This is a genomic window from Neolewinella lacunae (genome assembly GCF_014349155.1).
Lineage (GTDB): Bacteria > Bacteroidota > Bacteroidia > Chitinophagales > Saprospiraceae > Neolewinella > Neolewinella lacunae.
This window is the reverse complement of the sequence record NZ_JACSIT010000120.1, coordinates 1-57,671: the sequence shown is the minus strand read 5'-3', so window position 1 is coordinate 57,671 and position 57,671 is coordinate 1. Positions and strand designations below refer to the sequence as shown.

Sequence of the window (57,671 nt, the reverse complement as noted above, 5' to 3'; positions counted from 1 at the left end):
CGGATGTTTTTCAAGCTTTCCTGGGTTGATTTTAGGAGACGGAGACAATAGTTTTTGTTTCGGTGCTAAGTTAGTACCTTGGCGTGCAGATTCGCTGCACACCAAAAAAATCATGAGCAAAACTGCCCACCTTCGCTACTTGGCCATCGATCGCGCCCTCCGGCGTAACCCCGACGGAATTTCCTGGCAACAATTAGCGCACGCATGTTACGAAAGTTTTCAGCAATGCGGAATAGAAAATTTTCAATTGCCCAGCCGGCGGACCATTATGGACGATATCCGCACCCTGCGCAATGGCACCTACGGGCCGCCCGCACCCATTGAATACCACAATCGCCGCGGATACCGCTATACCGAAAAAGGATATGCCTTTCAGGTGGAACCCCTCGGCCGCGAAGATTTTACCACCTTGCTCAACCTCGTCGACTGGGCCGAACAGCTGACTTATGGGCAATTACCCGCCGGCTTTTCCGAGACCATCCATCGCCTGGCCAACCACCTCCGCACCAGCGTCCGCGCCCAAAATCCCAGCATTCAATTGGACCGCCCCGGCAGCCTCGACGGCCGCGAAAACCTCCAACCCCTCCACCACGCCATCCTCGCCCGCCAGGCCGTCCGGGTAAATTATCAGGAATACCTGGCCGAAGCCCAGGAAATTACACTCAGCCCCTACTTGCTCAAGGAGTACAACCGGCGCTGGTTCGTTTTGGCCTACGATCACGAAACGCGGCAACTCTGGACTTACCCCCTCGACCGCATTACTTCCGTCACCGAACTTTCCCTGACGGCTTTTTATGACGCCTCCCACCTGCAACCCCTCCAGTGGCTCGACCCCATCGTTGGCGTCATCCGCCCGCCAGCGGAACCAGCGGTAACGATAAAATTGCGGGCTACGCCCCTCCAAGCCTGTTACCTGCGGACCAAACCGCTCCACCGCACCCAAGCGGAAGTCTCCGCTCCCGGTGCCGCACGCCCGGAGTTCACGCTCACCATCATCCCTAATCCCGAACTGGAAATGCAATTGCTCAGCTTCGGAGACGCGGTGGAAGTAGTTGAACCCACCAGCCTGCGCGAACGGATCGCCGTCCGGCTCCAAAATGCCCTCGCCCTTTACGCCTGAGCGCAGTATTCAGTTTTGGGCGCGGCCGCAGGTGCAAAGTGAAGGTGAAGGAGCGGGGGAGGGACCCCGCCCTGGTCCGACCAGACCAAAAAAAGAACCCCGCCAGGTGCTCCGGCGGGGCTCGTTCCAACTTACTGATACCAAATAAAAGAGGTGGTGGTGTTTGCAGACACCACGAGATTTTGGGTTTTGCGGGGCCTAGACCCCGCCGGGAAGGCCCGAACCCTTCCCGTTACTTTGGTAAAATTAGTTAACACTTGGCGGTCCCACAAACGGTCCGGCGAAAAAAGCTTTCTGCCCTTGCAAACAGGGCAGTATCAATTTTTTGCTTAAAAGGCTTTTTAAGAGGTTTTTACGCATGAAGATAAAATTGCATATTTGCGCTAAGCCGGGCTAAAAGCGTTTCCGGGGCGGAAATTTTTTTTCCCTTTGCCCGTGTAAGCAATTTATGAGCAGTGGCTGGAGCGGAGCCTTAGCGCTTGCGGGCTTGCTGGAGCAGGCGGTAGGCGGCGGCGAAGTTGGGCCGTCCGTAGCCGCGTTCGTTGTCGGGTTGGGCGGCTTGGTCGGCCGTGGCGCGGATGGCGTCGAGCAGTTCCCGGTTGGTGGCCGTTGGGACGGCCTGGCGGAGGCAAGCCACCAGCCCCGCCACGAGTGGGGAGGCCAGGCTGGTGCCGTCGGCGGCGGTGAGTCCCCGGCCGGAAGCCGTGATGGCGGCCACGGAAACCCCCAGGGCGCTGACGTCGGGCTTAGTCCGTCCATCCGCCGTGGGGCCGAAGCTGGAGAAGTAGGCGCGGGTGCCGTCGTCGTTGAGCGCACCGATGGAGAGGGCGTCGGGCGCATCGGCGGGGGTGCCAATGTATTTCCAGTCGTCGCCTCCCGAATTACCGGCGCTGGTGACGATGATCATGCCGCGGGCGAAGGCGTGGCCGATGGCGATGCTGGCCGGGCTCGTTTTGCCATCCAGGTCCTTGGCCGTGTAGTCCATTTCCTTCATCCCGAAGGTGGTGTAGCCCAGGGAGGAATTGACTACATCGACGCCGATGCTGTCGGCAATTTCCAAAGCAATGGCGTAGTTGATTTCTTCCAGGCGGTGTTCGCCGCGGCCGTTCTCCGTTTTGAAGAGGACGTAGCGGGCGTCGGGGGCGGTACCCACGAAGAAGAAGGGGTGGTGGGCGGCCATGGTGCTCAAGACCGTGGAGCCGTGGGTGGAGCCATCCAGGGCGGTATCGTCCTGCTCTACCAGGTCGTAGTTGGCAGGGACGGCCGCAGCGTCGGCGTAGCCCAGGAAGTCTTTGTAGTTCACGCTCGGGAAGCCGCCGTCGAATACGGCCACCAAAACGCCCTTGCCGCGGAAGCCCCAGTGGTGGAGACTGTCGCCTTCCATATTATCCAGGTTCTGCCATCCGTAGCCGTAGAACTGGGGGTTGACGGGGACGGGCTCGAAGCTGGGGGCCGGGCGGTCGAGGTTGGGCACTACGGGCAGGGCGCTGCTCCGCGTGTACTGTTTGGGCGCGGCCAGGTAGACTTCCCGGACGAAGGGGAGTTTTTTGAGGGCGGCGACTTGCTCCTCTTTGGCAGCCACCACGACGCCGTTCATCCACTTGCTCTTCAGCCAGACCTGAGCACCGGTTTGCTGGACGCCGCTGACGTAGGCGGGGCTCACGGGCAGGTCCAATTCGGTAATGGCGCTGCCGTGGAGTTGGCGGCGCTGGAGGGCTTTTTCGCCGAGGAAAGCCGTGGGCTCATCGATGCGGAAGGGGGTGCCGGCTTTGTCGGCAAAGCCAACGAAGTACATGGCTCCTTCGGGCGTAGCCTTCTGGGCAAAAGTGGGCAGGGAAAGGCAAAGGAGAAGTGCGGCGAGGAGAATGCGCATTGGGCTTGGGATATGTGTCGGTTTAGTGATGCTCCGTTGTGGGTTGGAGACGATCGTAGAGCAAACGCGCTACATCGGCGTTTGGGTCTTCGATGGGCAGGTGAATCTTCGCTTTTTCGTAAGTCGGTCGGCGTTCAGCCAGTTTGTTGGCGATGAAAATGGCTAGTTCTTCTGTGGTCCCCAGCAGTGGCCGGTGGGCGCGTCCGGCGTTGAGGCGGGCCAGCAGGATGGTAGGGGAGGGGTCGAGGAAAACGGTACACCCTTGTTCGTTCATCCAGTCCATGCCACCGTGGAAGCAGGGTGCGCCGCCACCGGTGGCCAAAACTACGGCCCGCCCGGCCGGGAATTGCCGCAGGGCCTGGGCTTCGAGGTCGCGGAAGGCCGCTTCGCCGTAGCGGCTGAAGAGGGTAGGGATGGACATTTCCGTGAGGGTTTCGACCTCGGCATCCAGATCGACGAAGGGCAGGCCGAGCAGGGCGGCCAGGCGCTGGCCGGTCCAGGATTTTCCCGAGCCCATGAAGCCGGTCAGGTAGAGTGGGGTAGTGATGTGAGCGTTTTTTGTGGTGAAGCTGCTAGGCCAGCAAGACAGTAGATATGCACTTTGTTATTTTGGTTGTAGTCTCAAGCTTTAGCAGCTTAAGGTTCTCTCTTTTGGGATTACCCGCCCTACTCATCATTATGAGGTGCTACAACCTCCAACATTAACCCGCGAATAACAAATAATTTTACCTGGAAAAGACTGGTGCTTGGGTCACCCCTCTCCTGTGGAGAGGGGCCGGGGGAGAGGGATCTGATCTGAAATGAACACACGAACTGCTGCGAAACAATTTGCTCCTGCAAAAGTAATCTTAGGCCGCCGTACCCCAAAACCCACTGCGATTGGCCCCCGCTGCGCTACCTTTGCCGCGCATCCGGAGCTTTCCTTTAAAACGAACCCATGCGGATTACGACCTTGCTTGCCCTTCTCGCCCTGCTGTTCAGTTGTTCCCCGGCACCTGCGGACGCGCCCAATGACCTGGACCCCGCCGAACTGGGACCCAATGCCGCCATCATCCGCAACCCCGTGGACGATGGAACGGGCGTGACCGACACCGCCACGGTGGCCCGCCTGGCCTTTGCTACGCCGGAATTCCAATTTGGCGAGGTGCCCGTAGGCGAGGTCGTCAGCCACGACTTCCACTTCACCAACACCGGCCGCGTGCCCCTGCTGATTACCAACGCCCGCTCGACCTGCGGCTGTACCGTAGCGGCCTACCCCGAAACGCCCATCGCTCCGGGTGACAGCAGCGTGATCAGCGTCAATTTCGATACCAAAGGCAAGTACGGGCGGCAACGCAAGCCCATCACCATCACCGCAAATACTTACCCGGCCACAACAACCATTTACGTGGACGGCACCGTTATCAACGAATAAAATCCAGCATGACTACTATCTTACTTCAGGCCGGAGGCGGCAGCCTTTTCACCAACGGTTTCTTCATGATCGCCATGCTGGCGGTCCTGATCTTTTTTATGATCATCCCCCAGCGCAAGAAGGCCCGCGAGCAAAAGGAGTTCATGGAAGGCCTGGAGAAGGGGCAGCAGGTAGTGACCGCCAGCGGCATTCTGGGCAGCATCGATAAGATCGAAGATCGCATCGTGACCCTCAACGTCGGAAATAAAACCTATATTCGGGTGACCAAAAACGCTATTTCCAAGGAACTGACGGATGCTATCTTCACTACAAAGGCTGATAAAGAATAACCGCATTGGCAAAATGGCCGCCGAGGACCGCAATATCCTGGCCATTTGCCTGACGGCCGCCTTTGTCTTTTGGCTCATTCTGAACCTCTCGGAAAATTACGAGATCACCCGCGAGGTAGAAATTTCCTATCAGGTCGATCCCGAACGGGCGCTGGTGGGACAGGTGCCAACCAGGATGAACGTGCGGGTGGCCGGCAGCGGCTGGAGCCTGATCTGGGAAAGCCTCCGGATGGGAACCATCCCCCTGACGATCGAAGTGGGGAGTGCGGAGAGCCTCCGCCTGACGGGCAATGAGATCAGCCTGGAAGTCAATCGCAGGCTTTCCAGCAACGACTTGCACACCAACGAACTGGACTTCGAGCCGCTGGTCTTGCTCACCACCCCCCGCGAAGGGAAGCGGGTGCCGATTGTCTCCAACATCCGTTCACGCTTCGCCCCTGGCTACCTGGCTACCGCCCCGCCGGTTTTTGAGCCCGATAGCGTCACCGTCAGCGGGGCAATCGATGAGCTGGAATCCATCGAGGAGTGGCCCACCGAAGAACTCGAACTGCGGCAGGTGGACGGCGATATCCGCCGCAGCGTCCGCCTGCAGCCACCGGGACCGGGCCTGACCCTCACGCGGGAAGAGGTGAACTATGCTTTGGAGGTAGAGCCCTTCATTGAGCGTACGCTGACCGTGCCGGTGACGGTGGTCAATGCTTCGCCCACCGACAGTTTCCGGCTCAATCCTTCGGAGGTGGAATTGCGCGTGTCCATTCCCCAGGGGGCCTACGAAGCCGTGGGCCCGGAAGATTTTCTGCTGGAGGCCGACCTGGCCAGGGTCCGCAAAGGCAGCGGGGGCAACCAGGTGCTCCTCACCCTGACGCGGCAGCCCGACGCGGTGATCTCCGTGTTTTTTACGCCCTTGTCCGTAGAGTACTACCTCCTGGGCAAGACCAGAGTAAGGGAATAAAGGGTAAAGGGGCGCGGCCGCAGGTGCCAGGAAAGGACAAGGAGAAAGTGGGGTACAGGTGCGGTCTCAAAACCCGGAAGGCATCAGGAAGTAAAACTCCAAACAAGCTTTTAGCCCCCCATAAGCAATTGGTTATCACCAACCGTTGGGCACCCTAAAAACTCCAGTCCCGCTTCCAAAGATCAATCAGGTCAAAGCTGACCTTAAACGCCGTGCGGGGCTGGGCGTTGCTGGCGTCGGCCAAGACGGCATAAGTCCCCACCCGCAGCCGCCTGCGGGCCCCCACCTTGAACACGCGCTCCACGCCAAAGAAAAGCTCCTGGTAGCGGAACTGCTGGGCGGGAATCCAGAGGAGTCCCCCACCACCCACGGCCCGGATGCGCGTCTTTTTCAGGAGTGGGATGTTGTTGACCAGGGCCCCGTTGAAGTGGTGGATGTGGTGAAATTCGACGTGGAAGTCAGTAGTCGCCAACGAAGTATCCAGGGCCTGGAAGGAGTTTTTCGGGTCGGAAAACAGCAGGGGGTCAGACTCCCGGAAACGCTGGAAATCCACGAAGCGCAGATCCCGCGTATTCAAAAACTGCCCGAGTCGCAACTCGTAGAAGGACGTTCCCATCGTCCCCAGCACAATTTCCTGATCCACGGAAAAACGGAGGTAATCGAAGTCGATATCGCTCGATAGCGGCCCGTCCCAGCCCTTGCGGTGCAGCAGGGTGAAGGTGGGCCATTTGCTCCCGAGCCGGATTTTGCGGTCGGGCTCCCGCATGTACTTCAGGCCCGGGGTGTAGGCGATGGCGTTTGTGCTGATGAGGGCGGTGTAGGCCTCGAATTGCTGAGGCTCTTCTTCGTCCTCTACCAGGTCCTGGAGGAAGGAACTGGTCGCTAACCCCGTAATGGGCATACGGTGGTTGAGCCCCACTTCGTTGACCAGGAAAAAGCCGTTGAACAGCTCGATGGAATGCCTGACCCGCCCGGCGTTGAGCAGGATGTAGTTCGAAGGCCGCAGCTGGTTGAGGTAGGCGTCGTACTGGTTGATGGACTCAAAACTGCGGCCACCGCTGACGGAAATGTCCGCCAGCCGGAAAGCATCGTAGCGGTACCAGGCGGAGAAATCGCCCTGCAAGTCGTTGTTTTTCACCCCGTAGTTCAGGGAGCCCGAAGTATTGAGCACGGTCCCGGAAGCGTAGCGGCGGTGGTAGGAAACGTAGGGCCCGAAGCGCCAGCCGCCCACCACCGAAAAGTCGATCAGGGAAGCCAGGGAACCGAGGTAAAGATGGCTCTTGCGGGCGTTGTTGCGCAGGCCCACGCCCTCCCAGGCGAGCTCCAGTAAACTGACCCGGTTGTAGCGTTCCTGAATGCTGTCCTGGTAAGCCTGGCTTTCGGTAATGGCCTTGAGGCTGTCGCGCAGCGTCACCAGGCGGGCCTCCTCGGCGGTCAGCGCAACGGTCCGGCTGCTGCGCCAGTAGCTGCTGTCGCGCTGGTAGGCTTCGCGGGTGGTAACGGCCACCTCGTTGCCAAAAAAGCGCTCCGGGAAGGGGTAATTGTGTTCGTAGTCGGTGTAGCTCAGGGTAGTGGTGCCGGTAAAGGTGGCTTTGTTGCCTTGCCTGGCGACGTAATGAAAGGCTTGCCGCCGGACGATCCAGAGGCTGTCCTGGTGGCGCACGTAGTCCTGCTCCAGGCGGAAGTCATCGAAAAATTTCAGGGCGTATTTGCTGAAGGTGAGGTCCAGGCGGTTGATCGTCCAGGAACCCTCATTGATGTAGAGCCACCCTTCGCAGGTACTGTTGCCTTTCTTGCGGGGGGTAACGCGGATTTTGTAGACGATTTGCTGCCCCTCCAGGTCGGTGCTTTCCAGCTGGTATTTATAAGAAAGGACGCCCGTAGTGCTCAGTGGAGAAATGACCACCGCGTCGGAAATGCCGGTCAGGGACACCGTATTGCGGTAAAAATTGAAGTCCGTCTCGCCGAAGCGGGGGATGAACAGGCCCTGGGTTTGGCCGGCGGCCTGGTAGGCGATGCGCTCTTCCTTGTACTGCCGGGGGTATTGGAAATTGAGGATGAGCTCCATTTCCACCAGGTTGAGTCGCCCCAGCAGTTCGCGGTTTTTGCGGGCCTCTTCGGCGAAAGGATCGGGCGGCCCTTCTTGCTCTTCCTCGGCAACGGGGGCTGTTTTGCGGGGGGTGCGCTCGATTGCCTCGACGGCTTTTACGTACACTTTGGTGCGGTAAGTGGGCGCTGAACGCAGGTGCAATGCCTTGTTCGCCACCACCTTTTTGATGATGCCATAGGCGGGGTCTTTGGCGGTGGCCTTGATGGTAATCTCCTCCAGGTCGAGCAGAGCAGTGTTGAGGCGGACGTCGAGGGTTTTGACCTCCACCGCCAGCACTACGGTTTCCTTACGGTTTTCGTAGCCCAGGCTGGAAAACACGAGGCGGTAAGTCCCTTCCGTTTCGAAGCGCAGTGCGTAGGCACCTACGTCGTCGGACATCGTTCCCTGGCCGGTTTCCTGTACCAGTACGTTGGCGTAGGGCACGGGCTCACCGAACTCGTTGGTGATGATCCCGGTAACCGTCTGCGCAAAGGCCCAGGGCCCGAGCAGCAAAAAGAGTAGATGAAGGGCAGTTTTCAAAGTCGAGTGTCTGAAACAGAAAAATAACTGGCGGGGAGTTGGCCATCCGTCCGAGGCTAAAGAATGCTTCGGGGGGAGGGGGAGTTGGCAGCTGGAGACCTGCGGCTAATGGGATTAACTTTCTCTTTGCTTCCATTCATCTGTTTTAACGATCTTTAACATCCGGGCTTCTACCCCTCCGTGCCGGGGATATCCCCTTTGGGTGCCGGCGGGCTTCTCACAAATTTGCCGCAACTTTACCGCTATGCGTAAACTCCTCTATTTCCTTGCCGCCGTCGTCGTGTTGTACCTCGGGATTACGTATTACTTCAGCTCGCTCATTCTGCATACGCCCGACCGCGATCTGGCGACGGTCTACCAGATGAACGAGGACCGTTGGAACCTGGACCTGGATAGCCTGCTCCAGACCCTGCCACCGCGGGAAGAGATTGAATTTCGGAGCCCCTACGATGGCATCACGCTCCGCGGCTGGCTGTTTCTCCCGGATTCAGCACGTTGCGGCGTCGTGATGGCCCACGGCTACAGCGTCAACCGCGCCAATATGCTGAAGTATGCCCCCATTTTTGACAGTTGCCGCTGCGCCATGTTGCTGTACGATCACCGGGGCCACGGCGGTCCGCAGGGCAGCGACGAAGCCCCGGCGAGCGGGGGCTACCACGAAGCTACGGACCTCATCGCCGCCTCCGACTTCCTGGCCGCCCGCACGGGCTTAGCCCCCGGCCGCATCGGCTGGTTCGGCGAAAGCTGGGGCGGGGCTGCGGTGATTATGGCGGCAGCTCGGGCTTCCCGGAGGATTGGTGGGGAAGCTGAAGCTTTCGGGGGTCGGGCTAAAGCCGCGACAATACCTGGGGGGGAAGCTGGAGCTTCCGGGGGTCGGGCTGAAGCCGCGACAATACCTGGGGGCCCCGCCTGGGTGGTCGCCGAAAGTCCCTTCGCCGACTGGGAGAGTGCGGTGATGGAGCGCGGACTGAAAGAATACGGCGTCGGGCTCAATTTACTGACGCCTGGAGCCTTTGCCTGGGTGGGCTACCGCGCTGGGGTCGACTTTTCTGCGGTCAGTACCGTCCAGGCCGCTGCGGAGCTGGAAGTGCCCCTGCTGCTGTTTCATTCCCTGGCGGATACCTTGACGGGGCCCGGGCAGGCCGACGAAATTGCCGCAGCCACGCCGGCGGATTTGCTGACGTACCACGCGCTCGACTGGGGAGCCTGGCACGCCCACAACATCATCTGGGACCGGCAGGCCTACACGCAGTTGGTCCTGGATTTTTTAGGGGATTGGTGCCAACGGTCGCCAGCAGTAGAGTAGCTTTGGCGCAGGAGGGCAAGGCCCCTCCGTCTTCATTCCTTCGCTTTCAACTTTCGGATCATGCAACGCAGAACTTTTTTAGCTACCGGATTAGCCGTCCCCACGGTCCTGGCCGCCGCAAATCACCCGCAAACAGCCCGGCCCTCCTTGCCGCCCGCCGCTAAATTCCGCATCAGCCTCAAGGCCGATGCCATCGGCGTGGGGGGCACGGCAGGGGAACTCCTGGACGCTGCCATCCGCCACGGCTACGGTGCACTCTCCGTCCCCGCCCACTGGTTGGAAAACTGGACGGGCAGCCAAAAAGCCACCTTCGCCGCCAAGGCCAAAGACAACGACATTGCCTGGGGAGCCAATGGCTTACCCGTCGAGTTCCGCAAATCCGCCGAACAGTTTCGGGCCGACCTCGGGGCCCTACCCGCCCACGCCAAAAACCTGCGGGAAATTGGCGTCACCCGTATCGGCACCTGGATCCTTCCCAGCCATTCTACCCTAAGCTACAACCAAAACCTGGCCGAGCACGCTGACCGCCTCCGCGACGCCGCCCGCATCCTCGGGGGAGAAGGCCTCTCCCTGGGGCTTGAATACATCGGTACCACTGCCCTTCGTCACGCCAACCGTTTTGCCTTCCTCTCATCCGGGATGGAACTGCGGGAACTGATTGCCGCCATCGGCGAACCCAACGTAGGCGTTATCCTGGACAGCTACCACTGGTACACCGCCCGCGAAACGCCCGAAGATTTGTTGCAGTGGAGCAACGAAGAGATCGTCGCCGTAGACCTCAACGACGCCAACGCCCAGCTGAGCCTGGACGCCCAGACGGACACCGCCCGCGAACTGCCCGGCGCCACGGGGGTAATTGACCTCAACGGCTTCCTCCAGGCCCTGGTAAAAATTGGGTACGACGGACCCCTCCGCGCCGAACCCTTCAGCCGTACCCTCAACGCAATGGACGATGACCTGGCCATTGCCGCCACCTTCGCCGCCCTCAAGCGGAGCGTGGATAAAGCCCTGGGCTAGCATCCACATCAAGCGCCATCACAGCCCAACCCGACTGACCCCCGAGGGGTCGAACCTTAATAACCCCGGATGTAGGATGCGCAGCATCCGTAATCCGGGGTCTCTCGCAAAATCATGTGCAGCATCCGTAATCCGGGGTCTCTCGCAAAATCATGTGCAGCATCCGTAATCCGGGGTCTCTCGCAAAATCATGTGCAGCATCCGTAATCCGGGGTACTCCCACATCAGATGGCAGTGCATCCATAATCCAGGCGAACACTTCGAGGTAGAACGCCTCGACCAGGAGGCGGCCCTTCTCCCTTTCTCCCTGTCCTTTCCTCGCACCTGCGTCCGCGCCCCATTATTCCCTTAATCCTTTATTCCTTTATTCCCTTCCCCCCTTACTTCGGTTCCCAGCCCGGCTCGTATTCCCGGCTCCAGAGTTCCATCGCCTGGGGGTCGTCGGTGGGTTTGCCCGTTTCGGGGTCGGTGTGGAAGGAGCCGCCGGTGCGCTGGGCGATGTTGCCCAGGTGGCAGATCGTGACGCTGGGGTTGGCATCGTCGATGGGGCTATTGAGTTTTTCGTTCTCGGTAATGCCCGCCAGGAAGTTGCGGATGTGCAGATCGTCCAGGTTGCCACCGCCGGCGGTGCCCATCGATACGCTCTCGCCTTCTTCCTTGACCACCCGGATTTCCTTGCCGCCGAGGTCATACAGCCAGTAGCCGGCGCGGTCCAGCAATACCGAGCCTTTCGTGCCGTGGATGAAGGCTCCCCGGCCCCGGCCCCACATGGGCATGCCGTTGCAACTGCGGCCTTCCCAGTTGATGGTCTTGCCGCCCGGAAATTCGTAACCGGCCACCTGGGTGTCGTAGGCTTCCCAATCGTCATCGAAGTGGTAGCGCCCCCCCGTGCTGGTCACGCGGATGGGGTAGTGGACGTCAAGGGCCCAGCGGCAGAGGTCCACCTCGTGGGTACCGTTGTTGAGCAGTTCTCCGGTGCCGTAGTGCCAGAGCCAGTGCCAGTTGTAATGAACGATGTTGTCTTTGTATGGGCGGCGGGGTGCGGGGCCCTGCCAGAGTTCCCAGTCGAGCCATTCGGGAACGGCAACGACTTTTCCCCGGCCGATGCTATCGCGGGAATTGCTGTACCAGGCTTTGCCAGCGTAGGCTTCGCCGATGAGTCCGTCGTGGATTTCTTTGATGACCTGGTTAAGCGAGACCGAACTGCGCGTCTGATTGCCCATCTGCACCAGCAGGCCGGTGCTGGCCTGTTTGGCGATGAGGAGCTCGCCTTCGTAAGGGTTCTGGCTGCAGGGCTTTTCGACGTAGACGTGCTTACCAGCGTCGAGCGCCATCATGGCCATCGGGGCGTGCCAGTGGTCGGGGGTGGCAATGACTACGGCGTCGACGTCCTTGTCATCCAGAAAACGCCGGAAATCCTGCTCGCCCTTTGGCTTGGCCTGGCCTTTGTCCACCGCCGCCTTTTGTCCCTTGGCAATGGCGCGGGTATCGACGTCGCCGATGCCGTAAACCTGGCAGTTTTTCGCCCCGGCAAAGGTTTGGGTGAGGGATTCGCCGCGGCTGTTGGTGCCGAAAATGGCCACCCGGACGCGGTCATTGGCACCGGGAATGGCCTTATTGGCGAGGGCCGAAAAACCTAAAGTGAGTCCCGCCCCGGTAAGGGCAGAATTGCGGAGGAATTTTCTTCTGCTTGGCATGGTCGAAATCAATTTTTTGGGGATAAGGTACGCAGCGCAGCGGAGCAAGGGCCGTTGGGCACCAAATAAATGGATTTTGGGAAGCTATAGTGCCTACAGTTCCCGGATTTTGATGGAACGGAAAGCGACCGCATCGCCGTGGTCCTGGAGCAGGATGGGGCCAGCGGGCCAGCGCCCGAAGTTCTCCCAGTCTTTGTATTTGCTGTAGTTGACCAGGGCTCCGAACATCTGGCTGAAGCGGTCGTATTCCACCACCTTGAAGCCGTTGAGCCAGTGCTCTACTTTGCCGCCTCTGACGACGATGCGGCCCCGGTTCCAGTCGCCGATGAAGAGGTCTTTGTTGCGGGGCGTATCAAGCACTTTGGCGGTGATGAGGTCGTACAGCGAGCCAGCGGTGCGGTTGCCGGCAACGCCCATTTTAGCGTCGGGGTGGACTTTATCGTCCAGAATCTGAAACTCCAGCCCGATGGCCGAGCCCGCTCCTTTGTTGAGGGTGGGATCGACGAAGTACTTCACGCCGCTGTTGGCCCCGACGGAGGGCTTGAACTCAAATTGCAATTCAAAGTCGCTGAAGTGATCGAGGGTGATGATGTCGCCGCCGTTGGTGCTTTCGCCGCCGTTGCCGGCCAAGACGCGCAGCTCGCCGTCGGCCATCTCCCAGCCTTTGGTGGGGAAGTCGTCGCGCTTCACCCCGCGCCAGCCCTGGCTGCTTTTGCCGTCCCAGAGCAAGCGCCAGCCCTGGCGGATTTCGCTGGCGCTGAGGAAATTGGGTACGAGGTTAACCACCGGGATGCGGTCGCCGGAGGGCAGTCGGTCGGCGGCGCTGGGTTTTTCTTTCACGCGGAGGTTTTTCCAGCGCATCTCCTTGCCTTCCAGGGCTTTCGGGATGCTGTGGACCTGCAGGCAGATCATGCCCGATGCATCGAGGTCATCGATCAGGTTGGCGGCGGGGATGCCGTTGATGAAGGTCCGGATTTCCTGGCCAAGGCACTCGATGCGCAGTTGGTTCCAGGCCCCGTGGCGGAAGGCGTGGCGGGCCGGCTCGTTGTAGTGCAGGGGATAAATCCAGCCCCGGCGGCGCTCGTCGTAAATCCCCCCGGTGTACGCCCGCGGCTCGGGGTCAATCTCCACCTGGTAACCAAAAATGACGCGCTGCTCCCCCTCCTGCCGCCACTGCCCACGGGCCATGACGCCGGAATTGAGCGGTGCTTCGTTGTAGAAATCCAGCTCCAGGATGAAATCGCCGTAGGGCCGGGTGGTACACAGAAAAGTGTTGGGCGTATTGATGACGGCCTCGCCCACAATAGCGTCGTCTTCCACGCGGAAGGGGGCTTTGCCGCCGTAACTTTCCCAGCCCGTCAGGTCTTTGCCGTTGAAAATGGGGCGGAATCCGTCGTCCTGGGCACCCAGCGGCCACCCGAGGAACAGCAGGAGCGGAAAGAAAAACAAGCGATGCATGATCCGTATTTTGGGGGTAAAGTAAGCAACCCAACCGATACTATTCCCGTCATTTCAGCAGTTCTTATCCGTGGCGATAAAGTCTTAACTTTCTGAACCTGAGTAGTATGCGTTTTTTGGGGCTGTTTTTGGTTTTTATGGCGCTGACGCAGGTGCCGGGTCTTGCCCAACAAGAGCAGGGCGGGTACCAACTGCTGGCCGATGAGGCCGGCGTGCGGGTCTACGTCCGTTCCGCTGCTAAAGACGTAATGAGCGTACGGGTTACCACTACTGCCCAGGCGAAAATAGTTGCGGCTTTAGCGGTTTTAGACGACGCCAAAGCGTACCCTTCCTGGGTGCACCGCTGTACCGAAGCCTTCGTCCTCCCCGGCGGAAACGCCAATCGCTACACCTACTGCTCGCGGGTAAAACTGCCCTTTCCCTTCCGCAACCGTGAGGTAGTCGCCATCGTGGAACAGTCCATACACCCCACCACGGGCGTCCTCACGCGGCGCATCACGAACGCCCCCCAGGCCCTGCCCGCCAGCAAAGACTACGACCGCGAACAGACTTACTCCGGCGAGTGGGTCATCACCCCCAACGCGAGCGGGGGCATCGACATTTCTTCCACCTTCCAGACAACCGCCGCCAGCGGATTGCCCGCCTGGTTGCGCCGGGAGGTAATGACCTCCGGCCCCGTCAGGACCATGCAGAATTTCGTCGCCCGCGTGGAAGCGAAACAGGGTTAAGACTTTGCTGACCCGGCTGAGGCTGTCTCCACCCGAACAAGACCAACCTGGCTGTGGCAGTCCCCCCCCCGAATAGGATGGAGCCGGCTGAGGGTGTCCCCACCCGAACGAAACCAACCTGGCTGGGGCTGTCTCCCCCGAATTGGATGGAGCCGGCTGAGGGTGTCCCCACCCGAACGAAACCAACCTGGCAGTGGCTGTCCCCCTCGAATTGGATGGAGCCGGCTGAGGCTGTCTCCACCCGAACAAAACCAACCTGGCAGTGGCTGTCCCCCTCGAATTGGATGGAGCCGGTTGAGGGTGTCCCCACCCGAACAAAACCAACCTGGCAGTGGCTGTCCCCCTCGAATTGGATGGAGCCGGCTGAGGGTATCCCCACCCGAACGAAACCAACCTGGCTGGGGCTGTCTCCCCCGAATTGGATGGAGCCGGCTGAGGGTGTCCCCACCCGAACGAAACCAACCTGGCTGGGGCTGTCCCCACCGAATAGAATGGAGCCGGCTGAGGCTGTCCCCACCCGAACAAAACCAACCTGGCTGGGGCTGTCCCCCCCGAATAGGATGGAGCCGGCTGAGGGTGTCCCCACCCGAACGAATATCGTGTTTCGAGTGAGCACACCCTCAGCCTGGTGTATTCGGGTGAGGACACCCTCAACCAAGTCTATTCGGAAAGGGAGACACCTTCAACCAGGATTCCTCGTAAGTGGGAGCGCCCCCTCCGCTGAGCCGTCCAACGTTCCCTGCACCTGCGGCCGCGCCCCCATTCTTCACTACACCATCACGGCGTTGATGTCGAGGGTAGGACCTTCTTCCCAGGGCAGCATGGCGTTGATGAGGCGGATTTTCTGGAACTGGGGCAGGTCGCGGTCGCGGATGATGGAGGCGCGGATGATGCCCTTTTCGAGGAGGCTTTCGCGCCGGGTGCCCCGCAACAGGGGCCAGGCGGGTGTGTACCAGTGGCGGCCGTCGAAGAGGGCGACGTTGGCGTAGCTCGTATCCGTGAGGTAGCCCCGCTGGCTCATCAGGACGTCGTCGCAGCTGCCCTTGCGCTCCAGGCAGCGGCGGATGGCCGTGCGGTCGGCAAACTTGCTGCCGTACCGGATCTCGTCGGCGGGCAGCAAGCGCAGGCTGGTGACGGGAAGGACCTGGTAGGGGATCAACTCCGTTTTACGCACCCGCTCGCCGTATTCCACGCGGAGCTTGAACAGTCCGCGCGCGGGCGGACTGGCCTCAGCGACCACCCGCGCCAGGTCAATCGCCGGGCATTTGGGCCAGAAGGCACGGCGCGTCCGGTCGAGGCGCTGCTGGTGGTAGGCCAGCAAGTCGGCCTGACCATCCAATATGCGGATCGATTCCAGCAATAGTGGCGGGGGAGTTGAATTTGTATTCAAATAGTGATTGTCGAGCGGATGAATTTTACCGGTACCGGGGCAAGGGTAGGTCCAGGGCCGGTCTGGGATCCGAATGTTGGGGGTGACTTACCAGCGGGGAAAGATTACCTTAACACCATTTAATCGGCGGTTAATGTAAGGATTTTGTCTTAAGTGCTAAAGGAATCCGGATTTTTCGTTGCAATTCGGCGTACTCGTCCTCCCACTGGCTGCTGGCGGTAATGCCGCCGCCCGAGTGGAAAACGTGCCCGCCACCGGGGTGTTCGGTGATGAAACGGATCAGCACGCAGGTATCCAACTGATGGCCATCGAAGTAGCCGCCGATGCCGCAGTAGTAGCCCCGTGGACCGTTTTCGGCCCGCCGGATGAGGTCGACCGTGGCCGGCTTCGGGGCCCCGCTGACGGAGCCGGCCGGCAATAGTCTGGCGAGCAGCGTACCCAGGTTGGCCTGCCAGCCGGGGGGGAGTTGCCCACCGATGTTGCTGCTCGTCTGGACCAATCCCCGGCGGCTGGTCGCAATTTTGTGGAAGTAGCGGTAGTCCGTCACCCGCACCCCCTTGGCCACCTGGCTGAGGTCGTTGCGGATCAGGTCGACGATGGTGGCGTGCTCGGCAATTTCCTTGGCGCTGCCGAGTAGTTCGCGCCGCCCCTTGGCGGTATCGGGGGCCGTGCCTTTCATGGGGCGACTTTCGATGTAGCCCGCCTCGCTGACCGTCACGAAGGTCTCCGGACTGAAGCATACGAAGTGCCCCGGCCACCAGATGCGGTACTTGGCCTCGCTTTTCCAGTAGATCTCCTCGTAGTTGCCGTTCAGTTGAACGGGGGTGGGGAAGGTAAGGTTGGTCAGGAAACTGTCGCCACGCCGCAGGCCCGCCTGCACGACGGCGAAGGCGCGGCGGAAATCGGCTGCGGGGACGTGGGTAGCGGTCAGGCGGGGAACTTTGCTGCTCAGCGTGGTGGAGGGCACGTCGGGCCGGCCCGGAAAGGAGAAGCGGGGCGGGATGGCCGCAGTATCGTCCAGGGGCCAGACCTGGGGAGCAATTTGCTCAAAATCCACCAGGAAAAAGCAGGCTTGCCGCTGTCCACCGAGCGCGTTGAGGCGCTCCGCCCACTGGGTCATCGTTACGTTGCTTTCGGTTGGCACTGCTGCTGAGACGTTTTTCACGTTGCAAAGTTACCATTGCCGGCTTACTCAGGTTAAACGCTTCCTGGGGCAGGCGGGGCAGGCGAGTTGCGTCTGAGCTTGATACCTTTGGAGCGAAAAAAGGAGCTGCGCAGCAGTACCTTCGCCTTCCATGCGCACCCTTACTCCGCAAGAATGGTTTTTTGATTCCGCCTGGCGGGGCTTTACCCTGCTGGACGTACGCTCGCCGGCCGAATACGCCACGGGAAAGTTGCCCGCCGCCCGGAGCCTGCCGCTCTTCAGCGATGCCGAAAGGGCGGAGGTCGGTACGCTCTATAAGCAGGTGAGCCCGGACGAGGCTTTGCTGAAAGGACTGGAGATTGCGGGTGGAAAAATGCGTTACCTGGTGGAAGAAGCCCGCCGGCTGGCACCCGTCGGCCGGGTGGTGGTGCACTGCTGGCGGGGCGGACAGCGCAGCGGCAGCGTCGCCTGGCTGCTGGAGCGGGCGGGCCTGGAGGTGGGGCAGCTGACGGGGGGCTACAAGGCGGCCCGCGCCACCATCCGCACCTACCTCAAAGACAGTGAGCACGGGTTGCGGGTGCTGAGCGGGCCTACGGGCTCCGGCAAAACCCAGGTCCTGCGGGCCATGCAATCCCTCGGTGCCAGCGTCATCGATCTGGAGGGCCTTGCTCACCACAAAGGTTCGTCGTTCGGGGCCATCGGAGAATCCCCCCAGCCCAGCACGGAGGAGTTCGAGAATCAGCTTTTCGCCGCCCTGCGGGATTTGCCGACCGGCCAACCCGTTTGGGTGGAAGACGAAAGCCGCATGATTGGCCATATCTACCTCCCCGACGAATTTTACCACCGCCTCACGGCCGCTCCGGTGACGCTGCTGGAACAGCCGCTGGAGTGGCGGGTGGGCCGCCTGGTGCAGCTCTACGGCGCTTACCCGCGCGAAGACCTGCTGACGGCCTTTACCCGCATTCGCAAAAGACTGGGGGGGCAGCATCTCAACGCCGCCATCGCCGCCCTGGAGGCCAACGACCTGGCCACCGCCGCCCGCATTGCCCTGGTTTACTACGATAAAGCTTACCACCACTATGGCGAGCGACGGGAAGCGCCCGTGGTACGGCGGGTGACCGCCGCTAGCCCCGATCCGCTGGTAGTGGCCCGGCAGATTTTGGGGTGAGAGCTCTTACTCCGCCGACTTAATCGCTTTACCCACCCACAGGCGGGCGTTGTTGGTCATGACTTCTACGAAGTACAGACCCGCCGGCAATTCCGCGCCGAAGCGTACCGTGCCCTGCGATCCTTCGATGTTCCGCGCCAGTACTTGCCGGCCCAGGGCGTCGCGTACCCGCAGTTGTGTGGCCCGGGCGCTCCCGAGGTCGTAGCGGAGGGCAAAGGCAGCGGCGCTGGGGTTGGGGAACAGCGTGAGGTCCAGGTCCTCCCGGCCGAAGTATTCGGTGCTGGTCGGGAGATTGTTGCCCGTTACGAGGAAGTTGTCGAAGCCCGCCTCGACCAGGTGGCCGGAGGTATTAAAGTCGCTCGTACTGACGATGACCCGCAATTCGTCGCTGAGGTCCATAAAATCATTGATGCGGAAAGAATCCTGGGTCCACACCCGGCCATCTTCAGCGTGGCGGCGGGCTACGACGGTGTCCCTGCCATTGGTGATGCGGATGACGAGGGTATCGTCCAGCGGCGTTCCCGTACCGCCGCCGTTGGCGAAGTAGTACTGGTAGTGGACCACCAGGGTATCCTGACCCGCTAAGGGGCGGAAAGTGGGGGAAGTCAGGATGACGGTGCCGTTATCCACGTCGTCCGTGCCTGCGCTGCCGCCGCCGTTGCCGGTGATGTAGGCTTCTTCGCCCAGGTCGCCGGGAGCATCGGTGCCGGGGGCAAAAATCAGGTTTTCGTTGACGGTGGCGATGGGGATATCCCGCACCCACTGCCCGGAAGTTGCGTCGCCCGTAGCACTCCAGCCTTCGTCCGTAACGAAGTCATCCATGTATCCGCGCTTGAGGCGGATGGTGACGCCCTGGAGGTCTTGGGAACTGATGGCCGTGCGGGCTTCGGTCTGGTAGCCCCATTCGGCTACGTAGAGGGTGTACTCGCCGTCGAAAATGGCGGGCACCTCCACCTTGCCATTCGCGTCGGCCAGGCGCTCCACGTTGAGCTCTTCGTTAAAGAAGCGGAAGGTAGCGTTGGGGATGACGGCTTCGGTAGCGTCGTCGATGACCGTAACGTCGATGTCAAAGCGGGGGACGGTGGTTTGCAGTGCGGTGTCGAGGATGGTCTCTACGCCGTTTTCTAAATTAACCGTAACGGTTAGGGGGAGGTAGTTTTCTACGCTGAAAGTCACCTGGTAGGTGCCAGCGGTGCCGAGGCCGGTTTTGTAGCGCCCCAGGGCGTCGGTGGCTTCCACGTTGGGTTGGGTGGAGGCGATGCTGACGTTGACGTTGTTGATGGGGGTGCGGAGGTCGCGGTCGACGATCGTTCCCTTCAGGCGGGCCGCCCGCAGGTAGTTGACGTCAACAACGTACAGGCCAGTTTGCCGGTCGGAGACCAAAGTCAGGCCGCTGGGCAGGAAAGGGTAGGCACCCCAGGCACCGTTGAAGTCTCCGTCGGCCCCCAGCCAGGTATCGTAGTTGGCCACTTCCACCAAGTTATCGGGGACGCTGGCATCGACTACCCGCAGTCCATCGGTGTAGTAACTGATGGAGAGGTATTCGTCAATGACGTGGACGTTGTGCGGGATCGTCCCCCGGTTCAGGGTGCCCGCCGGACGATACTCGTCCAGCAGTTCAATATCGTCTTTGTTGCTGATGTCGTAGGCCGCCACCGGGGCGTTGGGTTCCTCGTCAGTAGTGAACACCAGCTGGGCATCGTCGGTCGTCCAGGCATTGTGGGTGAAGGTGAAAGGCGTCAGGGTAGACCCCAACAGTTCAACGTCGGCCAGGTCGGCAACGTCGTAAATGGCCAGCCGTCCGAGGTAAATTTCCGAACAGTACATCGTGTCATTTTTGACGTAGACGTCGTGGGAATAAATCTGCGGCCCCATACCCACCAAAGTGGGGATCATGGGGTTGGCCACCAAATCGAACATGAAAATTCCGCCGTCGTTGATGTTGCGGTCGCCGCCAGCGGTGTAAATACGCCCGATTTCGGTATCGATGTAAAGGTTGTGGGCCCGCACGAAGGTCCGCGGGAAGCCGGGAATGTCGTACTGGGTCCGGCGGAAGGGCACGCTATCCGGCAAAAAGCGCAAGTCAAAGGCCGTAATGCCCTCCGCACCCTGGTCGGCCACGGAATAAGCGTATTCTCCAAAGGTCTTCATGTCGCGCCACTGCGAACGCGCGCCCGCAATCCGGGCCACCTCCACCGGGTTATCAGGGTCGGCCAGGCTGACGAACGATACGCCGTTGACCAGGCCTACGATGGCGTACTCCGTGCCGTCCGGCGCTGCATAGCCCCATACGTCGTTCACGCCGTCGTTGTAGGGGAGGTTGGCCCGCAGCGTGGTATTTAGCTGGGCAGTGAGCAAAGAAGAGTAGGCCAAAAGGGCGAGCAAAAGGAAGCGTTGCATCATCATAAGCAGGTTGGGGCGCAAAGATAGAAACGTTCGCCACCCGAATCACGATTCCCCGAATTACCAGCGGATAGGACGTTTGGCGGACACGTGGCGGGAAATCCAGTCATCCCCTTCACAAAAGTCCAGCTTTACTTTTTTACGACGCCGACGGGGAAGTCTTGCCCAAAGCCGAAGCTGGCCGGGTACTGGGCCTGGCCGCTGTGTTTTTCGGTCAGTTCGGGCACCGTTGCTTCCAGGTAGGCTTTCAGTTCGTTGACGGAGACGCGCTGGTCGTTGCCAGCGGCCTCGCCGGCCAGCCCGGCCAGCAAGACGTAGGTAAACGCCCCGTGGCCCAGCTGGTCGAATTCGCTGGCAAATTGCTCGGAGCCGGAGGCCGTAAGCCAGTGGGTGCCGGTGCTGCGTGCGAGCTGGGCAATGGCCTTTTCTTCGGCGGCCCCGCGGGCGGCCATGCGCTGCACGGCCCCGGCGCTCTGGCAGGCGTCCAGCAGGTAGAGCTGCTTCTGGGCGGGGATGGCCGCCGCCAGGTTCTTCATCTCCGTGGCCGAGATGCCCTTGTTTTGCAGGCTGTTGGGGTCGCCGTAGAGCTGGGTGACGTCGTGGGGAACCAGGAAAAAGTCCGCTTCCGTCCCTTCGCTCATCACGCCGTGGCCGGCAAAGTAGAAGACGAAAACATCGTTGGGCCCGGCCTGGGTCCGGACCGTTTCCAGGGCGGCGAGGATGTTGGCCCGCGTCGCCTGCTCGTTGCGGATGCTGTACAGGCGGGTGTTGCCCACCAGGCCCTGCATCCCCGTTTGCAGGCGATTTTCGAGGCCCGCCGCGTCGGCCTCGGCGTAATTGAGGTTGTAGCGGGGGTTTTTGTACTGGTTGATGCCCACCGTGAGGAGGTGGAGGGTAATGCCGTCGCGGAGGCTGTTGTTCGCGGGCGCGTCCGCAGGTGCCGTGTACTGGATGAGGAGCAAGGCGGGGTCACTCTCCGTGCGTTCGGCGTTGATGGCGACGGCTTTGAGCGTATTCTCTCCCGGCAAAAGGCGGAGCTGGAAGCTTTTTTCGTTGCCGCCGGGGTCGTCTTCCACAATGAGGTTGCGGGTGCCGGGCGAGACGAGCTTGCCGTTGTGGTACAGGCGGATCTCGGCAACGGTGCTTCCGGCGGCCACGGCCTTCACAACGATCTTTGCATCCTGCGTCAGCGCCACAATGGACGCTGCTACGTCGTCATCTTCCACCGTGAGGTTGCGCGTACCGGCCGTGTACTGGATGGTGACCGTGGGTTTTTGCCCGATGCGGTTGATGTTGACCGGCGGTGGGGGCGTGCTGCTGCGGCTCAGGATTTCCGCCAGCAGACCCGGCGTGTAGAAGCCCTCCAGGAGTTGTTCGAGGGGGTAATTTTCGGTCCCGACCCGGTAGTACATGCGCTGCATGGCCCAAGGCGCGGCGTCGAAGCGGCCGTCGGGGGCCACCACGGCCCAGCCCTCGGCGGCGGCGTACTGAACGAGTTGGGCGACGCGGCGGCGGCTGCGGAGGTCCCAGAGGCTGACGAGCTCGTCGTTGCCGGCACTGATCATGAAGTCCTCGCCCACGAAGGCCACGCGCTCGATGGGTAGGGTGGCATCCGTCTTGAGCTCGCTTTCCTGGCCCGTGCGGAGGTCCAGCACGTAGCCCCGGCTGCTGTGGCTGTAGGCGACCATGGTCTTGGCCCGGTTGAACTGGGCGGCGTAGGGGAAGCGGCCCTTGGGCAGTGGCCAGCGGCGGAGCTCCCGGCCGGTGCTGGCGTCGAGCTGCACGACGAACTCGTAGATGAGGCCGTAGATCGTGCTGCCGTCGGCGGAAAACGACGGGTCCTCGAGGCGTCCGGTGGCTTCCCAGCGCTTGCTTTTTTGGCTGACGTCGTAGAGCAGGTGCCAGGTGCGGTTGCTGCCATCCGGCTGGATGCGGGCCTGGTTGAGGAGGAGCAGGTTGCCGGTGGGGGATAGCGCGACGTCATCCTGGTAAAAGCCAGTGGTGGCCGGCAGGGCTTCGCGGACGACGAACTTGTGGCTGGCGGTGTTCAACACCATGAAGCCATTGCGACCTGCAACGCCGATGAAGTTGCCGTCTCCGCTGCTGGCCACGCCGGCGGTGGGGCCGAGCTCAGATTTGAAGCGCTTGGTTTCCAGGGGCTTGCTGCGGTGGTGGTAGCTGAAGTTGTCGCCACTGGTAGCGCCGGTGGCCAGCAGGCTGCCGTTGGCGCTCAGGTGCAGCCGACCGGCGTGGAGGCTGGGGGTGATGGCCGTGGTGATGGTTTTGCGGCCCTTCATTTCCAGCGTTTTCAGGCTGCCGGCACTGCCCCAGGCGAGCAGTTGGCTGCCGTCCTGGGCGGCGAGTTGGGCGGGCAGAAGGATGCTTTCGCCGAGGGTGACGACGGTCTGGAGGTCGGGCAGGGCGTAGCCGTGGATCTGGAAGGGGCTTTTGCCCGCTACGTAAAGGATGCCGTTGGTGGCGATGGTGAGTTCACTGTCGAGGATACCGGGCAGGTTGCGCACGGTCAGGGTATTGGTGCGGTAATCGCCCGAGACCAGTTTGCCGTCCTGGTTGATCCAGTAGAGGTGGCCGGCCGGACCGCCGAAGCCGGCCACGTGGGTGAGGTTGCGGTTGGCCGTTTGTTCCTTGGTGGAGTTGCTTTGCCAGATGCTGCTGCCGTCCGTCCGGCGCAGGCTAAGGCTTGGACTCGTGCCGGCGTCGGAGATGCAGAGGAGATTGCCCGTGGGGGTGAAGCGGCGGGCGCCTTCCACCTGGGTGCGGGCCGCTCCATTTGTGGGGATGAGGTGGCCGATGCCGTCGCCGGTGACGAGCAGCAGTTGCTGGCCGGTGGGGGAGATGTCCAGGTGATCCATTTTGTGGCGTCCGCTTTCGGCGAAGGGGACGGTAGCGAGCTGGCTGGGGCTGCCGGCGGGCAGGGTGATCCGCCACACCTGCTGGGGGTCTTCGCCCGTGCTGTTGATCTTCTGGGTCTGGTAGAAAAGCTCGTTGCGGGTGGGGTGGAAGACGAGGGCGTCCATGAACCAGCCTTTGATGGTTTTGACGGGCCGCCAGGAGCCGACTTCCCAGACGTAGAGCTCCGTAAAGGTGGCGGCGGCCAGGTACTTGCCGTCGGGGCTGAAGGCCAGGGAGCGGGCGTAGTCTTTGGGGCGGAAGGTGTGGACTTCGCGGCTGGCGGCCGTGTTCCAGACTTTCACCGTGGCATCGAGCGCCGCCGAGGCGAGGAGATCACCGGCCGGGGAGGCCGCCAGATCGGTGATGGCCTTGCCGTGGCCGGTGGGCACCACCAGCGTGGGGGCTTGGCCGGAGAGGCCTGCACCGAAAAGGAGCAGCAGGAAGAGGGCGAGGAAAGACGTGGCGGGGCGCAAAGACATTAGAAAGCAGCTTTTGGGGGTAGGGAAGACTGGGGGGCTAAAGTTAAGCAGGGCTTAGCATTTCGGCGCTGTACCGACGACGGAGCGCCAACCTGGAACTAAGACAATATCGGGCCCGGAGACTTTTGTAGCGAAGGTACTAGGGCCGCCGCATATCTTTGTGCGGCGGGCACAAACCCTGCTCCTTGGAATCAAAAACGAAACCAACATCATCATGAATAAGCGAATTAAAATGGCTTACACCTGCGCTGGCGTGCCCGGCCAAATCAACTGGCATTACGAGCTGCCCGACGCCCATATTCCCTGGATTGGCGACGTGGGTTTGTTTCGCGTGATGGACTCTGACGGCAAGTACATGAAGACCAGGGATGGCGGCACTTGCTCGCTCTTTACCGACGATCTGATCATGGCGGCCTACGGAGCGCGGTACGCTACCAATCAGTACGAAGCCTACCTGCCGCAGTTGCCCACCCGCCACGTTGAGCTGGTTGGCCGGGGAGGAGTAGTCGCCCAGGTGGCAAGCAAAAATCACACCCACCCCGGTCAGGCCATTCCGCTGGAGTTGCTCGCCTTTGCCGTGGATGCCCAGGGGGCAGTAATCAACACCCTTCAGGCCCTGACGCCCTTCCGCGGGGATACCCAGGGAGCAAAAGTGTTGCTCTCCGTAGGATCTTCCATGGACAGCGGGAAAACGACCACTGCGGCCCACCTCTGCGGAGGACTCGGGCGGGTGGGTTATAAAACCGCATACATTAAACTGACGGGCACGGCCTACCCTAAGGATACCATTTATTGTTACGACCGGGGAGCGGATTACGTTACGGACTTTTCCCAACGCGGCTTTACTTCTACTTTTCAGGTTGGAACCCCCACTTTGCTTTCGCTTTACCAGGAACTGCTCGACGAATGCGTACGGCAGGTTAAGCCTGACTACATCGTGGTAGAAATTGCTGACGGCATCCTCCAGCAAGAGACCCGGGAGCTGCTGCAAAACAGCGAGTTTATGCATACGGTCGGCGGCGTAGTACTTTCCTGCGGCGATAGCCTTGGGGTACTTTCCGGCATCGAAATCCTGAAAAGCTGGGGCATTGCCCCCGTGCTGATCAGTGGGCTGTTCACCGCCAGCCAGTTGTTGATGGAAGAGGTCAGGCCGCTTACCAAGCACCCCATCTTCAGTATCCAGGAGTTGCTGGCCGGCAATATGCTGCCCTTGTTGGCGCAACAAATTCCTACCCCGCACGTGAATGGCGTACCCGCTTCGGCAAATGTATTGCTGGAGCAGTTTGGCCTGAATGGGGTGGGGGTGCTCAGGGCGTGAGGGTTTACGATTTGGGCCTTTGGTTTTTCACTCCGGCTACGATTCAGACCTCTTACTTTTCACTCCGGCTACGATTTACACCTCCGAGGAACATTTGCCTTCAAAGATCATCCCTTCGAAGTGATGGTCCTCATTGCATACGGCAAATGATGCCTCGGAGGAGAAATCGTTGGGGGGGATTTCTTTTGGGAGTAGCTACGCAAGGGGAATCAGTCGTTTTTGCAAAAATGCCACCGATGGGGAAGTGCGCAGTGTGCGCTACGCCTGGAATTATAAAATCCAGCTCCGTAGGTTAAGCTATCGTTTCCTTACTCCTTAGTGCCGCAGGATTTTCCTTTTTCTTTGCCACCGCAGCCCGCCGTCGCAGTCGCGCCTGACGCTTTAGCGCAGCAGGATTTGCCCGTGGTTTGATCCGCAGTCCCCGGGGGGCAACATGGCTTTTGGCCCGTGGCGGGAGCGTCTGGTGCCCGCCCGGATTTTTTGACCGGGAGTCCGGCGGCCTCCCAAGCGATGATGCCCCCCTCGATGTGGAATAAGGGCGCGAAGTGGGCTGCGGCGAGTAAGTTGCCTGCTTTCGCACTTCGCAGACCTGTGCGACAGGCCAAGATGAGGGGGCGGTCGGTCGGCAGTTCCGCCAGGCGATCGGGGAGCTCGCTCAGGGGGATATTGATTACCCCGGGTACATCGTAGGCGAGCACCTCGATTTCGTTGGCCTCCCGTACGTCAATCACGAGGGTGCCTTGCGCTACCATGGGCAGTACGGCGTTGGGAGCTACCGCTGCTACGCTACTGGCCTGGCCAAGGATTTGCCCGGACAGCAGCAGTAGGCCAAGCATTAGAACGGAAAAATAAATCGTCTTCATCTTCATTGGTTTTGCGCAAAGCTAGGGGCGCAATCTCTCCGGCAATGGTGATCTGGATCACATGGGGGGGGTGAAAAGTTACACCCCTGAAAGATGGACGATTCTTGGGATTTGATGGGGCTTGCGAGGCTTTGCACGATCAGCATCCTCAACTTATTGTTATCCTGGTCGCAGTTCCGCTACTGGCTTATCAGGCATTTGAGAAGTGATCGTTTACGGTTTATAGTTCTCTATCTTCAACACCTTCCCCAAGTCAATCACAAAACCGTACCGCTCAAAGGCATCTTTCGGTTCGTCCAGGTACTCCAGGATGCGCGTGCCTTTCCACTCCACTTCCATAGTCGGGGAATCGGGGTTGTAGCCGTTGCGGAAAACGATGGTATCGTACTCGCGGAACTTTTCAAAGGAATAGCTACCGTCCGCTTCTTTGACGAGTAGGCGGCTCATCCAAAAGTCGCTGAGGTCGCGGTACTCTTCGGTCTTTTCACCACGGTAGATCGCGTCGAAAAATTCGCGTTTTAGGGTGGTTTTGAGGGTCTGCTTCTTATTCATGATCGTCTACTTTTAATTGCAATTTCCCAATTCTCTTAATGAACCATTCCCGGCTAGTCATCTTAAATTTTTCCTCCCACCAATCATGTTGATGTGGCGTATTCCACCATGAAGTACTTGGATGCGCTGTACCAAAAATATTTCGCGTAAAGAACTCATCCTTTCCGTGACTTTTCCAAAAAGCGTAATAGGCTAACTTACTGACGAAAGCAAAATGGGTGACTTCAAGGATATCCCCTAGGGCAAGTAGATGATGGTAGGCCGTCTTTTTATCCAAATCCGTCACTTCTAAACTGTCTCCGGTCTTTGCCGGGCGCTGGAAATAATTATAGTAGGCGACGTAACGCAAATAATTGTCGGTGGGTAGGTCTTTGTCTACTAATAAATCCCGGATCGCGAACTCTACGTTGCGATAAATACCGAAGGCTTTACTTGCGTACCGCTGCTTTTCGCCGGATCCGGCGGTTCCACGGGTATGTATCCAGTTGCGGTCTTCATCGTCAAGCATCGCGGCGGCTGTGCCATCGTACCACGCGCCCGACTCGCTTTTCTGCTCACTTTCTTTCCGTAAATAATGGCTCTCCCCAATCACCAGCACCCGCTTATTCATCCGGCGGTAATGGGAGCCGATGAAGGGAAGCATTTGAGGATAAAGCTGGTAGTGGGGGAGGGTTTGCAGCAAATCGTCAAAAGATCTATCTTGGTATATTTCCTTGTTCATTTTAATTATTTTTTTCGGTAGTAATCATCCCCAAAACCATCCCCCGAACCCCAGGGAAGGGCCGGGCGGATTTTATTTCCACCTACTTTCCACAACAGTTTTTGTATTTTTTGCCGCTGCCGCAGGGGCAGGGGGCGTTCCTGCCGATCTTTGGCCCTTTTCGGACCATGGTAGAGGCCTTTTCTGCCTTCGTCCGTAGGTCGACCTTCGTACGCAAAACTTCTACCTTTCCCCAGAAATTGTCCGTTAGTAATTTGAGTGCTGTCGGGTTTTTTACCTTGCGTAGAATATCCGGCAGCGTATCCGGTAGCACAGGATTTTGGTCAAGTTGTCTAAAGAGGAGCTGTTCCGAAAGGTTATTGGCTACCGATTCCAGCACTTCCCAGTTTGCTCCGAACTCGGTCAGTCGGGTAAATCGGTCAATCGCGACTTCTGTTTGCTGCTTAAGTCGAGCATAACGTATGGATAGCTCTTCAAAAAGCGTGAAGTCTTTCGGGGTGAAAGGGTGGCCGCCCCGGATGGGGTGATCGGTAAGTTCCTTTCCAGGCCACTCTTTGCGAAATTTGCTTAGGAAGGCCTCATCGTCCAAAATTTGTAACAACGAGAGTGCTACGTAGGTACGCGTCTGCCCAAAGCGTTCCAGTATTGAGAGCACCTCCCGCCTCTTTTGTTCATTCCCGCTGTTTTCATAGAGCACGAGAAGCGGAAAGAGGATTATGGCTTCGTCGGGGTATTGTATACGGAGTGCTTCTAGCGCCGTTTGCTGGGAGGCAGAGATGGTGGTAGAGTTAGCCTCAATTTCTGTCATTTTTCGTGATAGTTCCAGGGGCACGGGCAGGGCAGGGGCCTCCGTAAGCGAAATACCGTGCTGGCTGGCGAGCCAATCGATTTGGTAAGAATTTCCGGACTTTTGCACTAGATCAAGGTCTACCTCGTGGCTCTCCTCGCCCCGGGTGACAAAATCGAAGCTACGGTTGGCGTGCAACTGGCGTTTGCCAGCCAAACGAAAGTGGAGAAAAACATCCCTATTGAAAAAGCCCAAGTGGCGTTGGTAACCCTGTGATACTACCGACCAGTCATTTGAAGTTTTGACGCTGGTTGCTCGTACTAAGTTGCGGGTAACCCATTCGAGGTGTTCGCCGTCAATATCAAAAAATTCTGTACTCCCATAAGGTTTATTTTTATGGTCCACCGTAAGGTCAAGACAAAAACACTCCTGTTGTTTGGCCAGCCGGAGGAATTCCTGTACCTGCCGATCGGCAGGGTCCAGTTGTGCGTGCATTAATCTTTTCTCACTATGTTGGAGCGTCACCAGCATAACGGCGTTTCCGTCTTGATCATCAACCGTCAAGAATTTGTAGGATGGGTTATAATAACTGTCTGGAGTAAACCCTACCAAGGCCGCTGATTTGGCCGTAAGCTTTAGGAATAGCGTTGGCACGAGCGTTTTAGCCACGAATACCGAGCCCGCAAAGGAAGAATCGGCGGGTACGGATTCAAGATGGTCAATCGCCATTTGCGGGATCAGTATGGGCTGGTTTTCCCCTATATCCTTGATAATCGTTTCAATTGTTGACATAAAAAGCAATGTAGTAAATGTATTGTCTGGCACTTGTTTAATTCATCTTCGCAATAAAGTCTTCGCTGAAGGCTTCCCGCAAACTGAGGTCTGATGGCACGAGCGGGGTGAATAGAATCGACCACGTTATGTGATCGCTTTTCCGTAAGCTCACCCGGCAAAAGCGCTTAGCAATAATTTCCTCATGGGTGGTAAAGATGTTCATAAACGGGCAACTTCAGCCCGCGCAAGGTAAGCCCTTTCCCGAACTTCCTTCGCCGCAGTTTCCTGCTCTACTCCCGACTTGGCCCGATCATTCTCCCCATCCCCTCTCTCTGCACCTGCGGCCGCGCCACACACCCTGATCGCGGGGCCAAACCCAGCTACCTCACCACCCTTCAGAAATACTGGCCAGCACCTCGGCTTTGGCCATGAATTCAGGGTCGTACTGGATGCTCATGCCGGGGGCGGTGAGGATTTTCACCGTACCGTTGCGGCATTCGATGTCTGGCGTGAAAGGGATTTTGCTCTTGGCGTCATCGGCCCGGAACTCCTGGAAGGGGCCCAAATTGGGCAGCACAGCGGCCAGGTGGAGCAGGTTGGCGTACTCGGCATTGTTGCGGGGGTTGTGGGTCGTGACGGGCAGGCCGTAGCCCAAGGCCATGTTGGCGACGTGGATGGTGCGCAGCATGCCTCCGTTGTACATGATGTCGGGCTGGACGAGCGCGAGCGCACCGTTGGCCATCATCCATTCCCACTTCGGCAGGCTGTGGTCTTGTTCGCCGCCCGCGACACTGATTTTGAGGGCTTTAGCGACCTGCTGGTGCGCCACAAAATCCTCCCATTCACAGGGTTCCTCGAAAAAACCAACGCCATGATCTTCCAGCATCCGCCCGACGCGGATGGCCGTCGGCGCGTCGTAACTGCCGTTGGCATCGACGTTAATGTCCATCCCGTCGCCGAAAAATTTGCGGGCGTAGGGAACGAGCGCATCCGTCCGCCCGGGGTAAGCGTCGGCATTTTTTGACATTCGTCCGCCGATTTTAATTTTGATGGATTTCGCCTGGGTTTCTTCCACCCGTTTACCCAGCCACGCACACTCTTCTTCGGGAGTGGTGTTGCGGCGTAAACTCGAAAGGTAGACGGGAATTTCGCTGCGCAGCACCGGGCCCAACAGTTCGCAAACGGGTTGGCCCGCCACCTGCCCAAGAATATCCAGTACGGCCACTTCAATTTGTCCAAAACAATTCCACAGGGGCATCGAGGTGTATTTATACACGCGCTCCTTACCGTTGTAATAAAAACGCTCCCATAAATCGGCCAAAGACCGGGCATCCTGGCCAATAAAAAATGGCGCTACCAGGTCCCGGAAAATCGATATCAGGTTGGGAATGCGATTATTGCCCATACTGTACCCAACGACCCCTTCGCTGCTCGTTACCCGCGTCATGTATTCATTGCCGAAGCGCAGGATTTCCACCCTAGCGATAATAACCGGCTCGGTAATCCGCTGGTAAATATCCGCCAATGGCCGCAGGGCTTGGGCAGACCTAAACGGAGTATGGGAGGAGAGATCCTGCGCGGTTGCACCAGCTGGCCAGGCTGGCAGCGCCGCTCCGGCACCCAGGGCCAGCCCACGCTTCAGCCACTGCCGCCGGCTCAATTCAGAAGAGGAAGGAAAAGACATAAGAAAAATTTTAGACCAGCTCTTAGTGCACTCAGTGCGCTTAGTGCCCAACTTATATCTATTTGGTTCAAAAAAAGCGAAACTTTCCCTACAAAACCGAAGTGGGGGAGGCCGCTCCGCAGCCCCACCCCTCCAACGGTGTTGTTCAAAAAAAGCCAGTCTATTGCTTCACCACTTGCCGGGCACTCACCCCGCCCCGGCTATCCACCAAACTCAGCAGGTAGGTACCGCTGGGAAGGTGGGCCAGGTCCAGCTCGTGGCGGTCATTATTGACGTTGTGGACCACTTGCAGCGGGCGGCCCATCAGGTCATAAATGACGATGCGGCTGATGTCGGTTCCGTTCAGGTGGCGGACAAAGAGGCGGTCGGCCACGGGGTTAGGATAGTAGAGGATGTTGGCCGCTACGAAAAGATCGCGGGTGCGGGTGGAAAATTCGAAGTCGGGGAGGTTGGCCCCCAGGGGTTGTCCTTCCGTGCCCGCGCGGTAGGAGCCCGCGCCCTGGGCGTAACCGTAGTCGTGGTAAGTCGAGTAGCGCAGGATGCTGCCGTCACCGACGGTGCTCAGTACGGCGTCAACGTCGATGCCACTGTGGTCCCAGGCCGGGGCGTCCATTTCGCTGTGGTGGGCCATGATCCAGGCCAGGGGCTGCGGCGCGGGATTGGCGAAGTTGAGAACGTCGTTGATGATTGTTGCCTCCGTCCCCCGGGCGGCCACCGCCAGTTCCGCTTCGACGCTGAAGTTCGGCACCTGTTCGATGGTATCCATATCTACCTGGGTGAAGGGCGTTGCTTCCACCAGTGCGGGCGTACGGAAGAAGTTGTTGTGGCTGATCAACCAGTTGCTGATGCCCAGGGCAGTGGTGTCGGGGTCCAGCACCGCGCGGTCGTCCTGCTCGGCTGGGTCCAGGCTGAACTGCCGGCCCAGGAAAGCCCCGTTGGCGAAAATATTATTGGTTACTTCCAGAGTGCCCACGGGCCCAATGGCCATGCAGCGCTGCCCTACGTTATCCACCGTGTTCTGGTTGAACTTAAAGTAGTTGATTTCCCCCCCGCCGTCGCGGATGAGCCGGCTGGTGATGTTGTAAAACAGGTTGTTTTCCAGCACAATACTGTCCACCAGGTTGCCCCGGTCGTCGATGAAGCGCCCATTGTCGGGGTTGCTCGGCTCGCCGAGGCGACTGGCGACGCTGTTGCGGACGTAAATCTTGGTATTGGCATTGTCCAGGCGAAAAACCGTTTGCCCGGAATCGTCCATCAGGCAGTCGTCGACGGTAATGCGAATATCATTAGCACGCGCGCGAATCATGCGTTCGAATACCACACCGAGGGTGCTGCGCTGCGTGAGGTGGAGGCCCTCCAGAATCAAATTGCCCCGGGCTTCAAAAAGCGCGTTGATTTCTACGTCCGCTGAAGGCGGGTCGGAGACGATCAGCGGCCTGGCGAATTGTTCATTTCCCGCGGCGCGCAGGTGCAGGGTAAAGCCTTGGTGAGCAATGGGGGAATTGACGAAGTATATCGCCCCCCGGGTAAGTTCATAAATGCGGTTGGAATCGGCCGTAATCACGTCGTTGAGCGTACTGCCGGGGGGAACGCTGATGACGGTTTGTGCACCCGCCGTCAGGCCGCTGCACAGGGCAAGGAGAAGTACGTAAAGTCTGCGCATAATTCAATTTTTAATGGTGATGCTTGGGCGGGGTGAATCATTTCTGCCAGCGGAACCGCAGGCCGAGGTCGGCCGTCATGCCGTAGAATTCGGACTCCGATAAAAAGCTGGTATTGCCCACAAAGGATTGTTCGGGTTGGTTACTGATGTTGTTGACGTTGGCGACAATTTGCCAGGAGCGCTTTTTATTCACCCAGTAGGTCAGGCTGTAATCCCAACGAACCGACCGGGCGGTAAAACCATCCAGCTCGCCGCGCGCACCCAGGCGGTCGAAGGCGTTGTCCTGGTAAAGCATGGATAAGCGGGTGGAGAAGCGGCCCAGCTCATAGCCAAGGGTCAGGTTGGCAATGGTGTTGGCTTGCCCTACGTTGCGCCCGCTGCGCAGGGTATCGATGGCCGCCGTAGTAATCTGCACGAAAGGCGGCACGTCCAAAAACACGGTGTCCCGCCGGATGAAGGATACGGGGTAGCTCGTTTGGGATTTGGCCAGCGTCAGGTTGGCCCCGAGGATGAGACCCCGCCACGGTTTGGGCAGGCTCGCAAAGTTGGCCTGCAAATCAAACTCCAGGCCCCGGACGCTCGATTCGGGAACGTTCTCCGGCTCCGTCACCTGGTAGCCCCGGAAGCGGCTCGCGGGGTCGCGGATGATGTAGGTGCGGATGTAGTCTGTATCAAAAAAGTCTTTCTGGAAAACGCCCACCGTAAAGAGGCCGAACTTGTTGTAAAAAGATACGTAAGCGTCGTAATTCCAGGCCGTCGTATGCAGCAGGTCAGGGCGCCCGCGGTTGATCTCCCGGTCGGTGTTGTTGATACGCTCCCAGGGGACGAGGCTCAGGAAGTTGGGGCGGGCCAGGGACTTGGTGACCGCAAGGCGCACGTCAAACCACTCGCTCGGCTTGTAGCGCAGGTGGGCCATGGGCAATAACTCGGCGTAACCCTGGCTGGCCTCCTGATTGATCAAAGCGCCGAATCCTGAGCCCCCGGCGTCCTCGTCCAGTGGCGCGGCATTGGCGCTGCGGTAGTTCTGCCGCGTGTCTTCCAGCCGGACGCCCCCCATCAGCATCCAGGCTTTGCCGAGGTTGAGCTGGGCCATGGCGTAGGCCCCGTAGATGTCTTCGTTGGCCGCGTAGTCCTCCTGGTTGGCAATGACGTTGGTATCCAGCACACTGCGGTAGCGCTCAAAAAACGACCGCACTTTGGCCATGTCGAGCTGGGAGTCGTAACCCAGTGCGTCCCCCGGCTGGTAGTTGGTATTGAAGAAGGCGTTGTAGGCGTTGAGGTCGATGTTTTCGCCCAGCGGCGTCCGCAGCCCTTGCCGTTGTTCTGGAGTGCCTGGTCCGAAGTCGTAATCGCCACCCAGGAAGGGCCGGATCTGCCCCCCGCCCAGGAAATTGACGAGCAGCGCCCGCCCGTTGGCGTCGGTGATGAATAAATCGCGGTCGCCTTCCAAAACCACCACGTTCTCGGCGGGCAGGTAGGGCCGGATGATCAGCCCGCCGTTGTCGCGCTCCCGCCGGGTGGCCCGGTAGCTGAGGCCCGTCTTGAAAAAGCCAGTAGAGTTTCCCCCGATGCGGAAGTCGTACTGCAAATCCACCCGGCCCGTTGTGTTGGATTCTTCGGTGTCCGTCTGGTTAAATTCCAGGACCTGCACGAAGGTCTCATCAAGATTGTTGAAGAAGCCGGGGATGACGGCGTCGGGGCCCTGGTTGATGACGATGTCGGCGCGTTGGGCGGATTGCTCACGGAAGCGCAAGCCCAGTTCCTCGGGCGTTCGTTGGGCCGTTGCAGCGTAGGCGGCCAGCCATTTGAGCCGCCAGCCTTTGCCGAGTTTGTGGTCGCCGTCGAGGGTATTGGAAAGTAAATTGATGTTGGTGCTGCGCTGCCGAATGTCGTACTCCTGGTAAGCCGCCTCCACGCGGTAGCTGCGGCGGCGGCGGAGTTCATCGCGGTTGGTACGGCCGTAATTGCTGTTGAAGACGATGCTGTTGCGGGTGTTAGGTGTCCAGTCAAGGGTGAGGCTGCCCCCGAGGCGGTCGCGGGTTTCCAGCTGGTCGATCAGGCGGAGGTTATCCACCCGTACCCGGAACAGGCCGCTCGCAGGGTCGATGCCATCGTAGCTGTAGTCCACATTAAGGCCGTCGGCGCTGCGGTCGGCCCGCTGGAAATTCCCCGTAAGGATGGCCCCGAGTTTTTCGTTTTTCGAGCGTTGGCTGGCGCTGAAACTGCCGCGGAAAGGGAGGAAACTCTGCTGGTGGTCGTTGTAACCCTTGAGAATGCGGAGGTCGAATTCCCGGCCACTGGGTGCCTTGCGGGCCGTAAAATTTACCGTCCCACCAATGGCGTCGCCGTCCATGTCGGGGCGGAGGGCCTTGAACAGTTCAATCCCCGCCAGCGCGTCGGGTGAGATCATGCTCAGGTCCACCGAGCGGTCCTGAGCATCGGTGCTGGGCACGCGTACGCCGTTGACGGTTATGGAACTGAAGCGGGGCGACATCCCGCGCACCACCACCCGTTGCCCTTCGCCGCCGTCGCGCTGGATGGATACGCCAGGCAGCCGGCCCACACTTTCGGCGGCGTTTTGGTCTGGCATTTCCTGCAAGCGTTCCTTGGAGACGACGTTAACGATGGTGTTCGAATTGATCTGCTGGTTGATGGCCGCCCGCTGCCCTACGGCTTGGGTCGATACGACGATCTCTGTCATGGTCACGCCGTCCGGGCGCAGCGTCACGTTGAGGGTAGCACGTGCTCCGGCGGTGATGCTCACCGTCTCCTCCACGGTGCCGTAACCCAGGTAACTGAACGCAACGGTATAGGTACCAGCGGGCACCTGATCCAGAACGTAACTGCCGTTCAACTCCGTGGTTGTGCCCAGGCCCAGGCTGGTAATGCCAACGTTGGCAAAGGCCAGCGGCTCCTCCAGGCTGCCGTCCGTAAGGATGCCTTCCAGCGTCCCCGTACCCTGGGCGCGGATACCACTTGCCACACCCAGGCCCAAAAAGCCCAGGAGGAACACGCCGTAGTGGATAAACCTGCCCTTTCTGATACTCATGATCGCTTGCGAAATTTTAGTGAAAACGTGCCCTGGATTCGGTACCCTGACCGAAGGGTGAAAAAAATTGGGTTTGGGTACCCACCTTTCTTTACCGGCATTCTCCGTTGGTGAGTGCGCCGGGGCTCCCGCGCCGGACTTTGCTTTTTCAACGGCGCGGGCACCTGCGGCAGCGCCCGCATTTTTCGTACCAGGTTACCATCCACAGGCGCGGTCGCAGGTGCAATGCAGGGTGGGGGAGCGGGGCTCAGCACTCAGGCCTTTTGGCCATCCTTTCCATCTTCCCCCCCCCGAAGAGCCGTACTTTTCCCGTTTTGCCCCCTCTCCTCACAAAATTTACGAAAAAAATCGCCATCCGCTTGCCAGATTCGCCGCATTTAATATCTTTGTAATCGATTGCACAAACGATTGAATTTTGGCCAAGGCGAGGACTACCATACATGATATTGCCAAAGAGCTGCACATTACGGCAGCAACGGTATCGCGTGCGCTCAACGGAAACCAGGCCATCAGTGCGCGTACCCGGCAGGCGGTGGCGGATGCGGCGGTCCGCCTGCAGTATAAACCGAACCAGATTGCCGCTTCGCTGCGGACGGGCAAGACCTTCACCGTAGGAGTGCTGGTGCCGGCTGCCGACCGCTCCTTTTTCGGCTCCATCATCCGGGGGATTGAAGAGGTTCTGGCTGCTGCGCATTACAGCGTAATTGTGGCCCAAACCCACGAAGGGCAGCAGGCCGAAGAGCGGGCCGTCGAGACCCTTTTGCGCTTGCAGGTGGACGGTATCCTGGCTTCCGTGGCCAAGGGCTCTGCCGAGTTCCATTACTTCGAAAAGGTCCGGCAGGCTGGCGTTCCCCTCCTGTTTTTTGACAACGTTTGGCGGAGCATGCCAGTCAGTTCAGTCGTCATTGATGATTACCTGGGCGCCTACCGGGCTACCGAACATTTAATTGAACAGGGTTGCCGCCGGATCGTCCACCTCTGGGGGCACCGCACTTCCTATCTTTACCAGGAACGGCTGCGGGGATACAAAGCTGCGCTGGCAGACGCCGGTATCCGTGTTGACGATACCCTGGTGTACGAATGTAAATCCGATCCCGCCGCGGGACAGCGCATCACGGCCGATATTCTCGCCCAGCACCCCGACGTAGACGGCATCTTTTCTTCCAGCGACTTCGCTGCCGTTGGCGTCCTGCAAAGCCTTCAGGCGGCGGGCATCGACGTGCCCGGCCAGATCGCCATCATCGGCTTTGCCAACGAGCCTTTCACCCAGTTCGTCACCCCCGCGCTCTCCACCGTCGATCAGCATACCCACACCATGGGGCAGATCGCCGCCGAACTCTTCCTGGAAGAAATTCAGGCCAATAAGCCCTTTACCCCCCACGTCCGCATCCTCGAACCGGATTTGGTCTTGCGAGGCTCTTCCCTCCGTAAAGCATAATTTTTTTCGCTCTTATGTAATCGATTACATTAATCAACTATCATGCAAATTGCCAATCCCCCCACCACTTCCCAAGCCGATCCGGCTTTGGTTTTGCGCATCAAGTACCACCACGACCAGGCGGCTTTTTCCCAGCTTTTTCACCGTTACTATGGCTGGTTGTGCGAGCAGGCCTTTGCCTACTGCTGTTGTTTGCAGCGTTCGGAAGAGATTGTGCTGGACGTTTTTACCAAGTTGTGGAAGCGGCGGGAGGAATTGCAGATTGATACCCAGGTAAAGGCTTACTTGTTTATCGCGGTGCGCAACCGGGCTTTCGATTTTTTGCGGCAGCAGCAGTCGCGGCAGCGCCTGGAGCGAAAGTTGCAGTTGGAAAGTGTGCCGGTGCTCGACAGTGCCGAAGACCAGTACATCCGCCAGGAATTCAGTGCTGCGGTGGAGGCAGCGGTGAGTAAACTGCCTCGGCAGGGCCAACTGATTTTCCGCATGAGCCGCGAGCGGAACCTCAAATACCGGGAGATTGCCGAAGAACTGGGCATCTCGATAAAAACCGTGGAAACCCACATGCGCCGCACCTTTATTCAGCTCCGGAAAGATCTGCAGGGCTGGTTGAAGTAAGGCGGGGCGGAAGCGCCGGGGCCTCTCCGGTGTAAGGGTTGCAGCTTTGTCTCTACGTTTAACCAATACGCCAAATAACTTTGCGGGCGATGGATGAACGTGATTTTATAAATGTTGCAGTGGCCCACCTGACGGGAAACGCCAGCGCCGAACAGCTTGCGGAATTACAAAAATATTTGGCGCAAGCGGTTTACCGCGCGGAGTATGAGCACCTGCTGAGCATCTGGACGCACGCGCTGCCCGAGCCCTCCTGCGGGTGTGCCACCGGGGCTGCGTGGGAAAAGCTGCAACAAAAATTAAACGATGAACAGAAAATCATTCATCCGTAGCCTCGTCGGTGGCGCAGGAGCCGTTGCCCTGCCCTTGGGCGGCAAGATACAGGCGGCCACCACCCACCTGCCCAACCCCGTCGCGCTGCCCCGGGTGAAGATCACAGCCGTCCGGCCATATGTTTTCCGCAAAGCGACTTTCGTGCGCATTGACACCGACGCCGGCGTGAGCGGCTGGGGGGAAGCCGACCACGACCTGCCCAAACTTACTGCGGCGGTGGTGGAGGAACTCTGCGCCCCCAACTGCATTGGCAAAAACCCCTTCGAGAGCAACGCCATCTGGCACAAGACCTGGTTTAAGGGCGAAGACGCGGGCAGCACTGGCCTGTTGCCCGGCGCGCTGGCGGGGGTGGATAATGCGCTGTGGGACTTAAAAGGCCGTCTTCTGGGGCTGCCGGTCCACCAATTGCTGGGCGGCAACGGCCTCGACCGCGTGCGTTGCTACGGCAGCTTCGGGCGTTCCGGTGGAAAAAACGGCCTCAAAACGCCCACAGAAATGGCGGCGACTGCGGCGGCTTTCGTCGCCGAAGGCTATAAGACAGTCAAGGCCCGTATGCAGATCCGGCAGATCAACGTAGACCCCGACCCCGACGAAACCTTCGCCATCGTGCGGGAAGTGCGGCGCGCCATCGGAGACGACATCGAACTGTTCGTCGATTTCAACAACGGCTATACGCCAGCAAAGGCGATCGACATGGCCTTGCGCCTCTACGAAGCCTTTGGCATTGCGGCGGTGGAGGAGCCCGTCTCCCAGTTCAATTACCCCGGCCTGGCGCAAGTCGTGGCCGCCGTTCCCGTTTCCGTAATGGCCGGCGAACACGAATTCAATAAGTGGCAAGTACGGGATTTGATCGTTACCGGACAGGTAGATACCATCAACGCCGACGTGATTAAGTGTGCCGGCATCAGCGAATGCCTTAAGGTGGCCCACCTGGCTTACGCTTTTGATCGCCCCATCATGGCCCACAATGCCCGCCCCACGCTGGCCTGCGCCGCCTCCCTGCAACTGCTCGCCGCGATCCCCAACGCCGCCCGCGTGCAGGAATACGGCGGTTCTCGCCCGGAACTTGGGCTGAATGAACTCTTCCAAAACCCCATCGTAGCCAAAGACGGCTATCTGGAGATTCCGAAAACACCCGGCCTGGGCCTCGAGCCCGACCTGGAGCGGATGGAGCGGATGCGGGAGAATTAAAGGTAAGGCGGTCTATTTCACTGGGGTTAACCCGAACTCCCTTTTTTAGTTCGGTAGTTCTTTAGTTCTGTAGTGCACAATGCTCCACTACCGAACTACAACACTACCGAACTGCCTTCGAAGGGCCATTGAAAAACAATTGGTTGTGATCATGGCAAGGCTGTTGATCCCGCCGCCTACCGCTCCATTTTTCCTTCCACTTGGTCCAGAACGATCTCTGCCGTGTGCAGCAACTGCGCGGCCGTGTCCACCCGCTCCATATTCAGGTCCTCAAAAAAGAAGCGCGTGATGGGCGAGGCCTCCACCCCCACCAGGCGAATACCGTAGGAGCCCGCATCCGCGCACTGTACGTCTTGGACGAATACGTCGGTAAAGCGGGTGGGGAAGTTGTTCCCCCGGTAGCTGTGGTAGTCCATACTGCCGCGGAATAATGCCTCCTTAACGGTGTCCACGTCCAGGCGGCGGATAAACAGGCGGCTGACTTCGCCGCCGCGGTCGAGGTTGCATTTCAGGTGTACCGCGTATTTCCCCTGGCTAATGTGGCAGTCTTGTACAAAGACGTCGTGTACTCCGCCCGACATCTCCGAGCCCACACAAAATGCATTGACGCCGGAGGCCAGGACGCAGTTGCGAACGAGGATATTGGTGGCAGGCAGGCGATCCCAGGCGTCTTGATCGCGGCCCGCTTTGATGGAGATCGCGTCGTCGTGGGTGGCCACGTAGCAATCCTCAATCAACACATCGCTGCAGCTGTCGGGGTCAATGCCATCGTCGTTCAGGGTTTCCCCCAGCACCCGCAACCCCCGGATGCTGATGTTGCTGGAAAATACGGGATGGACCGTCCAGAATGGACTATTCCGCAGCGTCAGACCCGCCAGGAGGATGTTTTTGCATTCGTAAAATTCTACCAGCGTTGGGCGGAGGTAATGCGCCTGGCCGTCGCCGAAGCCATCGTCCTGGCCATCGCCGTCCTGGTCCAGGTAGCCATTGCCAAAAACGCGTTGGTCTTCCGGCAGGCGGTCATTGCCCATTTGTCGGAGCAAGGTTTGATCCTTTTTTTGTTTTTTGCGCCATTCGCCGGACCATCGCCGCCCGTTCCCGTCAATTTCTCCCTGCCCCGTCAGGGCGATGTTTTCCGCCCGGTAGGCGTAAAGGAGGGGCGACCAATTCCAGCAAACGGTTCCTTCCCACCGGACTTTCACCAGCGGCAGATAATCCGAAGGGTCATCCCCAAAGCGCAGCAAAGCACCGGCTGCCAGGTGCAGGTGGATGTTGGAGCGCAGGTGGAGGGGGCCATGGCAGTGGTACACCCCGGCGGCCAGGATGACTTTTCCACCACCGAGCTGGTGCAGGGAGTCGATGGCTGCCTGGATGCGGGGCCGCATATTCTCCGTCGTATCCGTTGGGGCAGGCAATTGGAACTGGCGCTCGGGGAAGGTGGGCGGCTGGATGCGGGCTACCCGCTCTGGCCAGGAATCCCAGGCGGCAGCGGCCGTGTTCCGGGCTTGCGCCGCGTTAAAATTGCTGGAAGGGCCACCGGGGGCCTCCCCGCAGGCGAGGGTTAAGCAGCACGCGGCAAGTACCAATAATTGCGCAGCAGTTGGCTTAAAGGGATGAGGGTTCGTCGCTCCTTGCTTTTCTGTTCTTTCCATTGCACCTGCGGCCGCGCCCCTGTGATAAGCCCTTAAAATTGGTAAGGAATTTCAATGTTTTCGAGTGCGAGGTCGTGCTGGCTGAGGTTTTCCACCAGCGCCACCAGCGCCTCCGCCAACCCCGGCAAGTCCAATGTCCTTCCCTGCCACAATTGCGTATCCTTCAGGGCAGCCTTTACCGTTTCCGCCACCGTAGGCAACGCCCAATGCGCCCGCCAGATGGCGGCCAGCTCGTCGCGCAAGGGATAGGGCCGGCCATTGGCGATGCCGTAAAAACCCGCTGCATTTTGTCCCTCCGCCCGCGCGAAGCGAAAAAAAGCGGCCATCCCCAGCAGCAGCCCCGGCGGGTAGTGCCCGAACTTGGCGGAATAATTTTCCAGCAGCGGCTGGCAGCGGTGCAGCCATTTGGTGGTGTACTGAAAGCTGATGTCCAGCCAGTGGTGGGCCAGAAAGGGGTTGCCGAAGCGGTCCAGTACCTGCGCCGCAAAGGTTCGGGCCTGACTTTCGTCCACGCCATCGGGGAGGGCAGGAAGGAGTTCTTCGAAAAGGATTTGCTCAAGCAGCCGCCGGAATTCAGGGTCCTGGGTAGCCACATAAACGGTGTCCAACCCCGCCAGGTGCGCCAGCGCGCAGGCCGCCGTGTGCAGCCCGTTGAGCAGGTACAGTTTCAGGGTCCGGAATACCTCAATGTCGGGCTGGACCACCACGCCCGGCAGCGCCCGGGCAAAGCCGAGCCGCGCGGCCACCCGCTCGTCGGCCGCAATGGCCCAGAGCAAATAGGGCTCGGAGACGATGAGCAGCTCGTCCTGGCAGCCCAGGCGCTGCGTCAGTTGGGCCTGGACCTCCGCCGTGGGTTGGCCAGGGACGATCCGGTCTACCAGGGTATTGCAGAAGTGGTTGGCCTGGTCCAGCCAATCCAGGAAATCCGCCCGCAGGTCGGATTTTTGGGCCAGAGTCGTCACCAGTTCCCGCAGTACCGCGCCGTTGTCCTGGACCAATTCCGTGGGCAGGATCACCCAGCCTTTGCTGGCGTCGTTGCCGAATTTTTGGTAGCGGCGGAGGAGGAGGGCCAGGAGTTTTGCCGGGAAGCTGGCCGGTGGCGAGGCAGTGAGGTCATCCGCTGGGTCCAGCCGCAAACCCAGTTCCGTGGTGTTGGAAATAACGATTTCCAGGTCCGGGATTTCGGCCAGGTCCAGCAGCGCAGTCCAGTCGTTTTGGGCTTCCACCACGCGGCTGATGGCCGAAATGCGTACGGCTTCGTCCACCGTCCGCCCGGCCGATTGTCCGCGCATGCACAGGGTATATTGGCCTCCCTGCCGCACAAAAGCGTCGATGCTGCCGCTGGCCGTAGATTTCACCATCACCACGCTGCCGTTGTACAGGCCCTGCCGGTTGCCCGCGTCGATGGCGTAGTCGCACAGGCCCCGCAGCAGGACGCCGGTGCCAAATTGCAAAATGCGTTCGGGGGGGCGGGTGGCGGCGGAAAGGGTAGGGGAAGCGGGCATCGGCAACAGCGCTTGGGTGGTTCAACTATAAAACGCCTGGCCCCGCACCAACCCTTACCCGCGCTGGGGCATTTTGTGGGCGCGGACGCAGGTGCAGGGCAGGGGATAAGGTAGCGGAAGATGACCAAAACTTCAGCAATCGCCGCAAAAATTATGCTTTACCGCTACTTCCGTCTGCCCAATGGCCGGTAACTTTGTCGTTTCCAGACCAGACTTGCCTGCGGGGCGGGTCCTTAGCACCATGCTGAAAAACCTCTTCTACTTCGCGGAGCTATTGCTCATTGCCTTACTGGTCTACCTCAAGTATTACAGTGCAGCCGTGAGCAACTACCTGGCCGATCACACTGAGGTGAGGACGGTCTTCAGTTTTATTTTTTTCGTGGCCGTGGTGGACTTCGTGCGGCGCTCCTTCAGCCGCTGGTACGCCCGGCAGCACCGCCTCAACCCCAACCAAAAGGCGAACTTCCAGTACGGCCTCGATAACATCGCCAAGCTGTTGATCGGCATGGGCTTAATCGTGAGCCTGTTTGCCTTTTTCGGGGTAGACATCCACTCGCTGCTCACCTCCCTGAGCATCGTCGCGGCGGCCATCGCCATCATTTCCAAAGATTATATCTCCGATTTCGTCGTCGGCATCTACTTCAGTTTTTCCAAGGATTTCGAGATCAACGACTACGTAAAACTCGGCGAACACAAAGGAAAGATTACCGAGCTGCAGATGCTCAAAATCAAAATCCTGAACGACGACGACGACTCCGTAGTCATCCCCAACGGCAAGATCTACAACAACGAAATCATCAACTACACCAAGCGCGACATCCGCCTGATGAGTATCGACTTTCAGATCAACATCAACAACGTCGGCAACATCGAAACCTTGGAAGACGAACTCATCGAATCCCTCACCATGTTCGGCGAATTCATCGAATCGCATTCCTTCAACCTCAAAATTGTGGAGATGAAGAAGGACTCGATCGACTTCAAGTTTCAGTACACCCTCAAGCGATTGGACCAGGAGCTGCAACGGCAAATCCGCCGCAAGACCGTCCGCCAGGTCTTCAGCCACATTGCCGGCCGCCTTGTGGTGGCCTCCAAGGAGAGCCCGAAGGCGTAGTGGTGGATCTGCTGCGCAGTTCCTTTTTTCACCACTGTTGTTTTTGGATTTGCTGCGCAGTTCCTTTTTTCACCACTAAGGATGTAAGGACACGAAGGGGCACTAAGGCGAAGCGTCTCTACGTGGCTCGCCTCTCCTGACCCCGGTAGGGGTATCCCACGAGCCCCTCCTGACCCCGGTAGGGGTCGAACGTTAATGGCCCCGGATGGAGGATGCGCAGCATCCGTAATCCGGGGTATCATGCGCAGCGTCCGTAATCCAAAATACGTAACCCTATCCCTCCAACACCTTTCCACTCAGCCGCAGCAGCTCAATCTCCTGGTTTTTGGCCGTGAACCGGGCTTCCAGAAAACGGGTCTCGGCGTTAAGGGCGTTGAGTTGGATGATCCGGAAATCCAGACTGGTGATGGCGCTGAGTTCCAGTTGCCGCTGGGCAATTTCCAGTGCCGCCCGCGCCGCTTCCAGGCTGGCCTGCTCGAGCCTCGCCAATTCCAGGGAGCGGCTCCAGCGGAGGTGGGCGGCGCGGACGGCTTGCGCTACCTGGAGCTGGACGTCGCTCGTGCGCAACTGCTCACTTTCGGCCAGAATGACGGCGTTTTCCCGGGCAATTTTGTCGCGGTTGCCCGCAAAAAGGTTGAAGCGCACGCGGATGCCGTACTCCGGCCCGAAGGTGCGGCTGGAGGCCAAAAAGCCGATTTCATTGACCTGCCGGCCGTAGTCGTAGCGCCCAAACAGAGACACTTCGGGGTAGCGCGTACCGTTGAGGATGTCGATTTCCGTTTGGGCCAGCATTTCGGCCAGCCGCTGTTGCTTTACCCCGGCGTTGTTGCTTTGGGCACTTTCCAGTAACTCCGGCAGGCGCAGGTTGGTGCTCAGGCGGAGGCTATCGGTGGGAATGATCTCCGCCGTCAGGTCCCGGTTCAGCAGGCGGTTGATGGCCAGCGTCACCTCGCCGATGAGGATGCTTTGGTTTACGACCAGGGAGCTGTCGGTGTTGCGGTCTACCCGGGCCAGTTGCAGATCAAGTTCGTTGCCCGTCCCGATGGCGAGGGTCTGTTCGGCGAAGCGAACACGCTCCTGCGAGACGTCCAGCGACTGCTGAAAGGCTTTCAACAATTCCGTTTCCCGCTGGAGTTGGTAGTAAGCCTGGGCGAGATCCGCCACCGTCTGTTCCACCAAAAAGCGGGTGTCTGCCCGGCTGAGGACCGCCAACTGCTCCAGGCGTTCCCGGCGGGCGAACATGGCCAGGCCGTCAAAGATGATCCAGTTGGCTTCTACTCCGATGGATGAAGAGTTCCGGCTGGCGTTGTTGGCTTGCTGAGAATCGCCCGTAAAAAACTGTTGTCGGGAATTGTTGATCGCCCGGCGCTGCTCGGCGTTGAGCACGACGGTGGGGAGCATCCCCGCGTTGCCAATCGTATTGGCGTTATCGGCCACCCGCTCGGCGTTGCGGAATATTTTGATCTGGTAGTTTTGCTCCAGCGCCAGCGTGATGAGTTCCTCCAGGCCCATTTCGGTTTGCGCCGCCGATGGGGTAGGGAAGAGGAGCGCCAGGGCCAGCGACAATAACAGATAATAGCGCCCCAGCTGTGGGCGACTTGGCTTAAGCATATTCCTCCATTTTTACTTCTTCCACTACTTGTTTTTTCTCGCGCTTGCTGGTGATGAGCGTATAAAGCACCGGAATGACGTAGAGGGTCAGGATGAGCGAAAATACCAGTCCGCCAATAATGGCTACCCCCATCGGAATGCGGCTCGTAGAACCTCCGCCGAGGGCCAAAGCGATGGGCATGGCCCCGAGGATGGTGGCCAGACTCGTCATCAGGATCGGCCGGAAGCGCTTAGCGGCGGCGTCCGTTGCCGCCTCGCGGATGCTGAGGCCTTGCTCGCGGCGCTGGTTGGCAAATTCCACGATCAGAATGCCGTTTTTCGTAACGATGCCCACCAGAACGATCATCCCGATCTGGCTGAAGATGTTGAGGGTGTGGCCAAACAACCAGAGCGCCAGAATTGCCCCGCCAATGGCCAGCGGCACGGTGAGCATGATCGTCAGCGGATCACGGAAGCTCTCAAACTGCGCCGCCAGCGTGAGGTACACCAGACCCAGGGCCAGCAAGAAGGCGAACAACAAACTGCCCGAGCTTTCACTGAATTCCTTGGAGGTGCCCGCCAGACTGGTCGTATACCGTTCGTCCAACACCTCGGCCGCAATCGCCCGCATCTCGTCAATGCCCTGCCCAATGGTGTAGCCATCCTTGGGGCCCGCCGAAAAGGTGGCCGCCGCAAAACGGTTGTAGCGGTAGAGCTGGGGCGGACTGCTCTCAAACTGGGTAGTCACCAGGTTGTCCAACTGCACGGGCTCTCCCGCACTGTTGCGTACGGTGATGCCGCTGATGTCCGAGGGCTCATCGCGCGAGGTGCGCAGCGCTTCGCCAATGACGTAGTACTGTTTGCCGTCTTTGATGAAGTAGCCAAAGCGCTGCCCGCTGTAGAGCAACTGCAGGGTCTGGGCAATGTCGCTCACCTCCACGCCCATCTCCCGCGCTTTGCTGCGGTCAATGGAGATCTGCAACTCGGGCTTGTTGAATTTCAAGTCGAGGTCAACGGCCGAGAAGATTTCGCTCTCGTTGGCCCGCGCCAGAAACTCCGGCACAATGGCTTTGAGGTCCTCCAGCGTCGGAGCCTGCACAACGAACTGTACGGGTAAGCCCCGGCCCCCCCGACCCACGGAGATGGTCTGCTCCTGGATCACCAGCGAGCGGGCGAAGTTGTAATTTTTAAGCTTCTCCGTCAGCATCGTGGCAATATCCGCCTGGCTGCGCTCCCGGTCCTCCAGGGGTTTCAGCGTCAGGCGCACAAAGCCACTGTTCACACTGCTCGAAGAACCGAAGCCGGGGGAAGTAACCGAAAGCAGCGATTCTTTTTCGGCGATGGTGTCGGTCAGCTGCACTAGCTCGGCAATGTAGGCGTCCATCATTTCGTAGGACGTACCCTCCGGCGCGGTCGAGAAAATCCGTAGCCGTCCTTTGTCTTCCAGCGGCGCCAACTCCGAAGGCAATTGCCGGCCCAACACGTAGACCAGGGCAACGGAACCCAGAATGACGAGGAAGGAAAGCCAGCGGTGGCGCATAAAACCCCGCAACGAACGCTCGTAGCCCCGGCCCATGCGCTCCAGCCCCTTGCCAACCCAGTTGCCCAGTCCCCTGCGGGGGGTACTCTTTTTCAGGATCCGCGAACTCATCATTGGCGTCAGGCTCAGGCTGATGAAGGAGGAAATGACCACACTGCCCACTACCACTACCCCGAATTCCCGGAACAGGCGCCCGGTGACGCCATCCAGAAAGATCACCGGCAAGAACACCGCCACCAGGGTGACCGTAGTGGAAATGACGGCAAAGAAGATCTCCCGCGAACCGGAAAAGGCCGCCTGGATGCGATCCTGCCCCTCTTCGATCTTGGAATAGATGTTTTCCATCACCACGATGGCGTCGTCCACCACCAGACCCGTCGCCAGTACGATGCCCAGCAGGGTGAGGATGTTGATGGAAAAGCCCGCCAGGTACATCACGAAAAAGGAACCCACCAATGAAATCGGGATCGTCACAATCGGGATCAGGGTAGTCCGCCAGTTGCGCAGGAAGAAGAAGATGACGAGCACCACCAGCCCGAAGGCGATGAATACCGTCTGCTGTACTTCTTCAATGGCCTTGCGGATACTCACCGTGGTGTCGAGCGCAACTCCCAGCCGGAGGTCATCAGGCAATTCTTTTTTGATCTGCTCGATGCGGGCTTTGACCTCATCGACAATCTCAATGTAGTTCGAGCCGGGCTGGGGCTGGATGGCAATCCCGATCATGGGAATGCCGCCGTTGCCGCGCAGCAGACTGCGTTCGTTCTCCGGGCCCAGGCGCGCCTTGCCAATGTCTTTGAGGCGGATGAGGGTACCCTCCCGGTCGGCAATCAGGAGGTTGTTGAAATCTTCCTCGGTGGAAAGGCGGCCGAAGGTCCGGATGGTCAGCTCCGTCCGGTAGCCCTCGATGCGGCCCGAGGGCAGCTCCACGTTCTGGGCCAGCAGGGCATTACGCACGTCCAGCGGCGTCAGCCCGTAGGCCGCCAGGCGGTCGGGGTCAATCTCCAGGCGCATCGCGTAGCGCTTGTCTCCCCAGATATTGATGCTGCTCACGCCGCTGATGGTCTGCAAGCGCTCCTTGAACATGTTGAGGCCAATGTCGGAAAGCTCCAGCAGGCTGCGCTTTTCCGACTGCACCGTCAGGGCAAAAATGGTCTGCGCGTCGGCGTCGCTCTTCTGCACCGAGGGCGGGTCGGCGTCGGGTGGCAGACTGCGCACGGCCTGGGCCACCTTGTCGCGGATGTCGTTGGCGGCATTGTCCATGTCAATGCCCAGGTCAAATTCCACCTGGATGGAGCTGCGCCCGTCGGCACTCGTAGACGTCACCGTGTTGATGCCGCTGACGCTGTTGATCGCCTCCTCCAGGGGCTCGGTGATCTGCGACTCGATGATGTCGGCACTTGACCCCGTGTAGCTGGTGCTCACCGTTACGATGGGCGGGTCCACGCTGGGGTATTCCCGTACGCCGAGGTAAGTGAAGCCAATGGCCCCGAAGAGCACGATAACGATGGTGAACACCGTAGCCAATACTGGCCGCTGGATGCTGATGGTGGAAAGGTTCATGGCTTGGATACCTCCGTTTTGTTGACGATAATCTCCTGGCCCGCCCGCACGGGGACCCCGTCTTTGGCCTGGAGCAGACCCGAGACCATTATAGTGTCACCCGCCTCCAGCCCGGAAACGACTTCCATCAGCCGCGGCAGGCGAATGCCGGTTTTCACCACCACTTCTTCAATCTTGCCACCGCTGATGCGGTAGACGATCTGGTCGTTCAGCACCGGCACCACCGCTTCAGTGGGCACCAGCAGGGCGTCGGGGACGTTCCCCAGTGTGAGGCTGATCTCGGTAAACGCGCCGGGCACGAGGGCATCGCGCTGGTTGGTGACCGTGGCGCGGATCCGCAGCGAGCGCGTGGATTCGCTCACGGCGGGGTCCGTAGCGTACACCTTGGCGGCAAACACATCGTCTTCCCCGGCAATGCTGAAGCGCACCTCCTGGCCAACGCGGATTTGGTGGGCGTAGCGCTCCGGCACGTTAAATTCCAGTTTCAGCGGGTCGGTCTGCACCAGGCGGGCGAAGGAAGTGCCCGCGGCCAGGTAGGCCCCCGGACTGATGTTGCGCAGGCCCATCCGCCCGCTGAAGGGCGCGCGCACCACGGCGAAGTCGATCAGCACCGCCAGCTCGGCCTGGTCGGCCTGGATGGTGGCCACCAGCAGCTCCGCGGCGTCCACCTCCGCCTGGCTGATGCCTTTGATTTTCAGCAATTCCTGCCGCCGTTCCAGGTCTTTTTCGGCGGTTTCCAGCTGGGCGGCCAGCTTTTGCCGTTGCACCACCCACTGCCGGTCGTCGAGCTTCAGCAACTCCTGGCCCTTTTTGACGTACTGCCCTTCGCGGAACAGGATTTCCTTGACCAGCCCCGAACTCTGGGCGCTCAACATGGCGGACTCTGAAGGCAGCAAAGTACCCGTCAGGTTGATGACGTTGGATACGGGCTGGGGCTGCACGACGACGTAGTCGGCCTGCATGACGCTGCTGGCGCTGCTGGCCGGGGTGCTTACCTCAGCGCTGTCTTTACCGCAGGCGGCCAGGGCGACCACCAGGCAGAGGCCCGCGAATGGCTTAATTGTTCTCTTCACGACGTATGAAATGGATTTGGAATGGGGTGTGTTTCTCGCTGGCCAGCTGGGAGTGCATGGCCGCCAGCGCGGCGGGTAATTCTTCGATGCCAAACTGCCGGGCCACCGCCAGGCACTCGGCGTTGGTCTCCTGCAGGGCTTCCTTGATGGAAGGGATCATCGCCAGGGCCTTGGGGGTCAGCTCCAGGCGGTGAGCGCGGCGGTCGGCCGGGTTGGGCTGGCGGATGATGCATCCCTCCGTTTCGAGGTAGTCGAGCATGCGCACCACCGTCGCTTTGTCGGTGTATATCTCGTCGGCCAGCTCCGTCTGGTTCAGCTCACCCCCCTTGGCCTCAATGACCACCAGGGCGTAGTAGTACCGGCTGATGGGCAGGTGCGCCAGCCGTTCGGTAAAGGTACCGGCGTAGGCTTTGGCCAACTCACTGAACACTTTACCAAGGGGAATGTCTGCCTCCATCGCAATTCGTTGTAGCTAAAATAGTTTGCCGTATCAACTATTTCGGCGAAACCGTGAAGATGGGCTTTTGTTGCGTAACTTTTCTTCCATTGGGGAATAGTTAACAAGTCTGGGCCAACTTTTTTCAGGACCTTGTCTTGCCCTGGGCGCGGCCGCAGGTGCTCCCCCCCGACCCCCCGAAGGGGGGAGTTAGGACAAAGGAGCAGGGTTTGTCCTCCCCCAACTTCCCTTGCTCCCCTCGGTCTTCCATTGCACCTGCGTCCGCGCCCCGCCGAAAATCGTAATACGCCCAATAACTTATTCCTTAAGCAAAGCTAGAAAGCCGCCCGGTGTGCTATATTGTGGCGCAGCAAGCGTTTTCCCCCATGACTACCCCAAAAATCACCCGTTTCCGCAAAATCCTCGTCGCCAACCGGGGAGAGATCGCCATCCGTATCCTGCGGGCGGCCAGCGAGTTGAAGCTCCGCACCGTAGCCATTTATACCTACGAAGACCGCTACAGCCTGCACCGTTACAAGGCCGACGAGAGCTACCAGATTGGCCCCGACGACGAGCCGCTGCGGCCCTACATCGACATCAAGGCCATCATCAAACTGGCCCAGGAGCAGAAAGTGGACGCCATCCACCCCGGCTACGGTTTCCTCTCGGAAAACGTAGAATTTGCCCGCGCCTGCCGAGACGCCGGCATCGCCTTCGTGGGCCCTTCGCCCGAGAGTATGGACCAGCTCGGCGATAAAGTCGCCGCCAAAGAACTGGCCCGCCGCGTGAACGTCCCCCTGATCCGCGACAGCAACAAAGACATTTCCGACCCCAACGTCGCTGCCGCCGAAGCCGCCGACATCGGCTACCCCGTCATCATCAAAGCCGCCAGCGGGGGCGGGGGCCGGGGCATGCGCGTGGTCCGCAACGAAAAAGACCTCCGCAACGAGGTCGTCGACGCCGCCAGCGAAGCCGAGAAAGCCTTCGGCGACGGCACCATCTTCCTGGAAAAGTTCATCGAAAACCCGCGCCACATTGAGGTGCAGCTGCTGGGCGACCACTACGGCAACCTGGTCCACCTGCACGAGCGCGACTGCTCCGTTCAGCGCCGCTTCCAGAAAGTGGTGGAAGTCGCCCCGGCCGCCAACCTCTCCCAGGAAGTCAAAGACCAGCTCTTCGACTACGCCCTGCGCCTGGGCCGCGAAGTGGGCTACTACTGCGCTGGCACCGTAGAATTTTTGGTGGATGCCGACGATTCGGTGTACTTCATCGAGGTCAATCCCCGCATCCAGGTGGAGCACACGATTACCGAAGAGGTGACGGGCATTGACCTGGTGCGGACGCAGTTTCTCGTCACCATGGGCTACCCGCTGAGCCACCCGACGATCTTCATCAAAGACCAGGACAGCGTCAAAGTCAACGGCTTCGCCATCCAGTGCCGGGTGACGACCGAAGACCCGGGCAACAACTTCAAGCCCGACTACGGCACGCTCATCGCCTACCGCTCGGCCAGCGGCATGGGCATCCGCCTCGACGCCGGCTCGGCCTTCCCCGGTGCAGTGATCAGTCCCTACTTCGATAGCTTGCTGGTGAAGGTGACTGGCACGGGGCGCACCCTGCAAGGGGCGGCCGACCGCCTGCACCGGGCGTTGCGGGAGTTTCGGGTCCGCGGCGTGAAGACCAACATCGGCTTCCTGCTCAACCTGCTGGAAAACGAAGACTTCCAAAGGGGCAAAGCCACCGTGCGCTTCATCCCCGACCACCCGGAGTTGATGAAGGCTCACAACTTCCGCGACCGGGGCACGAAGCTGCTCAGCTACCTGGCCGACGTGATCGTAAACGGCAACCCCGACGTCAAGAACCCCGACCCGACGCGCACCTTCCTCAAGCCCGTGGTGCCCACCTTCGATCCCTTCGCCGAAGTGCCGAAGGGGAGCCGCGACTTGCTGCTGGAAAAAGGCCGGGACGGCTTCATCGATTGGCTCAAGGCCGAAAAGAAAATCCACTACACCGACACCACTTTCCGGGATGCGCACCAGAGCTTGCTCGCCACCCGGATGCGGATGGTCGACATGCTCAACGTGGCCCGCAGCTACGCCATCAACCAGCCCGCCGACCTCTTCAGCATGGAGGTTTGGGGCGGGGCTACCTTCGACGTGGCCCTCCGCTTCCTCAAGGCCGACCCCTGGCGGCGGCTGCGGAAGCTGCGCACGGCCATGCCCAACACCCTCTTCCAGATGCTGCTGCGCGGCAGCAACGCCGTGGGCTACAAGGCTTACCCCGATAACCTCATCATCAAGTTCATCGAAGAAGCCGCAACGGGCTTCCCGACCCACGACCGCGACGGGCAGGTGACGGGGATGACCGGCGGCATCGACCTCTTCCGCATCTTCGACTCCCTCAACTGGGTCAAGAACATGGAGGTTTCCATCAAGACCGTGCGGGAAAACACCAAGAGCCTCGCCGAGGCCTGCATCTGTTACTCCGGCGACATCACGGACCCGAAGAAGACAAAATTCGACCTCAACTACTACGTCACGCTGGCCAAGCAGCTGGAGAGCGCCGGTGCGCACCTGCTCTGCATCAAAGACATGGCTGGCCTGCTCAAGCCCCTGGCGGCCACCGAGCTGATCCAGGCCCTGAAGGACGCCACCAGCCTGCCCATTCACCTGCACACCCACGATACCAGCGGCATCCAGAGCGCGACTTACCTGCGGGCCATCGAAGCGGGGGTGGACATTGTGGACGTGGCCATCAACAGCCTTTCCGGCCTCACTTCGCAGCCGGGCTACAACAGCATTGCGGCCATGTTGCAGGGGCACCCGCGGGAGAACCCGGTCAATTTGCCCTTGCTCAACCAGTACGCCGATTACTGGGAGACGGTGCGCACCTTTTACTATCCCTTCGAGACGGAGTTGCGCGCGGGCACGGCCACGATCTACGACACGGAAATTCCCGGCGGACAGTACTCCAACCTCCGTCCGCAGGCGCGGGGACTTGGCCTGGAGGAACGCTTCCCCACCATCCGCCAGAACTACGCCGCGGCCAACGAACTCTTCGGCAACCTCATCAAAGTAACCCCCTCCAGCAAGGTGGTGGGCGACATGGCCATGTTCATGACCAGCAATGACCTGACGGCCGACGACGTACGGCAGCGTGGGCAAAAACTGGACTTCCCCGACAGCGTCAAAGACCTCATGCGCGGCGACCTCGGCCAGATCGAAGGCGGCTTCGACCCCGAAGTGCAGAAGCTCGTCCTCAAAGACGAAAAGCCCTACACCGACCGCCCCAACGCCCACCTGGAGCCCATCGACTGGGCCGCCGCCCGGGAAGACTACGAAAAGCAATTCGGCGTCGCTCCGCCCGACGACAAAGCCCTGCTCTCTTACCTGCTCTACCCCAAGGTGTACGCCGAGTACTTCGCCTTCGAAGAAGAGTTTGGCCAGGTGGCCAACCTGCCCACGCCCGCCTTTTTCTACGGCCTTAAGCCCAACGAAGAAGTGCTGGTGCGCCTGAGCGCGGGCAAGACCATCACGGTCAAGTATCTCAACATGACCGAAGCCGACGGCCACGGCAACCGCCTCGTTTTCTTCAGCCTCAACGGACAGACGCGCAGCATCACCGTGCGCGACCGTTCCAAATCGACGAAGTTGGTGGCCCACCAGAAGGCCGCTGGGCCGGGGCAAGTCGGTAGCCCCCTGATGGGCAACCTGAGCCGCATCCTGGTGAAAGTGGGCGATAAGGTCAGCGCGGGCGACCCCCTCTTCGTCATCGAAGCGATGAAGATGGAGTCGACCATCACCAGCCCCAGTGACGGGGAAGTGCTGGGTATTGCGCTGAAGGAAAAGACCTTGGTGGAGGCGAATGATTTGGTGGTGACGGTGGGGTAGGGTTGGCCCATGCTCGTTTTGGGGAACTGCGTTCCTTCGCTGCGCGGTTTTTTCACTACTAAGGCATTTAGGGCGGTGAGTTGTACTAAGGTTTGTTTAGGTGGGGGGCGCTACGGGTCGATCCATTAAGCCCCTGATCTTAGGGCCTGCATCGCACTACGACTTTAGCCTACCCAATTAGACGGCCCAGGTTTTGGCTTTTCTGTGGCCAAGTGATTTTTTTTGTGGGTTGGGGGTGTAAAGTGTGGGGAAATGCTTTTATTTGTGGCTAGCTACCAGCTATCCAGGAAATGGGTGAGCTGATTTGAACTGAGTTTGAGGGGTAATAGGTACTTGGATTGCTTATTTTACCGCTGCGATTTGGATTAGTGGTGCCTCTCTTGGATGACCCTCTGGGGGTAAAGCGATAGCGGTATACTGGATTCATTTTAGAATGAGGTCGTTGGTAGCAGTTAATAAAAAGCAAGCTAAATGAATAAGATACAAGTAGACGCTGAAAGCCAGGTAGTAGAAAAGCAAAAGATTGTAGATTTTGACATTAAAGAATTTACAATAGAGTTGTTAATTTCAAAATATTTGGAAGGATTAAAAGATGATGAAAATGATATTTATATACCAACATATCAAAGAAATTTTGTTTGGAATGAGGAAAGGCAGGCAAAATTTATAGAATCAGTTTTGTTAGGATTGCCAATACCTTACATTTTTACTGCCGATACAGGAGATGGAAGGTTAGAAGTTGTTGATGGGTCTCAAAGACTTAGAACATTAGTTGATTTTGTTCAGGGCAGGTTGCGTTTAAAAAATCTTGAGGTGTTGGATAAATTAAATGGATTCAGTTTTTCAGACTTGATTAAATCAAGGCAGCGTAAGTTTAATAATACAACAATAAGAATGATTTCATTAACAGATAAGAGCGATGACGATGTGAGATTTATGATATTCGAAAGAATCAATACAGGTAGTGACATTCTTAAGGATATGGAAAAAAGAAAAGGAATTTATGGTGGTAAATTTATAGATTTTACATATGAAGAATGTGCTCTTCATCCTTTATTTATCGCTAACACATCATTTACTGCTAACATGGCGAAGCGGGGTGAGCCTCAAGAATTGATCATAAGGTTTTTTGCATACTCAGATAGATATAAAAAAGTTAAAACTGGAGTTAACGAATTCCTAAACGATTATACAGAGGATATGAATAAATATTTCAATAAAGAAGAGTTTTATTCAAGGTTTGACAGAATGTTAAATTTTGTGAACGACAATTTTCCTTATGGATTCAAAAAAGCACCAGGTTCCAGCAAAACACCAAGAGTGAGATTTGATTCTATCTCAGTTGGTGTTCATCTTGCACTTGAAGAAAATCCAAATTTGACTGTACAAAATGTGGATTGGATAGAAGGAAAAGAATTTAAAGATATCACTACAGCTGGAGGGCAAAATGCTCCAAGTGCAATAAAAAATAGAATTGAATTTGTAAGAAATAAACTTCTCAATTAAGGTGACAACAGTATTAAGTGATTTTGACAAAAGAGCTCAAGAAATAAAGCTGTATTTCAAATTACTTGAAAAAGTAATTGAACAAAATGCTTCGTTATTTTTACCCAATAATCAAACACGTAAATACTTACGGTTTGATGATGAATTGCAAAAAGTAATGAAAGCAAATGTTTTTCTTTTACTTTACAATTTGGCAGAATCATCAATTAAGCAAGCTCTTATAGAGATTTATGATGTTATTACTTCGGAAAATGTGAAGTATAAAAATGTAAAAGATGAAATAAAAAGAATATGGATCAATACTAATTATAGAAATTTCAGCCAAATGGGAACGGGGAATATTTTTTTAGTGCTGAATCAAATTGCTGATGACATAATAGATATAGAGTTTGAAGCCTCAAAAAATATATCTGGAAATATTGATGGGAGAAAAATTAGAGAGTTTGCTGAGAATATTGGGTTTTCATCAAGAGCTCATTACAGTTTAGAAAATGGAGCCAAACTTCATCTGGTTAAAACACAAAGAAATAAATTAGCACACGGTGACTTATCTTTTGCAGAGTGTGGAAGAAACTATACAATTTCAGATTTAAGGCAGATTTATAATCAGGTTACGAAGTATTTAAAGAGGATTTTGCTGAATATTGAGAAATATCTTATTGATAGAAAGTATCTGACATGAAAAAACCACTCGCAATAATGGGGGGAGCCACCATAGCGATCAAAGGCCGTCTACGCCGTATGGGTGAGACTGTTCGTGCCAAATTTATGACGACGCACATTGAGAAATATGCTACATACAAAAAGCCGAGCTGGCTTGAAAGAAATTGGATCGAAATTTTCACAATTATAGGTGGACTATTGGCTATTAATTTAATATTTCTTGCTAAGGCCTACCGGGAGACTAATTCTATTGACCCAGCAACAGCAGCACAACTTGGTGACTTTGTCGGTGGCTATATCGGGACAATTTTTGCTCTTGTTAGTGTAGTGTTTCTTTATTCTACACTTAAAAATCAACGAGAAACATCAACTATAGAAAAATTTGAAACAAAATATTTTGAACTCATTAAAATGCACCGTGACAATGTTGCTGAAATAGGAATAGGTGCCGACTTGGGTAAAAAAATATTTGTAATAATGATTCGGGAGTTTCGTGCAATATTGCAAATTGCAAAATGTGTCGCATTTGAAAACGGTCAGACTTTCAATCAAAAGGAATTTTTCAATATTTCATACTATGCTCTATTTTTTGGTGTAGGGCCAAACTCTTCAAGGATGCTAAGAGAAGCTTTGAAAGGCTACGACCAGTCTTTTGTATACGAGTTTGAAAAGAGTTTAAATGATAAAACCATCCGGAGCAAAGTTAAATCAGAGCGTAAATTCAAGTTCAACCCATTTGAAGGACACCAATCACGACTTGGACACTATTATCGCCATCTTTATCAAACAGTGAGTTATGTAAACAAGCAAACAGTCGATATTGATAAGTATGAATATGTAAAAACAATTAGAGCACAGTTGACGACGCACGAACAGGCTCTCCTTTTTATAAACTGTTTGACTCCCATTGGACAAGTATGGTGGGATGAAAATTTAATTAGTGGTTATCGTTTCGTGAAAAATATTCCGTATGGATTTTTCGACAAAGAAACTGAAATAGATCTCACTTCATTTTTTCCGGCTGACTACTTTGAATATCAAGAAAGAAAAACGACTAATGATAAAGACAAAACTCAACCAACATGACAACATGAAATGGTGTGTAACCGTCCATCCAACCCCATCTTGCCAGCCTTGAGAACCAGCCGGACCTTCGCAGGGAGCAACGGCAAGCCCCCACAAACACTTTCCCCACCAAAATCCAACAAATGTCCAAACCCCAATCCACCGCCCCCTTTAACCTGATGCCCACCCTCAAAGAACCCATCTTTTAAACTTAGAAGCCGCCCCTGGCAGGAGGCTAAGAACTTGGTGCTTCCCGTCGGATAAAAGGCAATAAGCTGCTATTGTGGACGACAATGCAAACACAAACAGATCAATTAAAAATTTACAACTATGACAAAGATTAAATCACTTTTGCTCGGACTTCTTATTCTGACTGTCGGAGTAACAGCTTACGGCCAAACAAATAGGTTTGACCTAGGCGTTGAGGGCAGCCCGAGTGTAACATTCCTACGTGGAAACGACTTTATTGATGATAACCATGAATCGGCAATTGGATTTTCTGGTGGGCTTTTTTTTCAGTACAATTTGAAAAAAGGTTGTTTCACTGCGGACAAATGTCGCCTTTGAAAGAAAGGGTTCTGTATTGACTTCACAGACAACCGACATCAATGGAAATCCTTTGGGAGAAATTACTGTAAACACTAATTTTAACTACTTGACTTTACCCATTCTTCTTCGGGCGACATTTGGAAAGAAATTTCATTACTTTATAAATGCTGGACCCTACTTTGGCTATTTAATCAAACAAAACTTTGTAAGTCAAGGGGATAATTTTCCCGTTACCACAAGTGACAACACCTCACTTATTAAACGTTTTGACACTGGCATTTCAACAGGACTTGGTCTTTCTGTTCCTATAAAAACAGCGTTTGCATTTTCATTTGAAGTGAGAAACAACCTTGGGCTTTATAACGTTAGCGCTGTGCCAGTTGCAAATATGGGAACTATTAAAACAAATTCAACAAACTTACTCTTAGGTTTCACTTACAAACTTGGGCAACGGACTTCAGATACAAAGTAACCTTGGGGCCTTCGACCGCCATCGGCATTGGGCCGCCCATGCGATCAG

The 57,671-nt window shown here is 58.0% G+C and carries 42 protein-coding genes and 1 pseudogene (1 of these 43 running past the window's edge); 20 read left to right on the top strand and 23 right to left on the bottom strand.

Going from position 1 to position 57,671, the window contains the following annotated elements:
* Positions 1–14 carry the 5' end (the start) of a CRISPR-associated endonuclease Cas6 gene (locus tag H9S92_RS13765; RefSeq protein WP_187467288.1) on the bottom strand. Its footprint begins 667 nt before the window's first position, so 14 of the gene's 681 nt are visible here — the first part of the coding sequence; its start codon is at positions 12–14; its stop codon lies beyond the left edge, outside the window.
* Between the two features lie 98 nt (positions 15–112).
* On the opposite strand from H9S92_RS13765, the gene H9S92_RS13760 reads away from it, so the two are divergent.
* Positions 113–1,120: a helix-turn-helix transcriptional regulator gene (locus H9S92_RS13760; RefSeq protein ID WP_187467287.1), complete on the top strand. Its 1,008-nt coding sequence runs from the start codon at positions 113–115 to the stop codon at positions 1,118–1,120.
* Positions 1,121–1,592: 472 nt separating this feature from the next.
* On the opposite strand, the gene H9S92_RS13755 is transcribed toward H9S92_RS13760, so the two are convergent.
* Both H9S92_RS13755 and H9S92_RS13750 read right to left on the bottom strand, forming a co-directional pair.
* A complete protein-coding gene (locus tag H9S92_RS13755) occupies positions 1,593–2,993 on the bottom strand; it encodes a S8 family serine peptidase (protein WP_187467286.1) in 1,401 nt (466 codons plus the stop codon).
* Positions 2,994–3,015: 22 nt separating this feature from the next.
* A complete protein-coding gene (locus H9S92_RS13750; protein ID WP_187467285.1) occupies positions 3,016–3,510 on the bottom strand; it encodes a shikimate kinase in 495 nt (164 codons plus the stop codon).
* Between the two features lie 420 nt (positions 3,511–3,930).
* Here H9S92_RS13750 and H9S92_RS13745 point away from each other — a divergent pair, with 420 nt between their 5' ends.
* The 3 genes from H9S92_RS13745 to H9S92_RS13735 are packed head-to-tail and all read left to right on the top strand — an operon-like array spanning position 3,931 to position 5,688.
* Complete coding sequence (locus H9S92_RS13745) at positions 3,931–4,407, top strand: DUF1573 domain-containing protein (RefSeq protein WP_187467284.1); 477 nt, start codon at positions 3,931–3,933, stop codon at positions 4,405–4,407.
* Positions 4,408–4,415: 8 nt separating this feature from the next.
* On the top strand, positions 4,416–4,736 hold the full coding sequence (gene yajC / locus H9S92_RS13740) for a preprotein translocase subunit YajC (RefSeq protein WP_187467283.1): 321 nt from the start codon (positions 4,416–4,418) through the stop codon (positions 4,734–4,736).
* Positions 4,737–4,749: 13 nt separating this feature from the next.
* Positions 4,750–5,688 (top strand): CdaR family protein, encoded by a 939-nt coding sequence (locus H9S92_RS13735; protein WP_187467282.1) that lies wholly within the window; start codon positions 4,750–4,752, stop codon positions 5,686–5,688.
* 154 nt (positions 5,689–5,842) lie between these two features.
* Here the strand turns inward: H9S92_RS13735 and H9S92_RS13730 are convergent, their stop codons facing one another.
* Entirely contained in the window at positions 5,843–8,317 is a 2,475-nt protein-coding gene (locus H9S92_RS13730; RefSeq protein WP_187467281.1) for a DUF5686 and carboxypeptidase regulatory-like domain-containing protein, read from the bottom strand.
* A 244-nt stretch (positions 8,318–8,561) separates the two neighbouring features.
* Here H9S92_RS13730 and H9S92_RS13725 point away from each other — a divergent pair, with 244 nt between their 5' ends.
* Both H9S92_RS13725 and H9S92_RS13720 read left to right on the top strand, forming a co-directional pair.
* Positions 8,562–9,623 carry an alpha/beta hydrolase gene (locus H9S92_RS13725; protein WP_187467280.1) on the top strand — a complete coding sequence of 354 codons (1,062 nt, stop codon included), beginning with the start codon at positions 8,562–8,564 and terminating at the stop codon, positions 9,621–9,623.
* Between the two features lie 60 nt (positions 9,624–9,683).
* Positions 9,684–10,640 (top strand): sugar phosphate isomerase/epimerase family protein, encoded by a 957-nt coding sequence (locus H9S92_RS13720; RefSeq protein WP_187467279.1) that lies wholly within the window; start codon positions 9,684–9,686, stop codon positions 10,638–10,640.
* Between the two features lie 380 nt (positions 10,641–11,020).
* Here H9S92_RS13720 and H9S92_RS13715 read toward each other — a convergent pair whose 3' ends face one another.
* The gene (locus H9S92_RS13715; protein WP_187467278.1) at positions 11,021–12,337 is read right to left on the bottom strand and encodes a Gfo/Idh/MocA family protein; all 1,317 of its coding nucleotides are present in this window, start codon (positions 12,335–12,337) and stop codon (positions 11,021–11,023) included.
* 93 nt (positions 12,338–12,430) lie between these two features.
* Positions 12,431–13,795, bottom strand: coding sequence for a 3-keto-disaccharide hydrolase (locus H9S92_RS13710; RefSeq protein WP_187467277.1), 1,365 nt, complete (start codon positions 13,793–13,795; stop codon positions 12,431–12,433).
* 107 nt (positions 13,796–13,902) lie between these two features.
* Between H9S92_RS13710 and H9S92_RS13705 the strand changes: the two genes are divergently transcribed.
* On the top strand, positions 13,903–14,523 hold the full coding sequence (locus H9S92_RS13705) for an SRPBCC family protein (RefSeq protein ID WP_187467276.1): 621 nt from the start codon (positions 13,903–13,905) through the stop codon (positions 14,521–14,523).
* A 769-nt stretch (positions 14,524–15,292) separates the two neighbouring features.
* Here H9S92_RS13705 and H9S92_RS13700 read toward each other — a convergent pair.
* Together H9S92_RS13700 and H9S92_RS13695 are read right to left on the bottom strand one after the other, a co-directional pair.
* The gene (locus tag H9S92_RS13700; protein ID WP_187467275.1) at positions 15,293–15,883 is read right to left on the bottom strand and encodes an aminotransferase class IV; all 591 of its coding nucleotides are present in this window, start codon (positions 15,881–15,883) and stop codon (positions 15,293–15,295) included.
* 160 nt (positions 15,884–16,043) lie between these two features.
* On the bottom strand, positions 16,044–17,078 hold the full coding sequence (locus H9S92_RS13695) for an aminodeoxychorismate synthase component I (protein ID WP_187467274.1): 1,035 nt from the start codon (positions 17,076–17,078) through the stop codon (positions 16,044–16,046).
* Between the two features lie 130 nt (positions 17,079–17,208).
* Here H9S92_RS13695 and mnmH point away from each other — a divergent pair, with 130 nt between their 5' ends.
* On the top strand, positions 17,209–18,225 hold the full coding sequence (mnmH, locus tag H9S92_RS13690; protein ID WP_187467273.1) for a tRNA 2-selenouridine(34) synthase MnmH: 1,017 nt from the start codon (positions 17,209–17,211) through the stop codon (positions 18,223–18,225).
* 6 nt (positions 18,226–18,231) lie between these two features.
* Here the strand turns inward: mnmH and H9S92_RS13685 are convergent, their stop codons facing one another.
* Both H9S92_RS13685 and H9S92_RS13680 read right to left on the bottom strand, forming a co-directional pair.
* Positions 18,232–20,631, bottom strand: coding sequence for a choice-of-anchor B family protein (locus H9S92_RS13685; RefSeq protein WP_222936106.1), 2,400 nt, complete (start codon positions 20,629–20,631; stop codon positions 18,232–18,234).
* 128 nt (positions 20,632–20,759) lie between these two features.
* Entirely contained in the window at positions 20,760–24,020 is a 3,261-nt protein-coding gene (locus H9S92_RS13680; RefSeq protein WP_187467271.1) for a caspase family protein, read from the bottom strand.
* Between the two features lie 214 nt (positions 24,021–24,234).
* Here H9S92_RS13680 and H9S92_RS13675 point away from each other — a divergent pair, with 214 nt between their 5' ends.
* Positions 24,235–25,338 carry a hypothetical protein gene (locus H9S92_RS13675; protein ID WP_187467270.1) on the top strand — a complete coding sequence of 368 codons (1,104 nt, stop codon included), beginning with the start codon at positions 24,235–24,237 and terminating at the stop codon, positions 25,336–25,338.
* Positions 25,339–25,646: 308 nt separating this feature from the next.
* Here the strand turns inward: H9S92_RS13675 and H9S92_RS13670 are convergent, their stop codons facing one another.
* From H9S92_RS13670 to H9S92_RS13640, 7 genes and pseudogenes are all read right to left on the bottom strand, one after another.
* A complete protein-coding gene (locus H9S92_RS13670; RefSeq protein ID WP_187467269.1) occupies positions 25,647–26,201 on the bottom strand; it encodes a rhodanese-like domain-containing protein in 555 nt (184 codons plus the stop codon).
* Positions 26,202–26,414: 213 nt separating this feature from the next.
* Positions 26,415–26,753: a hypothetical protein gene (locus H9S92_RS13665; protein WP_187467268.1), complete on the bottom strand. Its 339-nt coding sequence runs from the start codon at positions 26,751–26,753 to the stop codon at positions 26,415–26,417.
* Positions 26,746–27,474 carry a hypothetical protein gene (locus H9S92_RS13660; protein ID WP_187467267.1) on the bottom strand — a complete coding sequence of 243 codons (729 nt, stop codon included), beginning with the start codon at positions 27,472–27,474 and terminating at the stop codon, positions 26,746–26,748. Before H9S92_RS13660 ends, H9S92_RS13665 begins: the two co-directional genes overlap by 8 nt.
* A gap of 82 nt (positions 27,475–27,556) precedes the next feature.
* A pseudogene (locus H9S92_RS22845) lies at positions 27,557–27,664 on the bottom strand (SEC-C metal-binding domain-containing protein); the annotation flags it as partial.
* 1,756 nt (positions 27,665–29,420) lie between these two features.
* Positions 29,421–30,719 (bottom strand): mandelate racemase/muconate lactonizing enzyme family protein, encoded by a 1,299-nt coding sequence (locus tag H9S92_RS13650; protein ID WP_187467266.1) that lies wholly within the window; start codon positions 30,717–30,719, stop codon positions 29,421–29,423.
* Between the two features lie 160 nt (positions 30,720–30,879).
* Positions 30,880–32,382 (bottom strand): T9SS type A sorting domain-containing protein, encoded by a 1,503-nt coding sequence (locus H9S92_RS13645; protein ID WP_187467265.1) that lies wholly within the window; start codon positions 32,380–32,382, stop codon positions 30,880–30,882.
* A 37-nt stretch (positions 32,383–32,419) separates the two neighbouring features.
* The gene (locus H9S92_RS13640; RefSeq protein ID WP_187467264.1) at positions 32,420–35,431 is read right to left on the bottom strand and encodes a TonB-dependent receptor; all 3,012 of its coding nucleotides are present in this window, start codon (positions 35,429–35,431) and stop codon (positions 32,420–32,422) included.
* Positions 35,432–35,846: 415 nt separating this feature from the next.
* Between H9S92_RS13640 and H9S92_RS13635 the strand changes: the two genes are divergently transcribed.
* The 4 genes from H9S92_RS13635 to H9S92_RS13620 all read left to right on the top strand — a co-directional run bounded on the left by H9S92_RS13635 (position 35,847) and on the right by H9S92_RS13620 (position 39,005).
* Positions 35,847–36,869, top strand: a complete 1,023-nt coding sequence (locus H9S92_RS13635; RefSeq protein WP_187467263.1) for a LacI family DNA-binding transcriptional regulator — start codon at positions 35,847–35,849, stop codon at positions 36,867–36,869.
* Between the two features lie 42 nt (positions 36,870–36,911).
* Positions 36,912–37,484 carry an RNA polymerase sigma-70 factor gene (locus tag H9S92_RS13630; RefSeq protein WP_187467262.1) on the top strand — a complete coding sequence of 191 codons (573 nt, stop codon included), beginning with the start codon at positions 36,912–36,914 and terminating at the stop codon, positions 37,482–37,484.
* Between the two features lie 89 nt (positions 37,485–37,573).
* Positions 37,574–37,813: a hypothetical protein gene (locus tag H9S92_RS13625; RefSeq protein WP_187467261.1), complete on the top strand. Its 240-nt coding sequence runs from the start codon at positions 37,574–37,576 to the stop codon at positions 37,811–37,813.
* Positions 37,788–39,005: a mandelate racemase/muconate lactonizing enzyme family protein gene (locus H9S92_RS13620; protein ID WP_187467260.1), complete on the top strand. Its 1,218-nt coding sequence runs from the start codon at positions 37,788–37,790 to the stop codon at positions 39,003–39,005. The genes H9S92_RS13625 and H9S92_RS13620 overlap by 26 nt, the downstream gene beginning before the upstream one ends.
* Positions 39,006–39,181: 176 nt before the next feature.
* Here the strand turns inward: H9S92_RS13620 and H9S92_RS13615 are convergent, their stop codons facing one another.
* Both H9S92_RS13615 and H9S92_RS13610 read right to left on the bottom strand, forming a co-directional pair.
* Positions 39,182–40,591 (bottom strand): glycoside hydrolase family 28 protein, encoded by a 1,410-nt coding sequence (locus H9S92_RS13615; protein WP_187467259.1) that lies wholly within the window; start codon positions 40,589–40,591, stop codon positions 39,182–39,184.
* Positions 40,592–40,689: 98 nt separating this feature from the next.
* Positions 40,690–42,162, bottom strand: coding sequence for a tagaturonate reductase (locus tag H9S92_RS13610; RefSeq protein ID WP_187467258.1), 1,473 nt, complete (start codon positions 42,160–42,162; stop codon positions 40,690–40,692).
* 241 nt (positions 42,163–42,403) lie between these two features.
* On the opposite strand from H9S92_RS13610, the gene H9S92_RS13605 reads away from it, so the two are divergent.
* Positions 42,404–43,276 carry a mechanosensitive ion channel family protein gene (locus H9S92_RS13605; RefSeq protein WP_187467257.1) on the top strand — a complete coding sequence of 291 codons (873 nt, stop codon included), beginning with the start codon at positions 42,404–42,406 and terminating at the stop codon, positions 43,274–43,276.
* Between the two features lie 273 nt (positions 43,277–43,549).
* Here H9S92_RS13605 and H9S92_RS13600 read toward each other — a convergent pair whose 3' ends face one another.
* From H9S92_RS13600 to H9S92_RS13585, 4 genes are read right to left on the bottom strand one after another with little or no spacing between them, the layout of a single operon-like run.
* Entirely contained in the window at positions 43,550–44,887 is a 1,338-nt protein-coding gene (locus H9S92_RS13600) for a TolC family protein (RefSeq protein ID WP_187467256.1), read from the bottom strand.
* Entirely contained in the window at positions 44,880–47,969 is a 3,090-nt protein-coding gene (locus tag H9S92_RS13595) for an efflux RND transporter permease subunit (RefSeq protein ID WP_187467255.1), read from the bottom strand. The genes H9S92_RS13600 and H9S92_RS13595 overlap by 8 nt, the downstream gene beginning before the upstream one ends.
* Positions 47,966–49,042, bottom strand: coding sequence for an efflux RND transporter periplasmic adaptor subunit (locus tag H9S92_RS13590; RefSeq protein ID WP_187467254.1), 1,077 nt, complete (start codon positions 49,040–49,042; stop codon positions 47,966–47,968). The genes H9S92_RS13595 and H9S92_RS13590 overlap by 4 nt, the downstream gene beginning before the upstream one ends.
* Positions 49,026–49,499, bottom strand: coding sequence for a MarR family winged helix-turn-helix transcriptional regulator (locus H9S92_RS13585; RefSeq protein WP_187467253.1), 474 nt, complete (start codon positions 49,497–49,499; stop codon positions 49,026–49,028). Before H9S92_RS13585 ends, H9S92_RS13590 begins: the two co-directional genes overlap by 17 nt.
* A gap of 365 nt (positions 49,500–49,864) precedes the next feature.
* Here H9S92_RS13585 and H9S92_RS13580 point away from each other — a divergent pair, with 365 nt between their 5' ends.
* The 6 genes from H9S92_RS13580 (at position 49,865) to H9S92_RS13555 (ending at position 57,623) form a co-directional block, all read left to right on the top strand.
* Positions 49,865–53,368 carry a pyruvate carboxylase gene (locus H9S92_RS13580; RefSeq protein WP_187467252.1) on the top strand — a complete coding sequence of 1,168 codons (3,504 nt, stop codon included), beginning with the start codon at positions 49,865–49,867 and terminating at the stop codon, positions 53,366–53,368.
* A gap of 471 nt (positions 53,369–53,839) precedes the next feature.
* Positions 53,840–54,874 carry a DUF262 domain-containing protein gene (locus H9S92_RS13575; protein ID WP_187467251.1) on the top strand — a complete coding sequence of 345 codons (1,035 nt, stop codon included), beginning with the start codon at positions 53,840–53,842 and terminating at the stop codon, positions 54,872–54,874.
* A gap of 1 nt (position 54,875) precedes the next feature.
* A complete protein-coding gene (locus H9S92_RS13570) occupies positions 54,876–55,556 on the top strand; it encodes an MAE_28990/MAE_18760 family HEPN-like nuclease (RefSeq protein WP_187467250.1) in 681 nt (226 codons plus the stop codon).
* Positions 55,553–56,623, top strand: a complete 1,071-nt coding sequence (locus tag H9S92_RS13565) for a putative phage abortive infection protein (RefSeq protein ID WP_187467249.1) — start codon at positions 55,553–55,555, stop codon at positions 56,621–56,623. The genes H9S92_RS13570 and H9S92_RS13565 overlap by 4 nt, the downstream gene beginning before the upstream one ends.
* 309 nt (positions 56,624–56,932) lie before the next feature.
* Entirely contained in the window at positions 56,933–57,169 is a 237-nt protein-coding gene (locus H9S92_RS13560; RefSeq protein WP_187466914.1) for a hypothetical protein, read from the top strand.
* Between the two features lie 16 nt (positions 57,170–57,185).
* Entirely contained in the window at positions 57,186–57,623 is a 438-nt protein-coding gene (locus H9S92_RS13555; RefSeq protein ID WP_246463820.1) for an outer membrane beta-barrel protein, read from the top strand.
* Positions 57,624–57,671 lie beyond the last annotated feature (48 nt).

Bases quoted from the DNA above. Each gene is read 5' to 3' on its own strand.
- H9S92_RS13575 (WP_187467251.1), top strand. From the start codon at position 53,840: ATGAATAAGATACAAGTAGACGCTGAAAGCCAGGTAGTAGAAAAGCAA.
- H9S92_RS13675 (WP_187467270.1), top strand. From the start codon at position 24,235: ATGAATAAGCGAATTAAAATGGCTTACACCTGCGCTGGCGTGCCCGGC.
- H9S92_RS13605 (WP_187467257.1), top strand. From the start codon at position 42,404: ATGCTGAAAAACCTCTTCTACTTCGCGGAGCTATTGCTCATTGCCTTA.
- H9S92_RS13585 (WP_187467253.1), bottom strand. From the start codon at position 49,499: ATGGAGGCAGACATTCCCCTTGGTAAAGTGTTCAGTGAGTTGGCCAAA.
- H9S92_RS13760 (WP_187467287.1), top strand. From the start codon at position 113: ATGAGCAAAACTGCCCACCTTCGCTACTTGGCCATCGATCGCGCCCTC.
- H9S92_RS13735 (WP_187467282.1), top strand. From the start codon at position 4,750: ATGGCCGCCGAGGACCGCAATATCCTGGCCATTTGCCTGACGGCCGCC.
- H9S92_RS13580 (WP_187467252.1), top strand. From the start codon at position 49,865: ATGACTACCCCAAAAATCACCCGTTTCCGCAAAATCCTCGTCGCCAAC.
- mnmH (WP_187467273.1), top strand. From the start codon at position 17,209: ATGCGCACCCTTACTCCGCAAGAATGGTTTTTTGATTCCGCCTGGCGG.
- H9S92_RS13600 (WP_187467256.1), bottom strand. From the start codon at position 44,887: ATGCTTAAGCCAAGTCGCCCACAGCTGGGGCGCTATTATCTGTTATTG.
- H9S92_RS13645 (WP_187467265.1), bottom strand. From the start codon at position 32,382: ATGCGCAGACTTTACGTACTTCTCCTTGCCCTGTGCAGCGGCCTGACG.
- H9S92_RS13705 (WP_187467276.1), top strand. From the start codon at position 13,903: ATGCGTTTTTTGGGGCTGTTTTTGGTTTTTATGGCGCTGACGCAGGTG.
- H9S92_RS13650 (WP_187467266.1), bottom strand. From the start codon at position 30,719: ATGTCTTTTCCTTCCTCTTCTGAATTGAGCCGGCGGCAGTGGCTGAAG.
- H9S92_RS13625 (WP_187467261.1), top strand. From the start codon at position 37,574: ATGGATGAACGTGATTTTATAAATGTTGCAGTGGCCCACCTGACGGGA.
- H9S92_RS13745 (WP_187467284.1), top strand. From the start codon at position 3,931: ATGCGGATTACGACCTTGCTTGCCCTTCTCGCCCTGCTGTTCAGTTGT.
- yajC (WP_187467283.1), top strand. From the start codon at position 4,416: ATGACTACTATCTTACTTCAGGCCGGAGGCGGCAGCCTTTTCACCAAC.
- H9S92_RS13755 (WP_187467286.1), bottom strand. From the start codon at position 2,993: ATGCGCATTCTCCTCGCCGCACTTCTCCTTTGCCTTTCCCTGCCCACT.
- H9S92_RS13640 (WP_187467264.1), bottom strand. From the start codon at position 35,431: ATGAGTATCAGAAAGGGCAGGTTTATCCACTACGGCGTGTTCCTCCTG.
- H9S92_RS13620 (WP_187467260.1), top strand. From the start codon at position 37,788: ATGAACAGAAAATCATTCATCCGTAGCCTCGTCGGTGGCGCAGGAGCC.
- H9S92_RS13610 (WP_187467258.1), bottom strand. From the start codon at position 42,162: ATGCCCGCTTCCCCTACCCTTTCCGCCGCCACCCGCCCCCCCGAACGC.
- H9S92_RS13680 (WP_187467271.1), bottom strand. From the start codon at position 24,020: ATGTCTTTGCGCCCCGCCACGTCTTTCCTCGCCCTCTTCCTGCTGCTC.
- H9S92_RS13710 (WP_187467277.1), bottom strand. From the start codon at position 13,795: ATGCATCGCTTGTTTTTCTTTCCGCTCCTGCTGTTCCTCGGGTGGCCG.
- H9S92_RS13685 (WP_222936106.1), bottom strand. From the start codon at position 20,631: ATGATGATGCAACGCTTCCTTTTGCTCGCCCTTTTGGCCTACTCTTCT.
- H9S92_RS13665 (WP_187467268.1), bottom strand. From the start codon at position 26,753: ATGAATAAGAAGCAGACCCTCAAAACCACCCTAAAACGCGAATTTTTC.
- H9S92_RS13715 (WP_187467278.1), bottom strand. From the start codon at position 12,337: ATGCCAAGCAGAAGAAAATTCCTCCGCAATTCTGCCCTTACCGGGGCG.
- H9S92_RS13725 (WP_187467280.1), top strand. From the start codon at position 8,562: ATGCGTAAACTCCTCTATTTCCTTGCCGCCGTCGTCGTGTTGTACCTC.
- H9S92_RS13750 (WP_187467285.1), bottom strand. From the start codon at position 3,510: ATGGGCTCGGGAAAATCCTGGACCGGCCAGCGCCTGGCCGCCCTGCTC.
- H9S92_RS13720 (WP_187467279.1), top strand. From the start codon at position 9,684: ATGCAACGCAGAACTTTTTTAGCTACCGGATTAGCCGTCCCCACGGTC.
- H9S92_RS13560 (WP_187466914.1), top strand. From the start codon at position 56,933: ATGACAAAGATTAAATCACTTTTGCTCGGACTTCTTATTCTGACTGTC.
- H9S92_RS13565 (WP_187467249.1), top strand. From the start codon at position 55,553: ATGAAAAAACCACTCGCAATAATGGGGGGAGCCACCATAGCGATCAAA.
- H9S92_RS13595 (WP_187467255.1), bottom strand. From the start codon at position 47,969: ATGAACCTTTCCACCATCAGCATCCAGCGGCCAGTATTGGCTACGGTG.
- H9S92_RS13660 (WP_187467267.1), bottom strand. From the start codon at position 27,474: ATGAACAAGGAAATATACCAAGATAGATCTTTTGACGATTTGCTGCAA.
- H9S92_RS13630 (WP_187467262.1), top strand. From the start codon at position 36,912: ATGCAAATTGCCAATCCCCCCACCACTTCCCAAGCCGATCCGGCTTTG.
- H9S92_RS13670 (WP_187467269.1), bottom strand. From the start codon at position 26,201: ATGAAGACGATTTATTTTTCCGTTCTAATGCTTGGCCTACTGCTGCTG.